The sequence below is a fragment of the Pseudomonas sp. 32_A genome, assembly GCF_017490905.1.
GTDB classification, from domain to species: Bacteria; Pseudomonadota; Gammaproteobacteria; order Pseudomonadales; family Pseudomonadaceae; genus Aquipseudomonas; species Aquipseudomonas inefficax.
In genome coordinates this window covers 1-57,671 of record NZ_JAFGYI010000033.1, presented here as the reverse complement: position 1 = coordinate 57,671, position 57,671 = coordinate 1, and the positions used below count along the sequence as shown (strand labels likewise).

Genomic DNA, 57,671 nt, shown 5'->3' with positions numbered 1-57,671 from the left:
CCGACTTCGTCGCCTTCGACCTCGGCCACGTGGCCTATGCCGGTGGCCACCATGACCCGCTGGCGGCGCTGGTGTTCTGCACCCCGACCCAGGTGCATACCAGTGTCATCAATGGCCGTGTGGTGGTGAAGGACGGCCAGCTGGCCACGGTTGACCTGCCACGGGTGCTGGAGCGCCACAACCAGCTGGCACGCCAGCTGGTCAGCGGCGAATAAGCGGCCATCAGGGGCCGCTTTTGCGGCCCATCGCTGGCAAAGCCTCCGTGTTTTGCGAACTCAGAGGAACATGACCATCTCATGCCAGGCCATGCCGCCGTGGTCCGACGGCGAGGGTTTCACGTACTGATACCCCAGCTTCTGGTACAACGCCACATGCTGCTCCTTGCACATCAGGTGAATGGTCAGCTTGCCCGCAGCTTTCATGCGCAGGATGAATTCTTCCATCAACCGCTTGGCGTAGCCTTTGCCCTGGTGCGCCGGGTCCACCACCACCGACATGATCACCACGTTTGGCGCCGCCGGGTCATGCCCGACCAGCTCCTTGAATGCCTCGTCGGACATCACCACTTCGTGGGCACAGCCGCTGTTGATGAAACCAACGATCTCGCCCGCGTTTTCCAATACCAGAAAGCCCTGCGGGTATTGCGCGATGCGGGTGCGGATCTTCTCCAGCGTGGCCGCCTCATCGCCTTCATAGGCACCGATCTCGATGGCGTAGCAGCGTTCGGCGTCGGCGGCTGTGGGGGTGCGGAACTGAGGGGCGCTCATGGTGGGTATCCTTGGCAATGGCTGAAAACAGCCGCCATGGTAAATGAGCCCCGCTGCCACTTGACCATCTTTTTTGAAGCGCAAAAGTTGTACAACTTGTTGCCGCAGCGAACTTTTTCCCGTTTACCGGTCTATGTGGGAGGCACAGAAAGGTAGCGGAACGCGAGACAAGGTTCGCCGACCACCTGCTGGCCAGATGGCTCAATTGTTATCAGAGGTTGGCTTCGCTCATGAAAATGCATGTCGCAAGGTTGATGCTGCTCGGCCTGTTCTCGTTCGCGGCGATGGGCACGGCATCGGCAACACAAATGAAGGCGCCCGTAGTGGCTGCCCCGGCGGTTCAATCACCGTTGCAGCCTGCCGGCAACCCCTGGTCCAGGGTAGCCAGTGTGGCCGCACAGCCAGCCACGCTGCTGGCTCACGATGACGACCGCTGGCACGACCACCGCAGCGACTGGCGCCGCGAACAGTGGCGCCGCGAGCAGGCCCGCCGTGATTGGGAGCGCCGGCGAGACTGGGAACGCCGACGCGACTGGGAACGGCGCCGCGACTGGGAGCACCGCCATGAGCGGGCCATGCACCACCGCTACAATGACGACCACCGTTACTACCGCCGTTGATCGTTGATCCGCAGTTGGCGCGCTCGATGTGGGAGCGGCCTTGTGTCGCGAAAGGGCTGCCCAGCAGCCCCAGCGTTGGTTGCCGTAATGCTGAAACCTGGGGCCGCTCTGCGGCCCTATCGCGACACAAGGCCGCTCCCACAGGGTCGCGTGACAGGCATCAGTTCTCCGTAAGGCCTGGGGTATCCCCCGCCACCTCGGCCTCCATCTTCAACCGGTCGGCCTTGCAAATGTACTTGGGCTTGCGCGGCGCCAGCTTGGCGCTGGCCTTCTTGGCATGCGCCTGCATTAGCTGCTTGATCTTCTTGCGACGGTTCATTCTCACTCGACCTGTCAGTCTGGTTTGGCTGGGCACATCATACCTTGCCTGGGCCAGCGTCTCGTTGACGTTATTTTCACACCCGGCAGATTAGCGTCACGCCCTTTCCGGTCACGGGCACATCCGCTGGCTGCCAAGTACGACGAGGCATACGTGTCACACACTCCATCCCCCTCCTCGCCCAAGCGCGTGGACTGGGCCGGCCTGGGCTGGCTTTTGCTGTTCTTCTGGTACTTCTCGGGCGTGACCCAGGCGCTGCTGCTGTTCAGTGGCACCACCGGGTTCGCCGGTTTTCGCGATGCATTCTTCCTCAGCAGCCTGTGGCTGGCACCGGTACTGCTGCTGCCGCGCTTCACCCGCGCCACGGCAGCGGTCATCGGCCTGGTGCTGTGGGCCGCTTCATTGGTGGGGCTGAGCTACTTCGGCATCTACCGCCAGGAGTTCTCGCAAAGCGTCATCTTCGTGATGTTCGAGTCCAACACCGCCGAGGCCGGTGAGTACTTCAGCCAGTACTTCAGCGCCTGGCTGGGCCTGGCACTGCTGTTGTACACGCTGGTGGCGGTGCTGTTGTGGAAGCGCGTACGCCCGGTCAGCCTGCCACTGCGCAGCCGCCTGCCGGTGGTCGCCCTGTTGCTGCTGGCCAACCTGGTGTACCCGTTCTACAAGCAGATGGTGACCCAGGAGCGCAGCTTCGCCGACGCGGCGGAAAAAGTGCAACAGCGCATGGAACCCGCCGTGCCCTGGCAATTACTGGTCGGCTACCGCCAGTACCGCCAGCAGCTGGACAACATGCAGGAACTGCTGGCCCAGAACGCCGCGCTGCCGCCCCTGCAGAACCTGCGTGACAACAGCGGTGCAGCGCCACGCACGCTGGTGCTGGTGCTGGGCGAATCCACCACCCGCGAGCACATGCACCTGTACGGCTACAACCGCGACACCACACCCAACCTCGATGCGCTGGCCGCCAGCGACAAGAGCCTGACGGTGTTCAGCAACGTCGTGTCGCCACGCCCGTACACCATCGAAGTCATGCAGCAGATCCTCACCTTCGGCAACGAGCAGAACCCGGACCGCTTCCTCACCGACCCGTCGCTGATCAACCTGATGAAGCAGGCCGGCTACAAGACCTTCTGGATCACCAACCAGCAGACCATGACCAAGCGCAACACCATGCTGACCACCTTTTCGCAGCAGACGGACGCGCCGGTGTACCTGAACAACCAGCGCAACCAGAATGCCAGCCAGTACGACGATGTGGTGCTGACACCGTTCGAGAAGGCCCTGCAGGACCCGGCGCCGAACAAGTTCATCATCGTGCACCTGTTGGGTACGCACATGGACTATCGCTACCGCTACCCCGACGACTACGCGCATTTCAACGACCGCCAGGGGGTGCCCGCCAAGCTGACGGACGACCAGGTGCAAACCTACAACTTCTATGACAACGCGGTGCGCTACAACGACTACGTGGTGTCGAGCCTGATCAAGCGTTATTCGGCCAGTACCGCCAATGGTTTCCTGCTGTACCTGTCCGACCATGGTGAAGATGTATACAGCTCTGGCAACCACGACCGCCTGGGGCGCAACGAAGGCGCGCCGACCCGGCCGATGTACACCATCCCCTTCCTGCTGTGGACTTCGCCCAGCTGGCAGGCCGAGCACCCGCGCGACTTGCAGGCGATGGCCGACCGCCCTTACAGCAGCTCGCACCTGATCCATACCCTGTCCGACCTGGCCGGGCTGAGCTATGACCGTTACGAACCGGCCAAGAGCCTGGTGAGCCCGCAGTTCGTGGTGGCACCGCGCTGGATTGGCGACCCGTACCGCAAGGATGGCCTGCGCGAGTTCGACGACTTGCCGCTGGACAAGGCCGAGCGGGAGCAGGAGACGGTCAGTAGTGGCAAGACACAGAACGCTGGGCGCCTGAACTGATTGTTTTGTCGTTGAAATTGCCGGGGGCGCTATGCGCCCCTTTCACGACACACTGCCGCTCCCACAGGTGCCCGTCAGGCAGGTCGGGCACAGCTGCCCTGCCTGGCACTGCCCCGCACCACCTCGGCCAGTTTGCGCAGGTTGGCCTGGTGAGCATTGACCAGGCTGGCGATGCTGTTGTCCGCTGGCGCCTGCAGCGAGGTACGGCAGGTCAGTTCGGCCTCACCCGAACGTGTCAGGCGCCATACCGCTTCCAGCGAGGCGTAGCGCCCCGGCACGCTATCGAAGCGCTGCACGTCCACCCGCAACAACGCCTTGCCGCCCCCCGCCGGCCCGCCCAACTGGTCCTGCAAGGCGCTGCGGAACTCATCTACCAGGTTGGCCCCCCACCACTCCGTTTCGAGGATGGCCAGGCCACTCTGCCCTTGCCGCACCACCAGCTGCGGGCGGTCCACCTGCGGTGGCACGGCCACCCTCTCCACCTGGATGCGCTGGCCGCCGTCGCGCATCGGCTCGCTCGGTACCAGCGTGTGATAGTTGTTCGGGGTACTGCTGCAGCCCGACAGCACGGCCAGCAGGCCGGCGCCACACACATTGCGCAGTCGATGCATCGGCTGTCTCCTCAGGGTTCAAGGTCGGTGGCAGTGGCGGCTTTCGGCCGGCCACGTATCAGCGACTCGGGGTGCCGGCCCAGGTAATCGGCAAGGTCACGCAGCGAACGCGACATGCGCTCCAGTTCGTCCAGGGTTTCGCCCATCCGCTCGCGCTGCGGTGAGTCCTCGGAGATGGCCGAATTGGCCGTGCGCAGGGTCTTGTGCACTTCGTCCAGCGCTACCTTCACGTCCGGCAGCGTCTGGCCATTGAACTGCTTGAGGCTGGCGCGCAACTCTCGCAGGCTGCCATCCAGGTTGTTGGCGATGCTCTCCAGCGGCAACTTGCTGATGCGCTCCACCACCCGCTGCAGCTGCTCCTGCAACTGCTCCAGGCTGCCGGGCAATGTGGGGATGGTGATGGGGTCGGCAGTCTTGTCGAAGGCCACTTTGGGGGCATCCGGGTAGAAGTCCAGGGAAATGAACATCTGCCCGGTGATCAGGTTGCCGCTGCGCGCCTGGGCCCGCAGCCCGTGCTCGACGAAGGTGCCGATCAGCCGCCGTGCGCCGTCCATGTCGCCTTCTGCATGCTTGAACACGGACAGCATCTTGCGGTGCACCGGCCCCAACCGCTGCGGGTAGATCACCGCATCGACCACCACCGGGAAAGTCTGCCGGGCAGCATCGTAGTCGAGCTTGACCGAAGTGACCCTGCCGAACTCGACACCCTTGAACTCCACCGGGGCTCCCACCGACAGACCGCGCATGGCCTGGTCGAAGCGCAACTGCAGGTACTGCGCCTGGCCACTGGGCGGTGCCAGGGCGGTGTCGCGGTCGGCAAACAGCTGGAAGCGCGCCTGGTCGGCAGCGGGCTCGGCTTGCGGGGCGAGGTCGGGCGAGCCAAAGGCCAGCCCGCCCACCAGGATGGACGACAGTGATTCGGTATCGATCTTCAGGCCGTTGGCACCGATCTGCATGTCGACGCCACTGGCGTTCCAGAAGCGGGTATCGGCGGTGACGAAGCTGTCGTAGGGGGCCTGCACGAACACGCCAATCTCCACGCCCTTGCCATCGCCCTGCAGGGCAAAGGACACCACCTCGCCCACCGGGATCTTGCGGTAATAGATCGACGAGCCAATATCCAGCGACCCCAGGTCGCTGGCGGTCAGGACAAAGCGCTTGCCCTTTTCGTCGTAGGTGATCGGCGGTGGCAGCTCCAGGCCGACAAAGGACTTCTCGGGCACTTTCGATTCGCCGGAATCCGCGCCGATGAAACTGCCCGACAGCAGCGTATCCACACCGGACACGCCGCCCACGCCAATGCGTGGCCGCACCACCCAGAAGCGCGCGCCCTGGGTGGCGAACGCGCGTGCGTCATTGGACAGCTGGACCTTGGCGACCACGCTCTTCTTGTCGTCGGCCAGGTCCACCGTGGTGACTTCACCAATTACTACGCTGCGGTACTTGACCTGGGTCTTGTGCGCCACCAGCCCTTCCCCGGTGTGGAAGGAAATGGCGATGACTGGCCCCTGCTGCATCCAGTTGCGCACCACCAGCGAAGCGCCGATCAGAATCGCCAGTATCGGCACGATCCATACCAGCGACACACTCCAGCGCCGGGTGTGCACTTCAACCTGCCCCGCTCCCTCGCGCTTGTCAGTCTGTTGCACCATCAATGCGGCCTCCCTCGTTGGCACGGCTATCCCAGATCAGGCGTGGATCGAAGCTCATCGCAGAAAACATGGTCAGTACCACCACCATGCCGAAAAACAGGATGCCCACTCGCGGCTCGATGGTGCCCAGCCCGCGCAGTTGCACCAGCGCCGCCACCAGCGCCACCACCATCACATCGAGCATCGACCAGTAGCCGATCAGCTCGACGAAACGGTACAGCTGCGAGCGCTGCCGACAGGCCCAGGTAGAACCGCGCTGGGCGGTGAACAGCAACAGCCCGAGCGAGAAGAACTTGATGGCCGGCACGCCTACGCTGGCAATGAAGATGATCAGCGCGATGTCCCAGGCGCCGGCCTCCCAGAACTCCAGCACGCCACCGCCAATGGTGCTTGCACTACCGCTGCCGAGCATTTCGGTGTGCATCACCGGCAGCAGGTTGGCGGGGATGTAGAAAACCAGCGCCGCCAGCAGAAACGCCCAGCCGCGGCTGATGGCATTGGCCTTGCGTCGGTGGATGGCGGCACCACAGCGGTCGCAGGTGTGCTTGCCGCTGCCCAGTTCACAGGCCTGACCGCAGCCATGGCACAGGCACAGGCCCAGGTCGTCGGCGTTGGCCGGGGTATTCATACTTGCTCCCAAAGGTCGCGGATATCCTTGCCGGCGACATGGATGATCAGCATGCTCAGCGCGGCCAGCGCCAACAGGCCGATGCCGGGTATGACGTCAAGCAACCCCGCCAGCTTGATCACCGCCACCATCGCCCCCAGCAAGCACACTTCCAGCATGCTCCACGGCCTCAGGCCTTCCAGGCTGCGCATGCACAGGGCAAAGCCGGGGGCGCGCTGGCCCGCCAGGGCGAAGCCTAGCAGCCAGCACAGCAGGCCGATCTGCAGCACCGGCGCAAAGATGATGGACAACGCCATGACCAGGGCGATGAAGGTGATACTGCCGTGGCTGAGGATCTGCACCGAGTCCCATAATGTCGCGGAATGGGTGAGCCCCTGCATGCCGATGGTCATCACCGGGTAGAAATTGGCCAACACCAGCAGGATGCCCCCCGTCACACTCAGGGCCAGCCGTTGCTCCACGGTCAGCGAAGTGTGGCGGTACAGCACGCCGCCACAGCGCTGGCAAACGGCGCGCTGGTGCTTGAGCAGCGGCGCACGGTGGTACACCGTGTCACAGTACTCACAGATGATCAGGTGCTGGGTCTGGCTCATGGGGTTTCCACGGGTGGCCCGGATTCCCGCCGTGATACGCGAGCGATCCACGTTTGATATCCGGTTTAGACCATCCCGGCAAAACCGCCATCATTGACAGCAAAGTCGAACTATCCTGTGAAACGGGATCCCCACCCGCTGGAGGTTTGCCATGCGTACGTTCACGTGGAGTTGCCTGCTGGTGCTGCTGTGCGCGGCATCGGCAGCCCAGGCGCAGTCGGTGGTGCCGCTCAAGGGCCAGAGCAGCCAGCAGATGCAGCTGGATATCAATGACTGCAATACCGTCGCCACCAATGCCGCGAACAGTGCGGCGACCTCCAGCGACCCCCATGTCGGTGGCCGGGTACGCGGTGCTGCCGCCGGCGCGGTTGCCGGTGCGGCAGGCGCACAGGTGCGCGGCAACCAGCACGACGAGTTGTATGACCGGGTCGGTGATGATGCCAAACAGGAATACCGGCAGAACCGCGCCGGTGAAGTGGCCGCCGCCGGTGCTGCGGTCGGTGGCATGCGCCAGCGTCAGGACCGCCGTCAGGACCGGCGCGGCCAGGACGAAGCGAAAGCCCAGGCCCACGCCAGTGCTTACGCCGGGTGCCTGCAAGGGCGCGGCTATCAGGTCAACCCTTGATCAGCGGGCACGCCATGCTTCTGCATGGCGTGCCTGTTTCAGAACTTCGCCAACTGTTCCCGGCAGAACTCCACGAACAGCTGTGCCGGCTTGGTCAGTTGCACACGCTTCAACCATGCTGCCGCCAGCCCTGACAGCGCCACTGGCTCGGCGATATCCAGCATGGCCAGGCGTTGCCCGTCGTAGGTGTACTCCGAATGCGGCCGCGTCACCAGCAGCGAAAAGCCGAAGCCCTGCCCGACCATGCCGCGCACCATCTCGATCGATGGCGAGCTGAAGACGATGTTGGGCGTCAGGCCCATTTCGTTGAACAGGCTGACGAAGTAGGTACGACTGGGGGCAACGTCCAGCAGGATCATCGGCTCGGGGCACAGGTCACGCAGCGACACTTGGGCCTGGCCGGCGAAGCGGTGGTTCTCGGGCAGCAGCACATAGGGTTTCTGCGGCGGCATCAGCGGCTCGGCCTCGATGGTGCCGTCCAGGTCATGGTCGTAGAGGAACGCCAGGTCGAAGGTACCTGCAGTCAGGCCCTGGATCAGGTCCTGCTGCTCGCCGTCGCGCAGGCGGATATCCACCCCCGGGTAACGCTGGCGAAAGCCGGCGATCAGGCGCGGCAGGTACAGCGGTGCCACGGTTTCGAAGCAGCCGATGTCGATCTGCCCGGCCACGGTATCGTTGTCGGCCAGGGCATTCTGCTCGAATTCGTGGGCCATCTGCAGCAGCGACCTGGTCTTGGCATAGAAGCGCTTGCCGCTGGGCGTCAGTGACACGCCCTGGGCATGGTGACGGATGAACAGCTGCACGCCAAAGCTTTCCTCCAGGCTCTTGATCGCCGTGGAAATGGACGGCTGGGCGATGTACAGCTGGCGTGAAGCCTCGGCCACGCTGCCGGCCTCGACGGTGGTGACGAAGTACTTGAGTTGTCGCAATGTATAGGCCGCCACGGGCACCTCTCTGACGCCGGTCTGGGCGCGCTGGAATCGTGCCTGCCACTTTACCCTTGGCAACGGGTGGATGGGGGCTGGCTGATGAAGGATTTACCTATGGCTTGAACAGGTTTTCACGAGGGACGGCGTGCGTCTCGTCGCGTCACGTTCTTCGCGGGTGAACCAGCAGGAACTTGGCCAAAAGCCCCCGATTGTCTTTACTGATACTCAACGGTTCCAGGCATAGGGCGTGCGTTCATGAAGATCGTGGTCACCAGCATCCTCGTCGACGACCAGGCCAAAGCCCTGGCTTTCTACCACTACGTGCTCGGTTTCGAGCCAAAGCACGATATCCCCATGGGCCGCCACCGCTGGCTGACCCTGACCTCCCCCAACGACCCCAACGGCGTCGAGTTGCTGCTCGAACCCGACGCGCACCCGGCCGCCAAGGCATACAAGGCCGCGCTCAGGCAGGACGGCATTCCCGCCACCTCGTTTGGCGTGCGTGACATCCAGGCCGAATACACCCGGCTGTGCGCGGCGGGCGTGCAGTTCACCCAGCCGCCTACCCCCCTGGGGCCTGTCACCGTGGCAGTGTTTGACGACACCTGCGGCAACCTGATCCAGATCGCCCAAAAGCACTAGCGCTGTTCACGGCCCCACGGGCAGCCGCAAGGTTACGCGCAACCCGTGCGGTAGCTGGTTGCGCAACTGCACGCTGCCACCCAGGCGGGTCATGATGGTGCTGACGATCGACAACCCCAGCCCGGCGCCATTGGTCGAGCCCTTGCTGTAGAAACGCTCGAACACCCGCTGCTGTTCGACCTCGGCGATACCCGGCCCTTCGTCGTCGACGCTGACCACCAGGGCCTGCCCCTCCCGCTGCAGTGTCACGGTAACCCGACCGCCTGCCGGCGAATGGTCCACGGCATTGGCCACCAGGTTCTGCAAGGCAATACCCAGCGCGCCAGCGTCGGTGTGCAAGTGGTAGTCGCCGGCGGTGATGTCCAGTGAAGGCTCCAGCCCGCGCTCCAGAATCCATGGGGTCAGCTCGGCCAGGGTCTCGGCCACCACGCCCTCCAGGTCCACCCGCGGCCAGTCATGCCGGCCCGGCCGCGGCTCCAGGCGGGCCAGGGTCAACAGCTGGTTGACCACCCGGGCAAGGCGGTCGACACCGCCCATCAGGAACTGCAGAGCTTTGTCCCGCTCCGCAGCGCTTTCTGCATTGAGGGCGTTCTGCGCATGCAGGCGCAGGATGGCCAAGGGCGTGCGCATCTCGTGGGCAGCGTCGGCGATGAAACGATGCTCACGGCGCAGCAGGTCATCGATCTGCCCGAGCAGGCGGTTGATCGCCGCCTGCATCGGTTCCAGCTCCTTGGGCAACGGCACCAGCTGCAACGGCTCGAGCGACTCGGCGTGGCGGGCGCGGATAACCCTGGCCATGTTCTGCAGCGGCCGCAGGCCCCAGCCAATGGCCGCCCACACCAGCAAGGCCAGGGCCAGGCTGCCGAACAGGAATGGCAACAGCGTGTGCCGCACGATGCGTTCGATCAGGTCATCACGCACATCGTTGCGCTCGCCCACCCAGATCACCCAGTGTTTTTCCGGCACGGGCAAGACGAAACTGCGCCAACGGCGCCCATCGACCACCACGTCGGCAAAACCCGGCACCCGCGGCGTCTGCCCCAACTGCGGCGCGCTGGGCGTGTGCACCAGCAGCCCGTCGTCGTCGGCCCACACCTGGAAGGCCAGCTTGCTCTCGTAGCGGTGCCCCACCTTGTGCTGCCCGGCCTTGCTCAAGGCCTCGTCGAAGGCGCGGTACAACTCGTCACGGCTCTGCTCCTGCACCGGCAGGCTCATGATGCCCTGCAGCAGCCGGGCGTTTTGCGCCAGGTGGGCGTCGTACACCTCGTTAATTTCGTGGCGGCTGTCGTGGTAGTTGTACAGCGCCAGCAACCCGCTGCCGACCAGCAACAGCAGCATCACCCGCCACAAGGTGCGTTGGCGCAGCGAGCTCATGCCTTGCGTTCCACCAGGTAGCCAATCCCGCGCACGGTGCGGATCAGGCCGTTGAACAGCTTCTTGCGCAGGTGGTAGATATTCACCTCCAGGGTGTTGCTCTCCGGCTCTTCATCCCAGCCATACAGCAACTGGGTCAAGCGTTCGCGGGTGAACACCTTGCCCGGCTGGGCCAGCAGTTCGTGCAGCAGCAGGTATTCCTTGGGCGTGAGCACCACCGGCTGGCCCAGGTAGCGTACCTGCTGGCTGACCGGGTCCAGGCACACCCCGGCATGCTCTATCAGCACCTGGGCGCGGCCGCTACTGCGCCGCAGCAAGGCCCTCAAGCGGGCCTTGAGTTCGTTGAGGTCGAAGGGTTTCACCAGGTAGTCGTCGGCGCCGGCGTCCAGCCCGGCGATGCGGTCCTCGGTGGCGTCGCGTGCGGTCAGCACCAGCACCGGCAGGCTCTTTCCGGCCGCACGCAGGCGCCGCAGCAACTCGATGCCATCCAGGCGCGGCAAACCCAGGTCGAGAATGGTCAGGTCGAACTCCTCGTGGCACAGGGCATGCAAGGCGCTGGCGCCATCCTGCAACCAGTCGAGGGTATAGCCCTCGCGACGCAGGCCGTCACAGATCCCCTCCCCCAGCGCGGCGTCGTCTTCTACCAGCAGCAGGCGCATGCTCAATCCTGTTTGTCCTTGATCGCTTTGAGTAAAGCATCGATTTCACCGCGCCGGCCTTGGTCGGCCAGCTCCCGCCCGGGTCGGGGCGGTGCCTGCAATGCCTTCTGCAGGGCGGCGCGGGCTTCGTCGTAGCGGTTCTGCCGGTACAGGTGGTCAGCCCAGAAGTAGTTGCTGTCGATACCGTCGGGGTTGATCGCCAGCGCCTGGCGCAGCATGGCCTCGGCCTTGGCCTGGTCGCCGAAGCTCAGCGGCCAGCCGGGCACCTGGTCGTACAGCGCGCCCAGGCTGGTGTAGGCCGAGCCCTGCAGCGCCTTGGGGTCCATGGCCAGGGCCTTTTCCAGGCTGGCGCGGGCGGCCTTGACCTTGCCCAGTGCACCCAACCCGCCGGTGGCACCAGCCCAGCTGCTGTTGACGATGCCATCCCAGATCAGTGGCTCGGCCGAACCCGGGTGCTGGTGCACGAACGCCGCCGACTGCACCGCCAGGGCTTCGAACGCCTCGGCACGCTGAGCCTCGGGCAGGTTGTAGCGAATCACCGCCCAGCGCTGCTGGATGGCATCGAGTTGCTGGGTAGCGTTCTGGTCGAGGGCCCAGGTGAACGGGGCGATGGCCAGCAGACTGGCCAGTATCAGACGTTTCATTTGCTCGACTCCTTGCTGTGCCAGGTGCTGTAGCGACGGATCAGCGGCAGTTGCTTGCGCAGGGCGCGATCGACCACACCCGGCAGCATGCCGTTCAGGCGTACGAAGAGTTTTTCCGGCCAGCCCAGGTACAGTTCGCTACGCTCGGCCTGTACCGCGTCGAGCACCGCGCGGGCGACGTCATGCGGGTCGTCGACGCCTACCTTCAACGCCTGGTTCAGGGCCTGCGCGGCGCTGCTGTTCATCGTCGTGCGGGTGGTGCGCGGTGCGGCATACAGCACGTTCACCGAGGTGTCGGCAAGCTCGCGGCGCAATGCCTCGGAGAACCCGCGCAAGGCAAACTTGCTGGCGCAGTAGGTGGCATAGCCCGGGTAGCCGATCGAGCCATAGATCGACCCCACGTTCACCACCAGCGCACTGGGCTGCGCGCGCAGCAGCGGCAGACAAAGGCGGGTGAGCTGCACGGCGGCCTTGATGTTGAGGTCGAACAACTCGTCCAGGGCAGCCTCGTCCATCTGTTCGAGCAAGGCGAAGCGGTTGACCCCGGCGGCGTTGATCAACAGGTTGCAACTGCCCATCGCCCGCGTCGCCTCCAGCACGTCACGGCGGCCTTCGGCGCAGCGCAGGTCGGCCTGCTGCCAACGCAGTTGCCCGGGGTAGCGCGCCATCAGTTCGGTCAGCCTGCCCTGCTGCCGGCTGACCGCCAGTACACGGGCACCGGCACTGCATAGCTGGGCTGCCAGTTCCAGGCCGATGCCACCGCTGGCGCCGGTAAGCACCGCCACGCAATCAGGCAAGCGCATGCTGTACCTCCTGCTGCGCGGCGCGCGGCAGCCCTTCGAACATGGCGGTATACAGGCGATACACCACTTTGGCAGCGTGGATTACCGCCTGTTGGTCCTCGGGCTGGTCCAGGCGGTTCATCAGGTCACGGTAGGTGACCATGTGGTCCTGGTCCAGGGCGCCGTGGGAACTCAGGTAGCTGAACGCCTGGTCCGGCAGGCCGAGGCTGCTCTGCAGGGTACCGGCAGCCTGGGTGGCCAGGGCAATGCTGGTGCCTTCGAGCACGTTGACCATGCCGAACAGCCCGACCGGGTTGCCGCGGGCAATCTGATCGTAGAGAAACGCCACCATCAGCTCGATGGGCAATGCCGGCCGGCCGCCCACCACCTGATGCGGGTCGCCACCGCAGGCGGCGATATCATCGAGAATCCAGCGCTCATGGCCGTACTCCTCCTCGATGTACTCGCACACTGCCCCGCGCAGCCACTCAAGCCGCACCGGCAAACGGGCCCCGCAAGCCATCATCAATGGCACGGTGTGCCGCACGTGGTGGTAAGCCTGGGTGAGAAAGGCCACATAAGCCTCGAGGCTGGCCTTGCCGGCCAGCGCGTCGCGGATCACCGGGACACTGAACAATGCCGTACGCTCGTCGGCGGTTTCCTGCTGCAGGGTATCGAAGAAAAGCATGGCAAACCTCGCGGATCATTGAAGGTCGGATAACAGGGACTGGTAACACCGCAGGATCTGTTCGCGGCGTGGCCGGCCGTTGGCGGTCAGGGTTTGCCCGGCGGCACTCAAGGGTTCGGGCAGGCGCCGCCAGGCATGCACCCGGGCATAATCCGGCAGGCCGGCATTGGCCTGGCGGATGGCCTGTTCGAGGGTGTGGTCGTCAGCCTGCGGGTCCAGCGGCCAGATCAGCGCCAGGTTGTGTGCCAGGCCTTCGCCGTGGACGAACGCCTGGGCGATCACCCCGCCCTGGGTCAGTTCGGCCTCCACCCACTCGGGGTTGACGTTGCGCCCGAAGCTGGTGCTGTACTGGTGCTTCTTGCGCCCGGCCAGGTACAGGAAGCCGTCGCTGTCGAAGTGGCCCAGGTCACCGGTCGGCAACCACGGCTCGCTGAAGGGTGGCTCGCCCAGATAGCCGAGCAACGTCGAACCGGCCACTTGCACTTCGCCATCTTCGGCAATGCGCACCTGCACATGCGGCAGCGGCCGCCCGACGCTGCCCGGACGGTGCGCCCCGGGGCGATTGAGGCACACCACCGAGGCGCATTCGGACAAGCCATAGCCCTCGAACACCGGCAGCCCGATGGCCTGGGCCCGGGCCAGCAGGCTCGGCGCCACCCGCGCGCCGCCCACCGCCACGAAGCGCAACGGGCCGACACGCATCAGGCCGCGCTCGATGGCGGTGACCAGCCCAAGCAGCAGTTGCGGCACCAGGATCAGGCTTTCGGCACCACTCAAGGCGATGGCGCCCAGCAATTGCCTGAAGTCGACCTGGCTGGCACCGCGAAAACCCAATTGCGCCTGCGGGTACAGGGCAATGCTCGCCCCGGCCAGCAGGGCCGCGTACAGGCCCAGGTTTTCCAGCAGCACCGCCAGGGGCAATACTGCCAGGTACTTGCCTGGCGCCGTGGGCCGGCTGGCGGCCTCCAGTTCACCCGCTACCCGCAGCATGGCCTCGGCGCTCAGGCATACGCCCTTGGGTGCACCGGTGCTACCGGAGGTGTAAGTAATCTTCGCGGTGCCCGGCGGCAAGGGCACGGCCGCTGGCGGCTGCCGGCTCCAGAAGCGCTCACCGGCAGTGAAGCCGCTGGCGTGCAAATCGTCAGCGAAGGTCTCATCAGCCAGCGCCAGCACCGCCCCGCTCTGTGCCAGGCAGTGGCGGCGCTGGGCGCTACTGAAGAACGCCGGCAGGATGACGATGGGGCGCGCCGCGAACAGCGCCGCCAGGTCCCAGAACAGCGCCTCGGGGCCGTTTTCCAGGGCCAGGGCGAAGGTGCCCGGTGGCTGCGCGCTCAACCAGGCCCGTCGTTGCTCGACCTCGTCCAGCAACTGTTGATAGGTATGTTGTCTGCCAAGGCCCAGCAACGCCGGTTGCGCCCCTCGGTGGCGGGCATGCAATTGCAACACTTCCCTGAACAACTGGCATTCACGCGGCATGGCCGGCCTCCTGCACGTTCGCGGGCAAGCCCAGCCGCTCGAAAACGCCACTGCGGGCCAGGGCTGCATGGCCGTAGTCGATATTGCCGACGAACACTTGCGGGTGCTGCGCGTAGTAACTGCCCCAACTGTCGGCATCGCCATTCAGCCGGCCTGGGTCGGCCATGGCCAGCGCCGTGGGCACCAGGCCCAGGCGATGAAAGCTGTTGACCAGGGTCGCGGCCCCAGTGAAGGCCACCCACTGCAAGCCGCGGGCAGCCAGCAACCAGGTCACTGCGATGATCATGATCCGCGCGCTGCCGGCGGTGAGCGCGGCCAGGTTGCCCACTTCGACCAACTGCGCACGGCTCACCGGGCTGCCCGACAGCCGGGTCACGGCCACTTCCAGCGGCTCATCCAGGTAACGCTCGATGAAGGTCGGGCCACTGCCGGCCAGGCGTATGCCGGCGGCGGCCATCAGGCGCCCGTGGCTGTCATGCAGGGCGAGCAGTTCGGGCAGGTAATGCTGCACGTCGGCGTGGTGCGCGCAGGCAAAGCGGGCGTGAATGAACTGTTCCAGCTCCTCGCGCCCCGGCTCCCCCGGGTGTGTCAGCGTCATGTGGGCGAGGCGATCGCCGTGGCTGCCGATAGCCAGTGGAAACAGGCTGGCGCTGTCTGCCTGGGTCATGGCTGTCCCCCTTTCAAGTCAGATCTTGGGGGCAGTATCCGGGGGCAATCTGAAGCCAATCTGAAGTGCTACATTTGCCATAGCCCTCATGCGCACCAACAAGGAAAACAGATGCGCCACGAATTCAGCGAAGTGCTCAACGACCTGGTCGACTACTTTCTGCTCGGCGATATCCAGCTGCTCGAACGCTTCAAACACCAACATGAACTGCCCGACGACCTGGCCCATGCCTTCACCCACGGCGACAGCGGTGACCAGGCCGTGCGCGAAGGGGTCGTGCTGCCACTGGCCGGGGTCGATAACCTGCCCTACCGCATCCTGTTCACCCTGGACAACCATACGCCGGCCCTGCGCGAACCCGGCAGCCGCCTGAAGCACCGCCGTAATGGCTATGTGCTGCAAGTCGAGCACGGTGCGCTGATGCTGTACACCTGGCGCATCCTGCAGCACTTCACGCCCAAGACCCTGGGTGACCTGATGGCCCGCTACCAGGTGCCGGGGCGGCCGATCATCGAGCTGGACAATGGCTGGTATGACGTGGAAGTGCTGGCGGGTGCGCTGGTGCGTGACGGGCTGTATGAGCCGGCGTTCGAGTTCGTGTTGAAGAAGCGCTGGAGCCGGGGCGAGGCTGTTGGGGTGGATACAGGGTATGTGTTTGGGTTGCGGGGCTACTTTGACTGATTGAGCGCCTGTGCCGGCCCTTTCGCGGGTAAACCCGCTCCCACAGGTTCCCCGCTGCCCTCAGGTGCAGTGATATCCCTGTGGGAGCGAGTTTACCCGCGAAGAGGCCAGTCCTGCCAATGTCAATCTCAGGTGTGGTTGATATCCCGGTCCTTGGTTTCGGGCAGGAAGAATATCCCCAGCACCGCCGTCATCACCGCAATCACGATCGGGTACCACAAGCCGTAATAGATATCCCCGGTCGCCGCCACCATGGCAAATGCCACGGTCGGCAGGAAGCCGCCGAACCAGCCGTTGCCGATGTGGTAAGGCAGCGACATCGAGGTGTAGCGGATACGCGCCGGGAACAGCTCCACCAGCCAGGCCGCGATCGGCCCGTAGACCATGGTCACGTAGATCACCAGAATGGTCAGCAGCAACAGCACCATCGGGTAGTGGATCTTCGCCGGGTCGGCCTTTTCCGGATAGCCGGCTTCCTTCAACGCCCCGGTCAAGGTTGCGGTAAAGGCGTCGCTGCGTGCCTTGAAGTCCGCTGCCGCCAGGCCGCTGCCATCAAAGCTTGGCAGCACCCGTTCACCGATGCGGATCTGCGCCACGCTGCCGGGTTCGGCCGCTTCGTTGGTATAGGGGATGGCCCGTTTGGCCAGCAGGCTCTTGGCGATATCGCATGAGCTGGTGAATTTGGCCTTGCCCACCGGGTCGAACTGGAACGCGCACTGGGCAGGGTCTGCCATCACCACCACCGGGTTCTGCTCCTGGGCGACGAATACGTCCGGGTTGCCGTACTGGGTCAGTGCCTTGAAGATCGGGAAGTAGGTCAGCGCGGCGATGATGCAGCCGGCCATGATGATTTTCTTGCGGCCGATGCGGTCGGACAGGCTGCCGAAGAAGATGAAGAACGGTGTGCCGATCAATAGCGAACCGGCAATCAGCAGGTTGGCGGTCTGCGGCTCGATCTTGAGCATCTGCAACAGGAAGAACAACGCATAGAACTGCCCGGTGTACCACACCACGGCCTGGCCGGCGGTGCCGCCGAGCAGCGCCATGATCACCACCTTGAGGTTGTCCCAGCGGGCGAAGGATTCCGTCAGTGGCGCCTTGGACGACTTGCCCTCGGCCTTCATTTTCATGAACACCGGCGACTCGTTGAGTTGCATGCGGATGTACACCGAGATTGCCAGCAGCAGTATCGACAGCAGGAACGGCACCCGCCAGCCCCAGGCCTCGAACACCTCGTTACCCATGACTGTGCGGCAGGTCATGATCACCAGCAGCGAGAGGAACAGCCCCAGGGTGGCGGTGGTCTGGATCCACGCGGTGAAGAAGCCGCGCCGGCCCTTGGGTGCATGTTCGGCCACATAGGTGGCCGCGCCGCCGTACTCGCCACCCAATGCCAGGCCCTGCAGCAGGCGCAGGCTGATGAGGATGATCGGGGCGGCCACACCGATCGTGGCATAGCTGGGTAGCAGGCCCACCACGGCGGTGGACAGGCCCATGATGACGATGGTGATGAGGAAGGTGTACTTGCGCCCGATCATGTCGCCCAGGCGACCGAACACGATGGCGCCGAATGGCCGCACGGCAAAGCCGGCGGCAAAGGCCAGCAAGGCGAAGATGAACGAGGTGGTTTCATTGACCCCGGCAAAGAAGTGCTTGGCGATGATCGCCGCCAGGGAGCCGTACAGGTAGAAGTCGTACCATTCGAATACCGTGCCCAGGGACGAGGCGAAGATGACCTTGCGCTCCTCCCGGGTGATACCGCGTTGGGGCGCGCTGCCCGTGGATGTGCTGTCGAGAACCGCCATGGGGTGCCTCCGTCTTGTCGTCATGCAGGCCGGGAGCACCTCATATCTTTTTCACCATCGCACCCAGGCCCTGGGGGGCTTGCTTTGGATATGCGAAGCACGACGAGGCGGGCCGCCTCGGATCGCAGCAAGGTAACTGAAGCATAATAGGCTTTGCCGGGATATCCACTTGAACCTTGCGCGATCTGTTACCCGACGCCCGGTGGCTTGCGCAAGCTGCGCCGGGAACTCACGTCACAAGGCAACGCAACCCAGCGAATCGTGCAGCAGGATGACAGGCGCGCCCTGCGCCTGCAGCGGCGCCCATTCCTGGGCGAACAGCTTGCCTTGTGCGGTGCCGATCCCGTGCTCGCGAGTGTGCAGGTTACTCATGGAGCGTCCGTTGCCGGTACCGGCCCTTTCAACTCCACCTGGTTGCCATCGGGGTCGTAGCAGTACAGCGACAACCCCTCGCCTTCGGCGCCATAGCGTTTCTCGGCAGGTTCGACTTCAACCTCCGCAGCTTGCAGGTAGGCCGTAAGTGCAGCCTCATCGAACGGCTCGATGCGCAGGCAGAAATGGTGCAGGTTGCGCCCTTCGGCCCCCGGCGCCGCGCCGCCAGGCTGGCCCAGGGGACCGTCCAGGGTCACCAGATCGATCATTGCCGTGCCCGTGGCCAGGTGGACCATGCCCAGGTCTTTGCGCACACGGCTGACCGTGCAGCCGAGCAGTTCGGTGTAGAAGGCGACGCTGCGATCCAGGTCGCTGACGCGCAGAACGAGGTGGTCGATATGCTTGATGGTGAACGGTCGCATGCCAAGGCTCCTTGTGGCCGCTGAATTCCTGTAGAGGCTCGCCCAGCCCTTTGGGCTGCGCTGTCACGCAGGGAACCTGATTCGCAAGCGATCCAGGTACCCTGTGGGAGCGGCTTCAGCCGCGAAGAATCCAACGCGGTGCATGGCACCGGCTGCGCCGGTGTTCGCAGCTAAGCTCCCACAGCCACCATAGCCCAGGTCCGCACGGCATGACCATGCTCACCTACTCGTTTACCAACCGTTGCAGCACGCCCCCTTCATGGCGGGCCAGGATACGCAGCAACTGATCGACCAGCGCGCGATCCGGCGCATCCAGGTGGAAGTGGTGCCCGCCCGGATGCCAGGAGATCTTCGCCTGGCTGGGCAAGGCCGCCTGGCGCCGGGTAAAGGCGTCACCGGTGAATGCCCCCTGGCGACCGAACAGCAGGTACAACGGGCAACGAATCTGGCTGAGCAGGTCGCAGGCTTCGCGCTCGGTCAGCGGCATGGGTTCGGGCAGCACCAGACGTGGGTCGTGACGCCAGCAATAGCCCTCGCCCAGTTGCAGCAGGTCGCGCAGTGCCAGCAGCCGTGCCGCCTCTTCCGACAGCTCGGTGTCCAGGCGCTCGCGGCGTTGCGCCAGCGCCGTGTCCAGGTCCTCGAAACGGCCGACGTCCGGCTCGGCAAAACCCTGCAGCTGGCTGCGCTGCACCATGCGCTTGAGCCGGTAGGCCCGGGCCAGGTGCTGCACGCGGTCATCCTCGGCCACCGTGAACGGTGCGCCCATGCCGTCGAGAAAGGTCATGCTGGCAATACCGCTGGTCATGGCCGCCAGCAACGACGCCACCCCGGTGCCCATGCCATGGGCCAGCACATGGAATTGCGCCAGGCCCAGGCTGTCGGTAACCGCCAGCATGTCCTGGGCATGTTCCCACAGGTAGTAGCCACTGTCGTGGCGGCGATGGTCCGAGCGGCCGTGGCCGACCAGGTCGGGGGCGACCACGAAGCAGCCGTCAAGCATCGGTGCCAGGCGCTCGAACGAGGCGGCGTTGTCCAACCAGCCATGCAAGGCCAGCACGGGGATGCCGTCTTCCCTCCCCCAGGTCCGTACCGCTATTTCAATACCGTCGAGGTCCAGCAGGTGATCCTTGGGTGTCGATGAAGAACGCATGGGTACGCTTCCTGACTGAAGCCTGGCATGACCATGCCAGGCCGAATACGCCGCCGGCCCCTTCGCCTCCTGTCGCCAGCGGCAACCCTTGCGCCGGGCCATTCAGGGCTCCGACACGTTACCTTGGCGCAACCTCAGGCACACCACTGGCCCGTCACCGACCGTGACTTAACCGTCACCGACCCTCACTGCCCGCGCAAGTCCTCGAAGAACGCCTGCCTGCCATCCACCTGGCTGGACGCGCGCGGCGCCGCTGCCACTTCACCGTTGGCGGCTTCCACGTGCCAGTAGCAGTGCTGCACCGCGCGGGTTACCGCTACATAGGCCAGGCGCTGAACCTCTTCTTTCTGCGCGGTATCGAACGGCTGGGCATCACCGGCCTTGCCCAGCCCGGCCTGGCGATACACCTGGTTCTTGTAGGGCGAACTGGTCAGGTACTGGCAGTCGCCCAGCATGAATACGGCATCGGCCTGCAAGCCCTTGGCACTGTGGTAGGTCAACTGGCGCAGCCGACGCTGCTCGGCCGGCAGCGCCGCCTCGGCGTGCAGTACGCCTTGCAGGTGCTCGTTCATCAGCGCCCGGTCGCTGCCCTTGCGGTACAGCATCATCACCGTCTCGCCACGCTGGTAATGCTCGATCAGCGTTTCACCCAGCGCGGCCTCGTCACGGTCGAACACCTTGACCGGCGTGCCCGGCAACTCGGCAGCCGGGCCGCTGGCCCGGGCTTTCTTGCCGGCAATCGCCGGGGTGCCCTTGACCAGATGCTCGGCCGCATCGATCACCTGCTGCTGGCAACGGTAATTGTCGACCAGCATCACCCGGGTGTTGGCCGGTGACGGGAAGGCCTTGGTGAACTCCATGAAGTACTTGGGCGAACTGCCACGCCAGCCGTAGATCGACTGCCAGTCGTCGCCCACGCACAACAGCGACGAATGCTGGGCATGGCGCCCGGTGTGCATCGCCGGGCCACGACGACGGATCTCGGCGAGGCTGGCACGCAGCCAGCTGACGATCTGCGGTGACACGTCCTGGAACTCGTCGATCATCAGGTGCGCCAGCGGCCGCAGCAACGGGTCGGGCAGCAGTTGCAGGTTTTCCGGGTTGTTCTCGCCGAACAAGGCGAACATGCGGTTGTAGCTCATCACCGGCGGCGACTGGTCCAGCAGGTGCGCCTCCAGGGCCTTCCAGTACAGGGCCAATGCCTCGAAGAACAGCGCATCGCTGTCGCCGGAGGGGAAGCTCATCGCCGCCACGGCAGTGTTCACCTCCAGGCCGAGGTTCTCGATGAAATTCGCCGCACCGACAAAGGCATCGAGCAGTGGCGCCGGGGCCAGTTCGCCCTTGACCTTGTATTCGAAGCCGGGGCCGGCCACGGCGTCACCGGCCAGCGAGGCTGCCAGGCGCCGGGCCATGGCGTAGTTGTCGAGCCAGATCAGCGGCTGGTCGCAGAAGGCCTGCAACAGGGTGCGCTTGACCGCCCACTCGGCACGCACTGCCAGCTTGGCGCCAGGGCGCTGGTACTGCGCGCTCTCCGCCGGGTCGAAGCCCAGCACGAGCAAAGGCCCTTGGCCGGCCAGGCGGCCATGCACATGGAAGCGGCTGCCACGGATCTCGATGGTCTCGCGGCAGGGCTCGATGCCTTTGATCGGCCAGGCACCGGCGGCGAACCACAGGTCCTCGATCACGTCGCACAGTTCTTCGTCGCGCTGGGCCGCCAGCTGGGTCACCTGGGCGCGCTTCTGCACATCGGGGTTGTTCGGGTCCAGCGGCTTGAGCTGCAGGGCTTCGCTGCGCAACAGGCCAACCAGCTCGGCAAACCGCGGGTTCTCGCCCAGCAGGGTGCTGTAACACTGGTTCAGCTGCTGGCGCTGGGCATCGTTCAGGCGCAGGTCGAACGGGTTGCTCTCGGCCTCGGCCTCACGCCCGGCCGGCATCTCGTTGCCCAGCGTTTCGAACGCGCGCACCTGGCCAAAGCCCGGCAAGCTGCGCACCAGCGGCAGGATGCGCGAATGGAACGTGCGCACCAGCTCGCGGGCCTGCAGCGGTTGCAGGTTGATCTGCCACAAGGCGAATACCTGCAGCAGGCGCTTGATGAAGTCCTTGCGCGACTCACGGGTGAAGGTGACCACGGTCATCGCATCCAGCTCGTAGCCCAGGTAATGGCGCAACAGCAGGATGCGCAGCACCAGCGAGGTGGACTTGCCGGCCCCTGCCCCGGCCACCACGCAGGTGGACGGTGTGTCGCTGAAAATCAGCTTCCATTGCGCGGCGCTGGGCTGCGCCTCGGCGGGCAAGCGCTGGGCGACATCGGCCTTGAAGCGCTTTTTCAGCTCGGCAGTCAGGGGCAGCCGCCAGTCATCGAACAGGTTGTCATCCCGGCCCGGCACCGCGGCGGTGTCGGGCCGGGTATCGCGGATCACCAGCACCTGACGCCCGGCCTCGTAACCTTCCACCCGCCCGCGTTCGAACCCTTCACGCACGCCATCGGCATGGCCACTGCGCTGGCCGCTGGCGTGGCCGAGGAACCAGGAGTCGCGGTGCTGGGCCTGCAGGCGGGTCAGGCCACGCCCCAGCAGGCGGGCCGCCAGGCGGCGAAACCAGGGCAGTTGGGCAGGAGGGGTAAGGTCGGCGGGGGCCTTGGGTTGCTCTTGGGCCACGGTCACTCCGTTGATGAACAAAATCAGCGGGCATGTTCGCCGCATCGACAAAAAATCGCCAGCGAATGCTTGCAGATCAGTGGATTAGGCGATGAAACGGATAAAACACGCCATCCAGACAAATCTATTTTACTGATTATTTTAAGCCGATATTTACGCTTATTTTCGATACTTGTTTAGCGCATCATGGCCTCATTCCACTGATTCAAGGAGCACGACCATGCTGCAACTGCGACCGTTCGAAAGCCTCGGCCACGCCAACCACGGCTGGCTCGACGCCCACCACCATTTCTCGTTTGCCGAGTACTACGACCCGGCACGCATGCACTGGGGCAACCTGCGGGTGTGGAACGATGACCTGATCGCTGCCGGCAGCGGCTTTCCACCGCACCCGCACCGCGACATGGAAATCATCACCTATGTGCGTGAGGGCGCGATCAGCCATCAGGACAGCCTGGGTAACAAAGGCCGTACCGAAGCCGGTGATGTACAGGTGATGAGCGCCGGTACCGGCATCGTGCACAGCGAGTACAACCTGGAAGACGTCGACACACGTATTTTCCAGATCTGGATCGTGCCGGAGCGCACCGGCGAAGCACCACAATGGGGTAGCCGGCCGTTCCCCAAAGGGGAGCGTGGTGAAGGCTTCGTGACCCTGGCCAGCGGCCGTGCGGGCGATGAGGACAGCCTGCAGATCCGCACCGATGCGCGCTTGGTGGCAGCCACCCTGCGTGCAGGTGAAACCGCCGAGTACCGTTTCGATGCCGCCCGCCGGGGCTACCTGGTGCCGGCCAAGGGGCTGGTGGAAGTCAACGGGCTGCGTGCCAAGGCGCGTGATGGCGTGGCGATCGAGCAGGAGGAGGTGCTGCGGGTGACCGCCATCGAGGACAGCGAGATCGTGCTGGTGGATGTGGCCTGAGGCCTGCCCCTGCAGGTTCGCATGCAGGTGTTCCCCTGTGGATTGCGCAGCCCTTTGGGCTGCGCTGTCGCACAGATAACTGAATTCGCAAGCGATCCTTGTACCCTGTGGGAGCGGCTTTAGCCGCGAAGAATCCAACGCGGTGCATGGCACCGGCTGCGCCGGTGTTCGCGGCTAAAGCCGCTCCCACAGGGTCCCTGCTAATTCAATGAGTTATGTGCAGTTCTATGAGAATGGGCCTGCAAGCGCTAGCCTGGTACAGCCACTTCGGCGAGCACTTCGGCCGAGGTAGTGACCTGGCGGAAGTGATGCTTCCACAGGTCGATGCCCAGCTTGCCCGACCTGTCGAGCGAAGAACCTACCGTCATGTCGGTGACCAGGGTGGGCATCAACCCTGCATCGAACAGGGCGAAACCGGCGGCCAGCACACAGGTTTCGGTCTGCAACCCACATACCAGCACGCGTTCCACACCCAATTTCTTGATGTAGTCGATGGCCTCGGCGCTCTGCCCGTAGCCATGCTTGACGAACACCTGGTCGGCCTCGACCAGGCTGTCGTCCTCGGCCGCCGGGTGCCAGCCAAGCTGCCGCTCGAACGGCGTGACCTGCTCATCGTGCAACTCGACCGAGGCGATGGTGGGGATGTTCGCCGACAACCGGCGCAAGCCATCGACCAGCCACTCGGGCGGGCTGAAGGTGGACTGGACATCGACGATGAGCAAAACCTGGCGCATGGGCGGATTCCGGGCATGGGCAAAGGCGCGGAGTATAACGCGATCGCCTGTGGGAAAGGCCTCAATGCCACGCTGCCAGGCTGTCCCCTTGGCGGAAGAACGCCCTCAGGTGCTCGACGAAGCACGACACCTTGGCCGACAGGTTCAGGCGTTCCAGGTACACCGCATAGATATCCGCAGGCGGCGTCTGGTAATCACCCAGCACTTCCACCAGGCGCCCGCTGCGCAGGTGATCGGCCAGGTTCCACTCGGCCCGCAGCAAGATGCCCTGCCCGTCCAGCGCCCAGTTCAGGGCGACCTCGCCATCGTTGGTGCTGAGGCTGCCATGTACCTTCACCGACTCGCTCTGCTTGCCGCGGCTCAGCCGCCAGATACCGAACGCGGCGTCATTCTGGCGCAGCACGATGCAGTTGTGACTGGCCAGGTCCTTTGGCGATTCAGGGGTCCCGTGGACTTGCAGGTAACCAGGCGATGCGCACAAGCGGCGGCGGTTGGACGCGATCTTGCGGGCGATCAGTCGCGAGTCAGGCAGCTCGCCAAAGCGGATGGCCACATCGATGGCGTCATTCGGCAGGGCAATGGGGCGGTCGGTCAGGTGCAGCTGCACCTCCACTTCGGGGTAGCGCTTGGCAAACGACGACACCGCCGGCCCCACATGGGTACGGCCAAAGCCCAGCGGCGCATTGACCCGTAGCAAGCCCTTGGGCTCGGCACGGCTGCTGGACACCTGCCGCTCCATTTCCTCGATCTCGCCCAGTATGCGCCTGGCATTCACCAGGTAAGTCTCGCCCTCGGCAGTAAGGCTGATGCTGCGTGTGGTGCGGTTCAGCAGGCGTACGCCCAGGCGCTGTTCCAGCTGCGCCAGGCGCTTGGAGACCGCTGGCGGGGTCAGGTTCAGTTCGCGCGCGGTGCCCGCCAGGCTGCCCACCCTGATCAACTGGGTAAAGAAAGCCAGTTCCGATACCGGATTCATAATTAACCTGAGGGAAACAATGAGTTGAATTTCATTGTATTACAGCATTTTTGAAAAACCATTACCTTTTGCCCTGCGTGATTAACCACAACAAAGCTGGGCTCTTCGGCCGCCAAGGCCAGGTGTGACCTGCACCCTCACGAGCAGCCCGGCCGCCAGATAAATCCGACTCACAACAATAATTCGGAGACGGCAATGGCCAAGCGATTGTTCGGCAAGCTCTACGTACAGGTATTGATCGGCGTAACCCTCGGGGTGCTGATCGGGGTGTTCTGGCCACAGATTGGCGCTGACCTGAAGCCCGTCGGTGATGCCTTCATCAAACTGATCAAGATGGTCTTCGCCCCGATCATCTTCGCCACGGTGGTGCTTGGCATCGCCAAGATGGAAAACATGAAGGAACTCGGCCGCGTCGGCGTGCGCGCGCTGATCTACTTCGAGGTGCTGTCCACCTTTGCCCTGGTGCTGGGGCTGGTGGTGGTCAACATCGTGCAGCCCGGCCAGGGCATGAACGTCGACCCCGCCACACTCGATGCCAAGAGCATCTCCACTTACACCGCCGCGGCATCCGGCAACAGCGGCGGCTTCATCGATTTCCTGCTGCATGTGATACCCGGCAGCGTGACCGATGCCTTCGCCAAGAACGAGATCCTGCCAATCCTGCTGTTCAGCACCCTGTTCGGTATCGCCCTCTCGCACCTGGGCCCGCGCGGCAAGCCGATGGTGGATGTGCTGGAAGCGTTCTCCCACGGCATGTTCTTCATCGTTGGCATGATCATGCGCGTGGCACCGCTGGCCGCTTGCGGGGCCATGGCCTTCACCGTGGGCAAGTACGGGCTGGGCTCGATCGTTTCGCTGGGCAAGCTGATGGCGACCATGTACCTGACCTGCTTCCTGTTCGTGGTGGTGGTGCTGGGCGCCATTGCCCGGCTGTCCGGCTTCAACCTGTGGAAGTTCCTCAAGTACCTGAAGGAAGAGCTGTTTACGGTACTGGGTACCAGCTCATCCGAGTCGGTGGTGCCGCAACTGATGAACAAGCTGGAAAAGGTTGGCGTGTCCAAGCCTGTGGTCGGCCTGGTGATCCCTTCGGGCCTTACCTTCAACCCGGACGGCCAGTGCATCTACTACACCATGGCCGCCATCTTCATCGCCCAGGCCACCAACACACCGTTGACCCTGATGGACCAGTTGATCGTGCTGGGTGTGCTGCTGCTCACTTCCAAAGGCTCTGCAGGCGTAACCGGCTCGGGCTTCATCACCCTCGCCGCGACCCTGGCGACCATGGACAACATCCCGGTGGCCGGCATGGTCCTGCTGCTGGGCGTGGACCGCTTCATGTCCGAAGCCCGGGCCATCACCAACACCATCGGCAACGCGGTCGGCACCGTGGCCATCGCCAACTGGGTGGGTGCGCTGGACAAGCAGCGCATGGCCCAGGCCCTGGACGGCCAACTGCCGGTCGAACCCGCACCCGAAACCGAGGCCGCTGCGCCGCACCCTGCCCTTGCACGCATGGAGGCCGGCACACCCGCACCCTGACCTTTCGAAAAACAGCAAAAAGAACCCGCCTTGTGATGCAGTGAGGAAATAATCATGGACAAAGAAACAGCCGTGTCATCGCTTACCGACGTGATGGCCAAGTTCACCGCCTATATCGGCAAGCGCCTGCCCCGCGACGTCAAGGAAAAGACCGCCAAGTTGCGCGCCGCCGAAACCAACCCGCTGGCCATCGCCGTGTACGACTCGATGGCCGACAACCAGGAATACGCCGACAAGCTCAACCGGCCAAGCTGCCAGGACACCGGCGTCATCCAGTACTTCGTCTCGGCGGGCGCGCGCTTCCCGCTGCTGGGCGAGATGGAAAGCATCCTCGAGAACGCCACCAGGGAGGCCACCATCCAGGGGCCGCTGCGCCACAATGCGGTGGAAACCTTCATCGAGAAGAACACCGGCACCAACACCGGCTCGAAAATCCCGTGGCTGGACTGGGAAATCATCCCCGATGCCGACTACGCCATCGTCGACGTGTACATGGCCGGCGGCGGCTGCACGTTGCCGGGCTCGGCCAAGGTACTGATGCCAGGGCAAGGTTATGAAGGGGTGACCGAGTTCGTCTTCGATGTCATCACCTCACGCGGTGTCAACGCCTGCCCGCCACTGCTGGTGGGTGTAGGGGTATCGACCTCGGTGGAGACAGCGGCACGCCTGTCGAAGAAGGCCATCCTGCGCGAAGTGGACTCCAGCCACCCCAACGAAAGCGCGGCGATGATGGAAAGGTTGCTGGAGGATGGCCTCAACGAAATCGGCATCGGCCCGCAGGGCCTGACCGGCAACAGCAGCGTGATGGGCGTGAACATCGAGTCTTCGGCCCGCCACCCGTCCACCATCGGTGTGGCGGTGTCCACCGGCTGCTGGGCGCACCGCCGCGGCAAGATCCGCATCAACGCCGACCTGTCCTACGACATCCTCTCGCACGAAGGGGTAGTACTGTGAAAAAGATCCTGAGCACACCCATCAGCGACGAAGACCTGGCCAACCTCAACGTGGGCGATGTGGTCTACCTCACCGGCCAGCTGGTGACCTGCCGTGACGTTGCCCACCGTCGCCTCATCGAACTGGGCCGCGAGCTGCCGGTCGACTTGCGTGGCGGCGCGATTTTCCACGCAGGCCCCATCGTCAGGAAGAAGGACGATGGCAGCTTCGAGATGGTCTCCATCGGCCCGACCACCAGCATGCGCATGGAAAAGTTCGAGAAGCAGTTCATCGAGCAGACCGGCGTCAAGCTGATCGTCGGCAAGGGCGGCATGGGCCCGGAGACCACGACCGGTTGCCTGGAGAACAAGGCAGTGCATGCCGTGTTCCCGGGCGGTTGCGCGGTGCTGGCGGCGACCCAGGTGGAAGAGATCGAGCGTGCGGAATGGCAGGACCTGGGCATGCCGGAGACGCTGTGGGTGAACCGCGTGCGCGAGTTCGGCCCGTTGATCATCTCCATCGACACCAAGGGCAACAACCTGTTCGAGCAGAACAAGGCCCGCTTCAACGAGCGCAAGGGGGCGGTGATCGAGAAGATCAACAGCCAGGTGCGGTTCATCAAATAACTGCGTGCGACATGGGGCCGCTTTGCGGCCCAATCGCGACACAAGGCCGCTCCTACAGGGGTATCACCAAGCCGAGGGGCAGTGATATCCCTGTGGGAGCGGGCTTGCCCGCGAATGGGCCGCAGAGCGGCCCTTGTCACGTTTTCTCTGGCCCTCAACCTGCCAGGTTGAAGTCCGCTGCAGTCACTGTGGTTGCATCCGCCACTCCCACCAGGCGGATGGTGTCGGTACCGATGCTGACCAGCGTGTCATTGCCGACATCGGCGACGGTGACGTTGGCGGCAAAGGTGGCCGCGGTGATGTTGAAGGCAGCGATATCCATCCGGTCCTGCCCACCCTGTGCGACAGCGTCGAAGTTGATGATCAGGTCATTGCCGAAACCGGCAGCGAACTGGAAGACATCATTGCCATCAGTGGCCATCATCGTGTCGTTGCCGGCACCGCCGACGACGGTATCGTTACCCGCCCCACCGTTGAGGAAGTCATTGCCGGCACCACCCTGCAACGTGTCATTGCCAACGTCACCAAACAGCGTGTCGTTGCCGTCGCCACCCTGCAGCACATCGACGCCGTTGCCGCCATCAAGGTTGTCAGCGCCGGCTCCACCCAACAGGGTGTCGTTGCCGGTGTCCCCGAACAGCGAGTCATTACCGGCGCCGCCATCGAGGGTGTCGTTGCCAGCGCCACCGTTCAGGGTGTCAGTGCCCAGGCCGCCGATCAACTGGTCGTTGCCGGCATCGCCATTGAGCGTGTCGTTGCCTGCCGCGCCGGTGATGATGTTGGCCAGGCCATTCCCGGTACCGATGAAGTTGCCTGCCCCGATGTAGGTCAGGTTCTCCACGTTGGCACCCAGGGTGTAGCTGGCCGCTGTGGCACGTACGGTATCCGTACCAGCCGCCGTGGCCTCGACCACCACATCCCCGGCGTTATCCACCACATAGGTGTCGTTGCCCAGGCCACCGACCAGGCGGTCGATACCGGCACCGCCATTGAGCAGGTCGTTACCAGCACCACCCGTGATGGTGTTGGCCAGTGTGTTACCGGTACCGGTGAAGTTGCCTGCCCCGATAAAGGTCAGGTTTTCAACGTTGGCACCCAGGGTATAGCTGGCAAGGGTGGTCTGCACCAGGTCGACACCACCGTTCAGCGCCTCGCTCACGGTGTCGCCGAGGTTGTCGACCACGAAGGTGTCGTTGCCCGCACCGCCCACCATGGCATCCGCACCAAGCCCGCCGTTGAGGGTGTCGTTGCCGGCACCGCCGTCGAGGCTGTCGGGGTCGTTACCGCCATTGAGGATGTCGTTACCATCACCGCCGAACAGTTGATCGGCGCCGCCCAGGCCGTTGAGCACATCGTTGCCGCCCAGCCCCGAAAGCGTGTCGTTGCCCGCACCGCCGGTCAGGATGTTGGCCCCGGCAGTACCGACCAGCACCACGCTTGGTGGCGGTACCACCGCTGCAGTCGCGGCCGAGGTCAGCGACTCCTGGGCGCCGAATGCGTCGGTGTAGCTCACGACCACCCGCAACTGCCGGTTACCCTGCTCGAAGCCCGGGGTGAAGGTTGCAGCCGTGGCACCCGCGATGTTGCTGAAGGTGCCGCCAATGTTCTGCTGCCACTGGAATCTGAACGCGCCCAGCCCGTCCAGGTCGGCAATGCTGCCGGTGAGCGCGGTCAGCGTCTGGCCCTGGTCTGGCGTGGTATCGCTGATCAGCACGGCGCCGGTGGGTGCATCGTTGACGTTGGCTACCGGGTCGAGGATGTCGGAGGCGATGCTTTCCTGCACACCGAAGTCATCCACATAGCTGACCACCACCCGCATGTTCTGCCCCACCTGGTTCTGGGTAAGGAGGAAGGTGCTGTTGATCGCGCCAGCAATGTCGACCCAGCCGGTACCCCGGTTGGACTGCCACTGGAAGGTGAACCGCGGATTGCTCAGGCCGTCAGCGTCGACAATGGTTGCCGGGTTGGCGGTGAGCGTCTGGTTCTGCACCAGCGACCCGGTCACGGTAGGCCCGGCGGTCGGCGCGTTGTTCGGCGCCGAATCGACGATTTCCAGCGTGCCCTTGGTGTCCTGGTACACCGCGCGTACGCGGATGTTCTGCCCCGCCACATCGTCCGTGACCCGGTAGGTGGTACCGACCGCTCGCGAAACCTCGCCGGCAGCGACGAAGGTGATGTCTTCATAGACCCCCGAACCTGGCAGGGTCTCTACTTGCCAGTAGTACGCCACCGGGCCGGTGATCGCACCGGTCAGGTTGGTCGCGCTGACGTTGTCCGCGTCATGTACCGCCAGCGGGGTGACCCGCAGCAGCTGGCCGCTGACCGGTGTGTCGTCACGCACGCCAGTGGCAGCGTCAAGGATCACCAGGCTGCCGGTGGGGCCGGCGTTGACGGCAGTGCCCACACCGGAGGCTTGCGAGCCATCCGAGAACTGCAGGCGCTCGATGCCGGTCAGGCGATCGACACCATCACGACCGGCCACCGAATCGGTGACGATCACCGAGTTGCCATCGACTACCACGCTGTAGTCGGTGGCCACCCCCGAGAACACCGCTGTGTCGTAACTGTTGCTGCCGTTGAGGATTTCACGGACGATCACCAGCTGGCCCGGGTTGTAGGTACCCTTGAGCATCAGCGGCACCATCGGCTCCATGCTGTCGTAGCTGGCGATTTCCGGGCCGGTGCCGTCGCTGTTGGCGCGCACGCTGATGCGCACGTTCAGCCACTTGTCACCATCGAGGATATCGTCGCCGCCACGGCCTTCGATCAGGTCACTGCCGCTGCCACCGAGGATGATGTTGCCACCGTCGTAGAACGTCGCACCGGCGGCCAGCAGGCTGGACAGGCCATTGATCAGGCTGATGTTGGTCAGCACGCTGCCGTTGGCGCCATTGGTCGGCAAGGTGGCAGAGGTTTCGCTGTCACCACGCAGGAAGTCGCCATGGGCCGAGCCCGACAAGCCTTCCATGATGTCGAAGCGCACCAGCGCAGAGGCGCCCGAACCTGGTACCGGCGGTACATCGAAGAAGCGGTCGCTGAAGTCGGCAGTCACGCCCTGGGCCAGGCCCTTGAAGGTCGCCCAGTCATAGCCGGAACCACCGATGTAGCGGTCACCGAAGCCCAGGCTGCCGACCATGATGTCGTCGCCGCCTTCACCGTTGAACTTGTCGTTCTCGTTGCCACCGATGAACACGTCGTTGCCGATGATCGGGTCGTTGCCGAGCGGGTCGAAGTTGTCGCCAGGCGCACCGTCTGAGGTGCCCTTCTCGATCCAGTCGTCACCTTCGTTGCCCATGTCCTGCTCGTTGGCCTTGCTGCCCAGGATAAAGTCGTTGCCCTGGCCGCCAATGGCTTCGGAGGCGTCCTCACCGGTGACGATGAAGTCGTTGCCGAAACCGCCGATGATCAGGTTGACGCCATTACCGCCGTGCAGCACATCGTTGCCGTCGCCGCCCTGGATGTTGTCGTCACCCCCAATGTCGCTGATGATGTCGTCGCCGGTGCCACCGCGCAGCTGGTCGTTGCCGTAGCCGCCCTCGATGCGGTCGTTGCCGCCATCGCCCCAGACCGTGTCGTCACCCTCGCTGGACACCAGGATGTCGTCACCCTCGGTGCCGCCCAGCACGATGTGCTCGGCACCGGCATAGCGGATGTAGTTGGTGTCCGGGCCTGCCGTCAGCGGGCTGTCGCGGAACACCACCTGCTCGCCGTTTTCGCCCAGTGGGTCGAGGTTGCCCAGGCCTTCGTTGAACTGCTTGCTCTGGTCCACTTCCAGGTAGAAGCCCGGGTCGGAGAACACCAGGCCCGGCAAGTGGGTGGCCGAGGTGTTGGCCATGATCAGCTTGGCGAACGAGTTGCTTTCCAGCTCGGCGTTCATCGACAGGCCGGCGGTGCGCTCCAGGTAGTAGAAGCGGTCGCCGTCCTGCAGTTTCTCCATCTGGTTCTCGAACACGAAGTTGAAGGTGCTGCCGAGCATGCCGCCGAACGGGGTTTTCGCTTCGGCCAGGCCGCCGATCCACAGGTCGATGGCATCGACCCCGGTCACGGTCACTGCCCTCAGGTCATCGGCGGTACCCAGCACGCCATCCCTGCCAGGCAGCGTGACGTTGGCGTAGGCTCCGGTGCTGTTGAGGAAGTCCAGGCGGTCGGCTGGCGCGCCATCGCCACCGAATACCAGGGCCATGGCTGCCGCGCGTTTCTCCAGCAACGTGGTGGCCCCGGTGATGGTGCTGTGGGTGCCGTAGGCGGCGATGAAGTTGATCAGCGACTCCGGATGCTTCAGGTGCTGCACCAGGTCGACCCAGCTGGTGTACGGCTTGAGCTGGGTATCGCCGGTTTGCGCGTAGATGTCCCGGCGCACGGCGTTCAGCGAAGGGATACCGACGTCGCGACCACGGGCGATGTTGATCGCCGGCAGGTCCAGCGGCAGGCCGAGCAGGTTGTTGCGCAGCGCCTCGGTGACGAACTCGTCGATCTCGTTACCGGCCTGACGGGTGACCCCGCGCACGATGGCGCTGGTGGCATCCTCGGGGGTGACGCCACTGGCGGCATAGGCCAGCGGGTTGAGGAACGCCGCAATCAGGCCCAGTTGCTGGTCGGGGTTGGCGCTGGCCGGGTCCTGGATGACGTTGAAGTCGACATCGAAGCGGTCGACGGTTTCGGTCAGCATCGAGTGGCCGAAGCGGTACACGGTGTGGGCGAACTCGGCCACGATCGACGCATCGAGGTCGACGTCGTACACCTGGGTCGGCGCGAAGAACAGGTCGACCCGTGGTTGCACGGTACGGGCGAATTCCTCGAACACCAGGTGCTGGTACTGCATCTCGGTACCGAACTTGGCGGCCTGGAACAGCCGCTCGCCGTTCCACACCAGCGCGTCGATCTCGGCCTGACTGGCCGGCAGCGCGGTCAGCGGGTTGAGCAGCCACTCGTTGAGGAATGCCAGGTCGCCCGAATCGAGCACGGTGTCCATGGTCTGCGCCACCAGCCGGTTGTGCTCGGAGTGGAAGATCGCATGCACGGCAGTCAGGCCGATGTTCTCGTTGACCCGGCCGTCGCCGGCGATGTAGTGCGCATCGAGCAGTTCGTTGTCGTAGGCCAGGTTGGCGCCGGTCTGCGGGTTCACCGGCACGGCGTTGCCCACATCGGTATCGGCATCAGGCACCAGCACGCCATTGCTGAACACCGGCACGGCATTGTGGGCGATGTCGGCAAGGAACTGGTGACCGGTGCGTACGGCGTTGGTCAGGTCGATCGGCGCCAGCGGGTTGCCCTCGATCTGCTGGTCGTCAGCCGTGCCGGCAATGCCGTCAGCCCCTTTCATGATTACCATCGGGAAGCCGTTGGGCCCCTTGATGAAGTTGCCGTAGGCGTCGGTTGCCAGCAGCGGTACGTTGTCGACATCGGCGTCGGTCAGGTTGATGCCCAATATGTCGCGGGCCTGGGCCTTGACCACCTTCCAGGTCGCCATGCCGCCAATCTCGGTGTCGTCAGCGGTACCGTAGCGGCCATCGGCGCCCAGGTCCCGGTTGGTGATCAGCCGGCCGGTGGCGACAGGCCCGTCGTCGGTCAGCACATAGCCGCGCAGGAACACCTGGTGCGAAGGGTGCGAACTGTAGGTCTGGTTCTGGTCCACGAACGGCGTGGTGGTGTTGGTGTGCTCGTGAATGTCATCGGCGTTGCCGAGGATGCCATCCGGCCCGGGCAGGTTGGTGGCACGGGTCACCACCATGAAGTTGGTGAAACCGCCCTCCACGTACAGCGGGTCATCCGGTTGCAGCGGGATGTAGATGGTGCCCGAACCGCCCTTGGTAACCAGGTCCAGGCCGTGGTCGAAGAACTGCCCGAAGAAGGTCATCCAGGCGTTGAACGGCGCGGACAGACCGGCATCGGCAGCGGTGTTCTCGAACAGGTACACGTCGTGGTCGTCGCCGGTGCCGAACTGGCCGTCCAGGCCGGGGCTGGCGACGATGCGCACGCCGTCCTTGAGCACGTCGTCGTTGCCCACGGCTCCGAAGTTGAGCACACCGTCCGCACCCGGGTCATACGCGGTGGCATAGGCCGCCGGGTTGTTGGAAGTCTGGTCGACGACCAGGTTGCTGATGGTGCGTGGTTGCGAGTCGAACACCGGACCACTGGTCTGCTGATACGACGAGCCCGGAATGGCCGGCGAGCCGGGGCCGAAGAAGCCGGCCGGTGCACCTTCGGCCGGGTTGAACACCGGGTCGGTCACGCGCGGGAACACGTTGTCGGCAGCACCGTACTGGGTGTTGTTGATGCCGTTGAGGTTCATCAGGTTGTTGTTCGAGCCATCCACCGCCCGCAGGCCCAATGCCGAACGGATGTTGGGCAGCAGCGAGAGGATGTCTGCCCCGTTGGCGTCGGCCTCGGCGATCTTGATCTGGTCGAGGATGAAGTTGAGGTCGGAGCGCACCATGTGCAGGCCGGCGCCGCCGGCAGTGGCATCCACCACCGGTGTGGCCGGCGTGGGTACCACAGGCGCCCCCGGCTGGACCACGGTCGTGGGCTGCGAGAACAGCACTTCGGTGGTGCCGTGGGCGTCCTGGTACATTGCCTTGACCCGCAGGCTCAGCCCGGCCAGGTCTGGCGACACCTTGAAGTTGGTGCCATCGGCGCTCTGGAACGCCAGGTCGCCGGCCGGCAGCAGGATGATATCCTCGAACACACCACTGCCCGGGGTGGCCTCGACCTGCCAGTAGTAGGACACCGAGCGGTCGGCAAGCGTGCCCAGCGGGTTGCCGGCGCTGATGTTATCGGCATCCAGCACGCCGGCCACATTCACCGTCAGCATATCCCCCACGGTAATCGCACCGCCGTTGCCATCGGTGATGGCTGGGCTGCCGGTCGGCTGGGCGTTCAGCCCTTCGACCAGCACGCGCTGGCTGTCGGCGAACTGCAGGCGTTCGATGTGCAGCAGGGTATCGACGCCATCGCGCCCCGCCACGTTGTCGGTCACGGTCCACACATCGTCAGAGGTGTCGAGCGTACCTTTGGTGTTCTGCGTCACCGTGTACTCGCTCTGCACGCCGGAGAACACCGCCGTGTCGAACGCCGCACCGCCCGTGGAATTGCCGGGCAGGATTTCCCGCACGGCCTTGAGCTGGCCAGGGTTGTAGGTGCGGTCGAGCATGAACGGGATCATGTCGACCATGCTGTCGAAGCTGGCGATTTCAGGGCCGGTGTGATTGACGTCACCCGGGGCATAGACGGCAATGCGCACGTTGAGCCACTTGTCACCGTCGATCAGGTCATCGCCCCCACGGCCTTCGATCAGGTCGCTGCCGTTGCCGCCAAGCATGATGTTGCCGGTGGCAAAGCCGGTGGTCGGCAACCCGGCATCGGCCAGGAACTGCTGCAGGCCGCGGATCAGCGCAACGTTGGTCAACGCACTGCCGGTGGCACCACCGTGGTTGAGGATGGTCACGGCATCGACATTATCGCCCTTGAGCACATCGGCGAAGTTCGAACCGGACACGCCCTCGACCTCGGCAAAGCGGTCGAGGATGGAAGCCGGCGAGGCGCCGACCGGGTTGAAAACACCGGTGTTCTGGTTCGGAGCGTTGCCATGAGGCTGAGCCAGGGCGGCCAGGGTCAGGTCGACGGTGACGCCGACCTGGTCATTCTTGTTGGTAATCCAGTCGAAGCCGGACATGCCGTCCATCTTGTCCTGGGCATCGCTGCCGACAAAGATGTCGTCGCCGCCCTCACCGATCATCTCGTCGAAGCCACCGCCACCGACGAAGATGTCGTTGCCGATCACTTCGTCACCCAGCAGCGGCGCAAAGTTGTCGCCGGGCGCACCGTCCTGGGTACCCTTCTCGATCCAGTCGTCGCCCTCGTTGCCGGTCGGTGGCAGGTTGGTCTTGGCGCCGAGGATGAAGTCGTCACCCTGGCCGCCGAAGGTGGTGCTGATGTCTTCAGTGGTGATGATGAAGTCCTGGCCGTTGCCGCCCAGGATCAGGTTGCCGCCCACCAGCATGCTGCCGGCGACGATCACGTCGTTGCCGTCGTTGCCCTCCAGGCGGTTGTCGCCGAACGAATCGGTGATGATGTCATCACCGGCACCGCCCAGCACCGCGTCGTTGCCCGCACCGCCTTCCAGGGTGTCGTTGCCGGCGTCGCCGTAGACGGTATCGTCGCCCTCACCGGAGATGATGATGTCGTTGCCGGCGGTGCCGCCCAGCACCACGTGGTCTTCGCCGGTGTAATGCAGGAAGTTGGTGTCGGTGCCCACGGTATCGGGGTTGTCGCGAATCACCAGCGGCACCACTTCGACGCCGTTGATCATGATGCCGCCCGTCGGGTCAGCCCGGCCATCGACCCCCAGCCCGGTGAACTGGTTGGCCTGGTTCACCTCCAGGGTGAAGGTCGGTGTGAGGAACACGGTGTTGGACAGGTGGGCGACATCGGAGTTGAGCATGATCAGCTTGGCGAAGGAGTTGTTCTCCAGTTCGGTGCCGAAATTCATGCCCGCCGTACGCGCCAGGTAGTAGAACCGGTCGCCGTTCTGCAGCGCTTCCAGCTGGGTTTCGAAGACGAAGTTGAAGGTGGCGCCGAGCATGCCGCCGAATGGCATTTTCTGCTCGGCCAGGCCGCCGACCCAGAAGTCGATGTCATCGACACCGGTCACGGTCACCCCGCTGATGTCATCGGCGGTGCCGGGGATGCCGTCCGCGCCGGCCAGTGTCACATTGGCGTAGGCGCCGGTGCCGTTGAGGAAGTCCAGGCGGTCCGCTGGCGCGCCCTCACCGCCAAGCACCAGCGCCACGGCGGCGGCGCGCTTGGCCGCTTCGGTGTCCGCCCCGGTGATGGTGGCGTGGGTACCGTAGGCGGCGATGAAGTTGATCAGCGACGCCGGGTGCTTGAGATGGTCGGCAAAGTCGGCCCAGCTGATGTAAGGCTTGAGCTGGCTGTCGCCGGTCATCGCATAGAAATCGCGCCGCGCCTCGTTGAGGGTGGGGATGCCGGTGTCACGGCCACGGGCAATGTTCAGCGCGGGCAGGTCCAGCGGCAGGCCAAGCAGGTTGTTGCGCAGCGCCTCGGTGACGAACTCGTCGATTTCGTTGCCCAACTGACGGGTGACGCCACGGATGATCGCGCCGGCCGCTTCGTCGGCGGTGGCGCCACTGCCAGCGAAGGCCAGCGGGTTGAGGAAGGCAGCGATCAGGCCGAGCTGCGGGTCGCCGTCCACCGGGGCGAACGCCGGGTCGAAGCGGTCGACGGTTTCGGTCAGCATCGAGTGACCGAAGCGGTACACCACATGGGCGAACTCGGCGAGGATGGCCGGGTCGATCGAGGTGTCGTAGCCGTTGGGGGCAAGGAACTCGTCAATCTGCGGCTGGATGGTACGGGCGAACTCTTCGAACACCAGGTGCTGGTACTGCATCTCGGTGCCGAACTTGGCGGCCTGGAACAGCCGCTCGCCGTCCCATACCAGCGCGGCGATTTCGGCGGGCGTGGTGGGGATGGCAGCGACATCATCGATCAGCCACTGGTTGAGGAATGCCACGTCGCCGGAAGCCAACAGGGTGTCCTTGGTCTGCTGCACCAGGCGGTTGTGCTCGGAGTGGAACACGTGGTGCACGGCAGTCAGGCCGATGTTCTCGTTCACCCGGCCGTCGCCGGCGATGTAGTGGGCGTCGAGCAGTTCGTTGTCGTAGGTCAGGTTGTTGCCACCCGGCCCCACCGGCTGTGCGTTGCCCACGGCAGTATCGGCGTCGGCCTGCAGCACACCGTTCACGATCACCGGCGCGGCGTTGTGGGCGATGTCGTCAAGGAAGCCATGCCCGGTGCTCACGGCATTGGCCAGGCTGATCGGCGCGTCGCGGTTGCCTTCGACCAGCGTGGTGACGTCGTCGGCGGTACCGGCGATGCCGTCGGCGCCATTGTTGACGCGCATCACCACCTGCGGCATGCCGTTGGGCCCGCGCAGGAAGTTGCCGTAGGGGTCGGTGGCCAGCAGCGGCACACTGTGCACATCGGCATCGGTCAGGTTGATGCCGAGCAGGTCACGGGCCTGGGCCTTGACCACTGCCCAGGTGGCCATGCCACCGCTTTCGCCGTCGCCATCGTCGGCGGTGCCGAAGCGGCCATCGGCGCCCAGGTCACGGTTGGTGATGAGCCGCCCGGTGGTTACCGGGTCGCCTGCAGCATTGAGCGTGTATTCACGCAGGAACACCTGGTGCGAGGGGTGCGAACTGTAGGTCTGGCTCTGGTCGACGAACGGCGAGGTGGTGTTGGTCTGGCCATCGTCGGCGGTACCCACAACACCATCGGCGCCTGCGGTACGCACAGCCCGTGGCAGCACCATGAAGTTGGTCGGGCTGCCCTCGACGAACAGCGGGTCGTCCGGCTGCAGCGGGATGAACACGAAGTCGGTGCTGCTCTTGGTGACCAGGTCCAGGCCGTGGTCGAAGAACTGGCCGAAGAAGGTCATCCAGGCGTTGAAGCCGGCGGTCAGGCCGACGTCGGGCGACACGTTGGGGATGAAGAATACTTCCGTGTCGTCAGCGGTGCCGAACACCCCGTCGATGCCGGGGCTGATCACCGGGGCGGCGCCGCCATTGGCTTCGACCGCGGCCGGGTTGTTCGCCGTCTGGTCGACGATCAGGTTGCTGATGGTGCGCGGTTGCGAGTCGGTAACCGTGCCGGTGCCGGCATAGTCGCCGCTGAAGGATGGGCTGAGCAGGCGCAGGAACGAATTGTCGGCGGCGCCGAACTCGCTCTGCCCGGTCACCAGGTTGTTGTAGCTGCCGTCCACGGTACGCAGGCCGAACGGTACCTGGCTGTTGGGCAGCAGGTCGATCAGGCTGGTGCCATCGGCATGGGCTTCGGCGATGAAGATCTGCTGGAGGATGAACTCCAGGTCCGACTTGCTGAAATCTGCCATTTCAATTGCCCTCGATCTGTCGGGAGATGACTCAGGGCAACAGGGTCCTTCCCGCGCCCAGTCAGTGTGACGTGCGCAGTTTCTGATTCTGGGTTCTGGGGCAGTTGGGCACTACGGTGCTGTGTTGTCGCCACTGGCCTCATCGCCGGCAAGCCGGCTCCCACAGTAATGGCGGGAACCTTGTAAACGGTGCGATACAGGTAGGCACCGCACATGCATCGACCCCAGCTCGCAGAGGGTCCGAATACATCAGACTAAAGTCGCAGAAGAAAAGCTTGTCAATATCCCGTCAAAAAATTCGTTCGGTATTGATAACGCGATACAACTCGCTGTTTTTAATGGCACTTATGAAAAGTTCAAAGTCTTTATAGAGCGAAAAGATATTACCGAGTGTTTCAGTGCAACCTACGCTGCTGCATGTGGGAGCAACGCAGCGTTTTGGACCATTCGCCCTGAGAGCGACCCGCCTGCGAGCCGACCAGAAGCCACAACTACCGCTGTACGGGCCGCCGCAAGGGCTTCCCGATTGTGATAAAGGGAGGCTCCCGATGCACAAGCCGCCACGCCCCCGTTCCGAGCTGGCTGAGGTGTTGTTTCGCCTGCGCCGCAGCTTTTTTGCCCTGGCCGCCTTCAGCGGCGTGATAAACGTCATGATGTTGACGCCAGCAATTTATATGTTGCAGGTGTACGACCGCGCCCTGGTCAGCCGCAATGTCACTACCCTGTCGATGCTTACCCTGCTGGTGATCGGCTTGTTCATGCTGATGTCGGCCCTGGAGATGGTCCGCACCCGCGTACTGATCCGGGTCGGCAACTTCCTCGACATGGACCTCAACCGGCGCATCTTCAGCGCAGCCTTCGAGCGCAACCTGAGCCGCGCCGGCGGCAACCCGGCCCAGGCCCTGCAGGACCTTGCGCAGGTGCGCCAGTTTCTGACCGGCAACGGCCTGTTCGCCTTCTTCGATGCCCCCTGGACACCGATCTACCTGCTGGTCTGCTACCTGATCCATCCACTGCTGGGGCTGGTGACGCTGATCGGCTCGCTGATCCTGGTGGGCCTGGCCTACCTCACCGAGAAGGCGACGCAAAAACCGTTGGCCGAAGCCAACCAGGCGGCCATGTCGTCGGCCAGCTACGCCAACAACAACCTGCGCAATGCCGAAGTGATCGAAGCCATGGGCATGCTGCCGGCGATCGGCAAGCGCTGGTACCAGGGCCACTTGCGCATTCTGCAGATGCAGACCCTGGCCTCGGACCGTGCTGCGGTGATCAGCAGCACCGGGCGTTTCGTGCGCATTACCTTGCAGTCGGTGATCCTCGGTGCCGGCGCACTGCTGGCGATCGAGGGCAAGATCACCCCCGGCATGATGATCGCCTGCTCGATCCTCACCGGCCGCGCCCTGGCCCCGGTGGAGCAGGTGATTGCCGCATGGAAGCAACTGCTGGGCTGCCGTTCCGCCTGGGGCCGGCTCAACGACCTGCTGCACGACTACCCGCAGCGGCCACCGAGCATGTCGCTGCAGCGGCCAATGGGCATGCTGGCCGTGGAAAACGTGGTTGCCGGCGCCCCCGGCACCAGCAATAGCATCGTGCGCGGGGTGAGCTTCAGCCTGGTCCCGGGTGAAAGCCTGGGCATCATTGGCCCTTCCGCCTCGGGCAAGTCCACCCTCGCCCGCCTGCTGGTAGGCGTGTGGCCGACCCAGGCCGGCAAGGTGCGCCTGGACGGCGCCGACATCTTCACCTGGAACAAGGCCGAACTCGGCCCGTGGCTCGGCTACCTGCCGCAGGACGTGGAGTTGTTCGAGGGCACCATCGCCGAGAACATCGCACGCTTCGCCGAAGTGGACAGCGAAGCGGTGATCCGCGCTGCCCGCAGCAGCGGCGTGCACGACATGATCCTGCGCTTCCCGCAGGGTTACGACACCCGCCTGGCCGCCGACGGCAGCCCGCTGTCCGGCGGCCAGAAGCAGCGCATCGCCCTGGCCCGTGCGCTGTACGGCGAGCCGAACCTGGTGGTGCTGGACGAGCCCAACGCCAACCTCGATGACGTTGGCGAAAAGGCCCTGGTCGATGCGCTGGCCGAACTCAAGGCGCGCGGGGCCACGGTAATCCTGATTTCCCACCGGCCCAATGTGCTGTGCGCGGTCGACAAGGTGCTGATGCTGCGTGACGGTGCCGTGCACATGCTCGGCAGCCGCGACGAAGTGTTCGCTGCACTGCGCAAGGCCAGCGTGATCCCGGCGGCGACCGCAGCGCCGCTGGCCTCGGTAAAAGTACGGGAGTGATCGATCATGCAGATGACCCAACACACCGAATTGATTCCTGCCGAGGCCCGCAACAGTATCGACCTGGACATGGGCCGGCCGGCACGCTGGGGCGTATGGATGGTTATCGCCGGCTTTGGCGGTTTCCTGCTGTGGTCGTGCCTGGCGCCACTGGATGCCGGGGTAGTCGCCACCGGCACGGTAAAGGTCACCAGCAACCGCAAGGCGGTGCAGCACCTGACCGGCGGCACGGTCGAGGCGATCCTGGTGCGTGAAGGCGACAGGGTGAAGAAAGGCCAGGAGGTGGTACGCCTGGACGCCCTGCGCGCGGTGGCCGAACAGGGCGCGATCAGTGCCCAGTACATCGTCAGCAAGACCGTGGAAAACCGCCTGGAAGCCGAGCGCGATGGCCGCGACAAGGTCACCTTCGACCCTGCCCTGCTCAAGCACTACGGCAACGACCCGCGCCTGCTGGCAGCCATGGACCTGCAACAGCGCCTGCTGGACACCCGCCGCGCGGGCCTTGCCGGCGAACTGAGCATCCTCGAGGAAAACCTGGCCGCCACGGCGGTGCAGCTCAAGGGCCTGCAGCAGGTGTACGGCGCCCGCGCCTCGCAGATCGGCTTCCTCAACCAGGAATTGCAAGGTACACGCGTGCTGGCCGCCGAAGGTTATGTGCCACGCAACCGCCTGCTGGAGCTGGAGCGCAACAATGCCGACCTGTCCGCCGGCCAGGCCGAAAACCTCAACAACATCGCCCGGGCGCGCAGCCAGGCCACCGAGATCAAGCTGCGCATCCTGCAACGCCAGCACGACTACCTCAAGGAAGTGGAATCGCAACTGACCGATACCGCCAAGGAGAACACCACCCTGGCCGATCGCCTGCGCGCGCTGGACTATGAAGTGACCCATACCGTGATTCGCTCGCCGATCGACGGCATGGTCCAGGCCCTGAGCATCGCCACGGTCGGCGGCATCATCCAGCCTGGGGCCAAGATCATGGAGGTGGTGCCGCTCGACCAGCCGTTGCAGGTCGACGCGATGATCCCGGTGCAGGCCATCGACAAGATGGTGCCCGGCCTGGACGTGGACCTCGCCTTCCCGGCCTTCAACCATGCGAAGACGCCGAATATTCCGGGACGGGTCATGACCATTTCCGCCGACCGCCTGATGGACGAAGAGAGCAAGCAGCCGTACTACCTGGCCCAGGTGGAAGTGACGCAGGGCGGCATGGACTTGCTGGGCAGCAACCACATCCGCCCCGGCATGCCGGCCACCGTCACCATCAAGACCGGCGAGCGCAACCTGCTCAGCTACCTGCTCAAGCCGATGCTCGAACGCGTGGACGCCTCGTTCAAGGAGCAATGACATGAATCGCCCGTGCCTGATGTTGTGCCTGTTGGGGTTGTCCGTACAGGCCAGTGCCATGGACCTGAAGCAAGCCTGGGACCTGCTGCAGTACCAGGGCCCGATCTACCGCGCCGCGGTGCACGAGAAAGAAGCCGGCAGCGAGAACCGCGCCATCGGCCAGGCCGGCCTGCTGCCGCAGATCAACGCTGCCGGCTACTTCAACAGGGTCAATGGCAGCCAACGTCAGAATGGCCGGGACAGCGACCTGGACTATGACTCCAAGGGCGCCAACGTGCGGTTGCGCCAACCGCTGTTCAACAAGCAGAAGATGGCCGAATACCGTCAGGGCCAGCAGCGTGCGGACTACAGCGTGGCGGTGTTCGATGCCAAGAGCCAGGACGCCGCGGTGCGCCTGGCCGAGGCTTACTTCGACGTGCTGCTGGCCAGCGAAACCATCACCCTGGCCAAGGCCAAGCTGAATGCCTTCGAAGAGCAATTGGCGTCGGCGAAGCGCCGCATGGAGCTGGGTGCCGGCACCATCACCGACATCGACGAGTCGGTAGCCCGTCGCGACCTGGCCGAGGCCGACCTGATCGAGGCCCAGGACAACCTGGTCAACGCCCGCCGCAAGCTGGAGGAATATATTGGTGAAACGCCGGAGTCGCTGACCACCTTGCAGCCGGGCTTCAACACCCCGCCGCTGATGCCGGGCAACCTGCAGGACTGGCTGGTCAAGGCCCAGGCCGACAGCCCGTTGATCCATGCGCGCCGGCACAGCTATGAGCTGGCCGAAGAAGAAGTGAACCGCGCCCGCGCCGGGCACTGGCCAACCCTGGATTTCGTGGCGGGCTATACCGCCGGCAGCAGCCAGTCGATTTCCGAACTGAACCAGCGCAACCACTACAGTTCGATCGGGCTGGAGCTGAACATTCCGCTGTACAGCGGTGGCAGCACCAGCGCCCTCACCCGCCAGGCCAGCGCCAACAGTTCCAAGGCCCTGGATGAACTGGACGCCACGCGCCAGGAAGTGATCTCCGGCACCACCCGCGAGTACCGCGGCGTGCAGAGTGGCGCCTTGCGCATTCAGGCGCTGGAAAAGGCCGTGGCCTCCAACGAACGCTCGCTGCTTTCGGCCCGCAAGGGTTTCAGGGAAGGCGGCACCAGCACCAACTCGGATGTGCTCAATGCCGAGGAACTGCTGTTTGACGCCCGCCACGACCTGTTCGAGGCCAAGCTCAACTACCTGATGTCGCGGCTGCGCCTGGCGTCATCGGTGGGCAACCTTGGGGATGATGATATCGAGCAGATCAACGACTACCTCGGGCCGGAGCTGGTGGTAAGCAATTGATAGCAAACCGGGTGCCCTGTGGGAGCGGGTTTACCCGCGAAGCAGGCGACGCGGTGGGTGGCACCGGCTTCGCCGGTGTTCGCGGGTGAACCCGCTCCCACAGGTGCGGCATATTCATTCAGCTCCCGTAGGGCATATGGCGCCTACCGCAATTTGTTCCATTTCAGGCTATGATCGGTCACCCCGCCGCGGACGCCCTGCCCCATGCCCGTAGACCTCCAAGCGTTGTACCCCAGGCTGATCCACCTGATGCTGGACACGGTGTTCGTGGTCGACAGGGACAACCAGATCGTTTTCGTCAGCGATGCCTGCGAGGCGCTGCTGGGCTACCGGGCCTGCGAACTGATCGGCACGCCGATCACCGACTACATGCACCCTGACGACCTGGCGATCACCCGCGCATCAATCGTCCGGGTGATGAACGGCCAACCCCATTACGACTTCCGCAACCGCTACATCCGCAAGGATGGCGGTATCGTGCATATCCTGTGGGCGGCCTCCTGGTCCGATGAGGCCAATGCCCGCATCGGTGTGGCGCGGGATGTCACCGCCCAGCGTCACGCCGAGGAAGAGCTGCGCTTCCTGGCCCACCATGACCCACTCACCCGCCTGGCCAACCGGGCCATGTTCAACGAGCGGCTGGATACTGCCCTCGCCGCGGCCCGCCATCACAACCAACCGCTTGCGTTGCTGTTCATCGATATCAATGACTTCAAGGACATCAACGATAACCACGGCCACAGCGTGGGTGACCGGGTGCTCTGCACCCTGGCGCGGCGCCTGGAAGGCTGCGTAGGTGCGACCGATACAGTGGCGCGGATGGGCGGTGACGAGTTCACCGTGCTGCTGACCGACTACGCGTCGCCAGAGGCCATTGCCGAGCAGGTAGCACGCATCCTGGCAGCCATGGCCGAGCCACTCGGCGCCGAGTTTGCGGGCATCGGCGCGCCATCCTGCAGCATTGGCGTGGCCCGTTTCCCCGAAGACGGCAACGATGCCGACATGCTGCTGCGCCATGCCGATGGCGATATGTACCGGATCAAGCGACAGCGCACTGCGGCCGGCTGAGCGCTCTGGCGGCCGCAGGCGGAATCGAGCACAACGGAGATGACCATGCGCAACCCTGAAGACGCCTTGCTCGACAGCTGGCAGCACAACGCCCAGGCCTGGATCGATGCGGTGCGCAGCGGCAGCATCGAGAGCCGTCGCCAGGTCACCGACCAGGCCATCCTGCTGGCCATTCTGGGCCGCCAGCCCGAACGGGTGCTCGACCTGGGCTGTGGTGAAGGCTGGCTGCTGCGCGCGCTGGGCGACCGGGGTGTGGAGGCGGTAGGTGTGGACGGTGAGCGGGCGCTGGTGGATGCCGCGCGCGCTGCGGGCTCCGCCGAGGTGCACCTGGCCAGCTACGCAAAGCTGGCCGCTGGGCAGGCCTGTGTCGGCAAGGACTATGACCTGATCTGTGCCAACTTCGCCCTGTTGCAGCAGGACATCATCCCGCTGCTGACGGCGATGAATGCGTTGCTGGTGCCCGGCGGTGCGCTGGTGATCCAGACCCTGCACCCGTGGGGCATGGCGGATGGGGATTACCAGGATGGCTGGCGGGAGGAGTCGTTTGCCGGGTTCGCCGGGGATTGGCAGGTGATGCCGTGGTACTTCCGCACCTTGGCCAGCTGGCTGAATGCGCTGGACATGGCGGGGTTGCGGCTGGTCGGCTTGCAGGAGCCACAGCACCCGCAGAGCGCGCTGCCGCAGTCGTTGCTGCTGGTGGCTGAGCGGCCTTGAAGCATACGCGGTCGGTGCAGGAGCGGCCTTGTGTCGCGATGGGCCGCAAAGCGGCCCCCAAGTTCATGCAGCATCGCTGAAATCCTGGGGCCGCCTTGCGGCCCATCGCGACAAAAGGCCGCTCCTACAGGGACCGCGCCGGGTTCAGAGGACCGGCTTGCGCGCCGCCCCGCTGCGGGCCTTGGCCATGGCCGCCAGGCGCACCGCGACGTTGGCCGCACCGTAACCGGCATACCCCCCCTTGCGCTGGATGATCTCGAAGAAGAAACGCTCTTCGAACGGCTCGGTGTACACGTGGAACAGCTCGCCGCCCTGGGCATCGCGGTCGTACAGCACGTTGTAGTAGGCCAGTTCGCTGAGGAACTCGTCGTCGAAATCGAAACGCGCCGCCAGGTCGTCGTAGTAGTTCAGCGGAATCTCCAGCAACGGTACCCCTGCCAGTTTGGCCCGCGCCACTTCGCGGAAGATGTCGTCGCAATCGAAGGCGATGTGATGCACGCCCGAACCGCGATAGCTGGACAGCGCATGGGCGATGGCGGTGTTGCGGTTTTCCGAGATGTTCAGCGGCAGGCGCAGGGTACCGCACTGGCTACGCAGGGCGCGGCTCTTGACCAGGCCATAAGGGTCCGGCAGCACCACTTCGTCGTCCGCAGCGAAATCGAACAGGCTCTTGTAGAACAGCACCCAGCTGTCCAGCGACTCGGCCGGCAGGGCCAGGGCCATGTGGTCGATACGGCGCAGGCCGCCGCTGGCGCTGGCGTTCTTGTCCAGGCTGAAGTCGGTGTCGTACAGGGTCTGGCCGGCAGTGCCCTGCTCCACCAGATACAGCAGGCTGCCATCTGGCGCACGTACCGCCGGCACTTCACACTCGTTGGGCCCGACCAGGCCACGGAACGGCTGGCCACGGAAGGCGGTGGCGCGCTTCAGGGCGGCTTGCTGGTCCTTGACTCGCAGCGCGGTGGCGCACAGCGACGGCCCGTGGGCCTCGAAGAAGTTGTGGCCGAAAGAATAGGGTTCGGCGTTCAGCACAATGTTGATATCGCCCTGGCGCAGCAACTGCACTTCTTTGCTGCGGTGCTTGCCGGCTTCGGCAAAGCCCAGGCGCTTGAGCCAACTGCCCAGGCGCGCGCCGACGGCTTCGTCGACTGCAAACTCGAGGAACTCCACGCCGTCATAGGCACTGGCCGCCGGTGGTGTAAACAGCACACCGGGCTCGATCGAGGTACCTTCCTGCTCCAGGCGCAGGCGGGTGTGTTCTTCGAGGTACAGCAGCGAACGCAGCCCGTCGGCGGCATTCTGCCGGGGCGGTGCGGCGCGGAAGCCGTCGTTGAAGATTTCCAGCGACAGCGGCCCGCGGTAGCCGGTGGCAAGAATTGGCGCCAGGAAACCGGCCATGTCCATCTCGCCCTGCCCCGGGAAGCAACGGAAGTGGCGACTCCACTCCAGCACATCCATGGCCAGGATCGGCGCATCAGCCATTTGCACGAAAAAGATCTTGTCGCCAGGGATGTCGCGGATCGCGCTCGGGTCGCCCTTGAGCGACAAGGTGTGGAAGCTGTCGAGGATCACCCCGAGGGCCGGATGGTCGGCCTGGCGCACCAGGTTCCAGACTTGCTGGTAGGTGTTGACGTGGCGGCCCCAGGCCAGGGCTTCGTAGCCAATGCGCATGCCGCGCTTGCCGGCGTGCTCGGCCAGCAGGCGCAGGTCGTCGACCAACAGTTGTTCTTCGCCCAGGGCATCGGCCTGGACGTTGCTGCATACCAGCACCAGGTCGGTGCCCAGTTCCTGCATCAGGTCGAACTTGCGCTCGGCGCGGTCGAGGTTTTTCTGCAGGCGGTCGCGGCGGCAGCCCTCGAAATCGCGGAACGGCTGGAACAGGGTGATGGCAATACCCAGGTCTGCGCACATCTGCCGTACCTGGCGCGGGCTGCCAGCGTAATAGAGCAGGTCGTTTTCGAAGATCTCGACGCCGTCAAAACCGGCGGCGGCGATGGCTTCGAGCTTTTCCGGCAGGGTGCCGCTCAAGGACACGGTAGCGATCGAACGCTGCATGGCGGGAGTTCCTTGTTGTTAGAGGATTACAGTGCAGTCAAGGCCAGGGCCAGGCCTGGAAAATCAGGACCACAGTTCCTGGCACGATCGATTATTCGCAGGTAAAGTCGTCGCTTCAATCTCTTTGTACGGAATGGTTAGTTTTGCGTTCGATTATCGCACAATACCGGTTTTAGCGAATTGCCAGCCCACTGGCCCGTGGTCAACATGAACCACAGACGCAGGCACACCGACCCTCGCCTCCTGCCTTGGCGAATCTCCAGCGGAACCTGTGCAAACAACAATAACAACGGAGACAACGATGGCTCACTCCAGCTCTCAAGCCAAGAAAGCGACCGCCAGTGGATGGATAGGCTCGGCACTCGAGTACTACGACTTCTTCATCTACGCCCAGGCTGCTGCGCTGATTTTCCCGCAGATCTTCTTCCCCAACACCGACCCGAAAATGGCCATCATTGCCTCGCTGGCCACCTACGGCGTGGGTTACCTGGCGCGCCCGGTCGGCGCCTTCGTGCTGGGCCACTGGGGTGACACCCGCGGCCGCAAGAACGTACTGCTGCTGTGCATGTTCCTGATGGGCCTTTCGACCATGGCTGTCGGCCTGTTGCCCACCTACCACGACATCGGCCTGCTCGCCCCGGCCTTGCTGGTGCTGCTGCGCCTGGTCCAGGGCTTTGCCGTGGCCGGTGAAATCTCCGGTGCCAGTTCGATGATCATGGAGCATGCGCCATTCGGTCGACGGGGCTACTACGCCAGCTTCACCCTGCAAGGCGTGCAGGCTGGCCAGGTGCTGGCGGCGGCGGTGTTCCTGCCTCTGGCCTACTTCATGCCCAGCGAAGCCTTCAACGACTGGGGCTGGCGTATTCCATTCCTGATGAGTGCCATCGTGCTGATCGCCGGTTTCATCATCCGTAAGGAAGTGCACGAAACCCCGGCATTCGTGAAAGAAGAGAAGCAGGACAAAGTCGCCAGGTCGCCGATCAGCGAGGCCTTCCGCCACAGCTGGAAGCACATGGTGCTGGTGATGTTCATGGCTTTGATGAACGTGATCCCTGTGGTAGCGACCATCTTCGGTGCGGCCTACGCGGTGCAGCCGGCCTATGGCATCGGCTTCGACAAGAGCGTGTACCTGTGGATACCGGTAGTCGGCAACATCGTCGCGGTGCTGGTGATTCCGTTTGTCGGCAACCTGTCCGACAAGATCGGCCGTCGCCCGACCATGATCGCCGGCTGCCTGGGCTCGGGCCTGCTGGCCTTCGTCTACCTGTACGCGATCAGCATCCAGAACGTACCGCTGGCGTTCGCCTCGTCGATCGTGATGTGGGGCATGGTGTACCAGGGTTACAACGCGGTGTTCCCAAGCTTCTACCCAGAGCTGTTCCACACCCGCTACCGCGTTTCGGCCATGGCCATCGCGCAGAACATCGGCACCATGCTGACCGCCATGCTGCCGGCACTGTTCGCCCTGGTTGCCCCGCCAGGTTCGGACAACATCCCGCTGGTGGTCGGTGGCCTGGCGTTCTTCATCACCTGCGTGTGCGCCCTGGCAGCGTACATTGCCCCGGAAACCCATCGCCTGGCGATGGAAGACCTGGGTAACCCGGATGCCAAGCCGATGGACAAGACCGCGTATGAGGCTAGCCGTAAAGGGAGCTTTCAGGCGGTGAGCCACTGACCGATTGCAGGGGGCTGCTCTGCAGCCCATTCGCGGGCAAGCCCGCTCCCACAGGGTCGCATCAAGCTTTAGGCCGATGCAGTCCCTGTGGGAGCGGGCTTGCCCGCGAATGGGCCGCAGCGCGGCCCCGGCAGTTTCAGCCCTTGACCACTTCCTGCAGGCGCGCCCAAAGCTGTTCGACATGCTCCCGCTCGGTCGGCAACGCGCCAATCGACACCCGCACCATCCACCGCCCATCCAGCGTCGCCGGCGTCACATAGGCATCCCCGGACGCATTCAGCCGTTCGGCCCAGCCCTTGGTATGCGCATCCAGCGCCTCCCCTTCCAGCCCCGCCGGCCGATGGCGAATGCACAATGTCTGCAACTGCACCGGCGCCAGCACTTCCCACTGCGCCGCCGCCCCGATTTGCCCGGCAAGCCACTGGGCATTGTCCAGGTCACGCCGCAGCCGTGCCTGCAAGGCCTCGACGCCCTCGCTGCGCAGCATGAACCACAGCTTCAATGCGCGGAACCGGCGGCCCAGCGGGATACCCCAGTCACGCAGGTTCTTCACCTCGCCATCCACCGCCGACTGCAGGTAGCTGGGGTTGGTGCTCATCACTCGGATCAGGTGCTGCGGGTCGCGCACGTAGTAGATCGAACAATCGAAGGCCACGCCCAGCCACTTGTGCGCGTTGACCACCAGCGAATCGGCTAGCTCGATGCCGTCCCACATCCAGCGGCATTCCGGCAGGATCATCGCCGAGCCGGCCATGGCCGAGTCCACATGCAGCCACAGGCCATGGGCCTGGGCGATCTCGCCGATCGGCCGCAGCGGGTCGATGGCCGTGGTGGCGGTGGTGCCGGTGGTCGCGACCACGGCGCAGGGCTGGTTGCCGGCGGCCAGGTCCTGCTCGATCGCCGCCTGCAGTGCTTCCGGGCGCAGGGCGTAGCGTTCGTCGGTCGGGATCAGGCGGATATTGTCGCGGCCAAAACCGGCCAGCAAAGCGGCTTTGTCCACCGAGCTGTGGGCGTGCGCGCTGACATAGACGATCAGCGGCCTGGCCTGGGCTTGCAGGCCGCCGCGGACCAGTGCGTAGTCGCTGGCGCGTTCCCGCGCGCAGATCAGCGCCACCAGGGTGCTGGTGGATGCGGTGTCCTGGATCACCCCACTCCATTGGCCAGACAGGCCGAGCAGCTGACGCAGCCAGTCGAGGGTGGTTTCCTCCAGTTCGCTCAGGGCCGGGCTGGACTGCCACGACAGGCCCAGCACGCCCAGGCCGGTGCTGAGGAAATCACCGAGGACCGACGAGAGGGTGCCGTTGGAAGGGAAGTAACCGTAGAAGTCCGGGTGCTGCCAATGGGACAGGCCGGGCATGACCAGCTGGTTGACGTCGTCGAGGATCGCTGCGAAAGGCTCGCCTTGCCGGGGGGCTTGAGCGGGCAGCGCGGCCTTGAGGTAGCCGGGTTCGACTTGCGCCATGACCGGGCGCTCGCCCACGGTCTGGCGGTAGTCGGCGATCAGGTCGATCAGTTGGTGGCCGTACTGGCGGAATTGTTCGGGGGTCACCTGGGGGTCTCCTGTGGGTGGTTCGCTGGCTGTACTGGCCTCTTCGCGGGTGAACCCGCTCCCACAGATACCCCACAGCTTTCAGAAACTGTGGTGGTCCTGTGGGAGCGGGTTCACCCGCGAAGAGGCCAGTACAGGCAACACAATGTCCCCAGTCTAGGCACCTATCCGCAGGCGAATAACCCCGCTTCGCGCATAGCTGCTATGGCAAACCCGCATGCCCACCCTGCACACCGAACTGCGACTGGCGCCACAGCTCGAACACTCGGTTGCGCAACCAGCGGTGCTCTGCCGAAGCCTGCAGGCGCTGGTGCCATACCACCCAGTAGCGCTGGCTGTGGTCGATGAAGCCCAACGGCCGCCAGGCCAGGTCGTGCAGGCGGCACAGCTGCCGGGCGATGTGCTCGGGCACGGTGGCCAGCGCTTGGCTGTTGGCGATCACCTGCACGGTGGCCGAGAAGAACGGCACTTCCAGGCTGACCCGCCGTTGCAGGCCCTGGGCGCGCAAGTGGCGGTCGATGAAGCTGTCCTTGTCGCCACCGCCGGAAATTCGCACATGCTTGTGCGCCAGGTAGTCAGCCTGGCTGAGTGCGCCGTGGGCAGCCAGCGGATGGTCGTGACGCATCAGGCACACTGCGCGGTCCTCGCCCAACAGCCGACCGTGCAGGTTGGGTGGCGACTCGTCGAACAAGGTGGTGGCCAGGTCGATCTCGCCACTGGCCAGCAAGGCGTACTGGCCGGCCTGCCAGGTGCGGTACTCCAGCGATACGCCCGGTGCTTCGCGCTCCAGCGCCGCCACCAGCAGCGGCAGCATGTGCTCGGCCACGTAGTCCGAAGCGGCCAGGCAGAAACGCCGCTCGCAGCGCGCCGGGTCGAATACCGCGGGCTGGCGCAGGGCGTGCAGCTCTTCGAGAACCTGGCGCAGGGGTTCGACCAGGGCTTCGGCGTGTTCACTGAGCACGTAACCACGGCCCTGGCGAACCAGCAACGGGTCGTCGAAGGCTTCGCGCAGGTGGGCCAGCTGGCGGCTGAGGGCAGACTGGCTGACGCCCAGGCGCTCGGCGGCATGGCTGAGGTTCTTCAGCTGCAGCAGGTGGTCGAGGGTGCGCAGGTGGGCGAGGCTGAGGGAGGCGAAGGTGGGGTTCATCGGGGTTCAGCTCCAGACCGCTGGCGAGGGCTTTGCCCTCGTTTCGCGACACAAGGCCGCTCCCACATGGGTCATGCGTTCCCCTGTAGGAGCGGCCTTGTGTCGCGATGGGCCGCAAAGCGGCCCCGGATACGCAGATCAGTCAGTCAGACCAACATAAACGTTCTGCACATCATCGTTCTCGTCGATCGCCTCGAGGAACGCTTCCACCTCGGCCAGCGCTTCGGCACTCAGGCTGGCCGCGCTCACCGGGTTCTTCGGGGTGTAGCCGATCTTCGCCGAAGTCACGGTGAAGCCATGCTCCGGCAGGGCCTTCTGCACCGCGTCCAGGTCGGTGGTGTCGGTGATGAACAGGGTCGAACCCTCTTCGTCGCCTTCCTCGAAGTCCTGCGCACCGGCTTCGATGGCTGCCATTTCCGGGTCAGCGTCACCGTTCGGGGTGGCTTCGATCAGGCCGACATGGTTGAAGTCCCAGGCCACCGAACCGCTGGCACCCAGCTGGCCCTTGCGGAACAGCACGCGAATTTGCGCGACGGTGCGGTTGACGTTGTCGGTCAGGCACTCGACGATCAGCGGTACCTGGTGCGGGGCGAAGCCTTCGTAGCTTACCGCCGAGTACTGCACGGCATCGCCGTCCAGGCCCGCGCCCTTGCGGATTGCGCGCTCCAGGGTCTCGCGGGTCATCGAAGCCTTCTTGGCCTGCTCGATGGCCAGGCGCAGGCGTGGGTTCATGTCCGGGTCGGCGCCGGACTTGGCGGCGATCTGGATCTCTTTGGACAGCTTGCCCATGATCTTGCCTTTGGCGTTGGCCGCGGCTTCTTTATGTTTGGCTTTCCACTGTGCGCCCATGTCGACTCTCTTGTTTCAGCGGCCGGTTCAGGAAGCGACCGGCCAAAAGTGGGTGCAGTTTATACGCCCTACGGCCTGTGTTCGACAAGAAATCGCTGGGGCCGCTTCGCGACCCAATCGCGACACAAGGCCGCTCCTACAGAAGAAGCGCGCCAATCTGGGCTTGCGCGTCCCCCTGTAGGAGCGGCCTTGTGTCGCGACAGGGGTGCGAAGCGCCCCCAAAAAATCAGCCTTTATCGGCCTTGCCCGCCGCCGCCGCAAACCGCGCCAGCCGCACATCCAGCCTCCGCGGCCGCAGCCCACGGTCCTCGGCCCGCTCCTTGCGGCGGATGGCATTACGCACCATCAGCGAGCCCAGGTAGCGGATCGGCTCGGGCGGGAACAGCCCCAGCGGCCCCTTGACCAGCGGCGAACGGGTCCATGGGTTGTCCAGCCCCAGTGCCAGCGACGACAGAATCTGCCCCCCCATGTGGCACGGCCCGACGCCGCTGCCGGAATAACCAAAGCCATAGAACACGTTGCCCTGCCCGTCCAGCCGGCCAAAGAACGGCAAACCGGTCACCGAGCGGTCGGACGGCCCGTTCCAGCTGGCCGCCAGCGGCACCTCGGCCAGCGCCGGGAAAAACCCGCCCAGGCTTTCACGCAGCAGCGGCCGGTACGGCGAAGGCTGGTCGAACACCGGCAGCATGCGCCCGCCATAGGCGAAGGTATTGCCGCCCTTGCCGAGCATCAGCCGACCATCGGAGGTGTTGTGGTAGTAATGCACGAATATCCGCGAATCGAGCACGCTGATACCGCTGTCCAGGCCGATCTGGTGCAGCAGTTCGGGGCAAGGTTCGGTAATTACCATGTCGCTGGAAACAATCGCCACGCTGCGCTCGAACTGCGGGAAAGCCCGCGCCATCCAGGCATTCAGGCCCAATACCACGCGGTCGGCACGCACCGTGCCTTGGGCCGTGCGCACCTGCACCGGGGTGCCGTGCTCCAGGCCGGTCATGGCGGTGCCCTCATGGATGCGCACGCCACGCTGCAAGGCCACCCGGCGCAGGCCGCGCACCAGCTTGCCCGGTTGCACTGTGGCCGCGGCCGGCGAGAACCAGCCTTCCAGGTGCCGCGCCGAACCCGCCAGGCGCTGCACCTGTTCCAGCGGCAGGCGGCTGAACGAATTGATCCCCTTGCGCTCCAGTGCGGCCACCACCGCATCGGTGGCACCGACCTGGGCGGCATTGGTGGCGGTGTACAGCGTGCCGTCCAGGCGGTAGTCGCAGTCGATGCCATTGGCCGCGCAGAACGTGCCGATTTCACCGATGCTGCGCTCCGACTCACGCACCAGGCGCACCGCCTCGGCCACCCCGAACAGCCGCTCGAGGGTGAAGTACTTGGCCGACCAGGACAGCGCACAGCCACCATTGCGGCCACTGGCTCCAGCGCCGCAGATATCGGCCTCGATCAGCACGATATCCAGGGCCGGCACCGCTTCCTTGAGCATCAGTGCGGTCCACAGGCCGGTATAGCCGCCACCGACGATACACACATCGCAACGGGCATCGCCTTGCAGCGGCGGGCAGACTGCCTCTTGCGCCGAATCCAGGGCCTGTTGCAGCCAGAAGGGTCTCATTCGCTCGCTTTCCTTTCAGGTACGCAGTGGCTTGATTGCCATGCTGGTATTCGGTGCCACGTCATTGCTTTGCGCAGCGCTGGCCGGGCGGCTGTTCCAGTGCGGCAGCAGCACAAGTGCAGAGAACAGCGCGCAGCCGGCGAACACGATGAACACCGTGACGCCATCGAAGTACCCCGGCAGCAGCCCGCCCAACACCGCCCCCACCGAGCCGCAGCCGTTGACGAAGCCAGCCGCGGTGGCGCCGGCCTTGGCGGTGCCGAAGTCGATGGCCGCGGCGCCACTGATCATCGAGTCCGGCCCGTACAGGGTCAGGCCCATGACGAACAGCAGGGCCACCACCAGGATCACGCTGCCGGTGTGCATGGCCGCCATGAAGGCCGCCAGGGCCATGGTCAGCAGCACCAGGCTGATGACGCAGGCCGGCATGCGTCGTGCGCCGAACAGCTTGTCGGAGGCCAGGCCGATGATGATCGGGCCGAGCAACCCAGCCAGTTCGAAGGCTGTCGGGATGATCGCTGCACCCACCTTGCCCACGGAGGGCATCTGCTCGAAGACGATCACCGGCCCCCACAGCAGGATGGCGTAGCGCGCCGGTTTCAACAGGAAGTACGCCAGGCCCAGGGTCAGCACCGTGCGGTTGCGCATGATCTCCTTCAGCGGCGCCCACACGCTGCACAGGTTGCCGGCCGGGGCCATGCTCTGCGGCTCGGGCTCTACTGCCGGCAGGCCGACGTCTTCAGGCTTGTTGCGCTGCAGGAAGAAGAACAGCACGGCCACCAGCGCCACCACCGCGGCACTGGAGAAGAACGCCGCGTGCCAGGTACCGACCAGGGTATAGGCCCACCAGCCGGCGAACGGCGAAGCCACCAGGCCGCCGAAGGCATAGCAGGAACTCCACAGGCCCAGCACCCGCCCACGCTGCGATGCCGGGAAGAAGCTGCCAATGTTCTTGCACAACCCGGCCCAGCCGGTGGATTGCGCCAGGCCCTGCACCAGCATGCAGGTGGCAAAGATCGGGAAGGTGGCGTAACTGCCCATCACCACCGCCGCCGCCGCAGAAATCAGCAGGCCGCCAAGTACCACCACGCGTGGGCCAAAGCGGTCGGCAAGCATGCCCCAGGTGAACTGGCCTACGGCGTAGGCGGCCAGGTAGATGGCATCGAGGTTGGCCATGGCGGCCTTGTCGAGCATGAAGTTGGGGTCTTCACCGATGCCCAGCTTGGCCACCGAGAAGGCCTTGCGGGTGAAGTAGAAGGCGGCGTAGGCCAGCCAGGTAATGGCGAAAATCTGGATACGCCAGCGTTTGAACGCGGCTAGGGATTGGTTCATGTAAGTCTGACCTCTTGCTCAAGTGTGCCGGCAGAATGTGAAGAAACGCCTGTCTTGTTCTTGTGTTACGCACAGCGATGACGAGGCTGTCATCGGGTCAGATGGCGCCGTGTGGGTGCCATGGCCCTGGCGGCACTTGTGGTACCAGCGTCGGGCTGACATGCATGGAAACAGTTGCGCTAAGATAAATAAAATCGATTTATCGTATTTCACACATAAGCCCAGCTTGTTACTGAGGTCGTCATGTCGGTTTCCCACGCACAACTCAAGGCCTTCCATGCCGTGGCGGTTCACGGCAGCTTTACCCGCGCCGCGGAAAAACTGTTTCTTACCCAGCCCGCGGTGTCGGACCAGGTGCGCAAACTGGAGGAGCGCTTCGGCGTCTTGCTGTTCCACCGCAACAAACGGTCGGTGCAGCTCACCGACCTCGGCGAGCGCCTGCTGGGCATCAGCCAGCGCCTTTTCGCCTGCGAGGCCGAGGCCCATGAACTGCTGCAGGATTCGCGTGCGCTGCACACCGGCAGCCTGGTGCTGGCGGTGGACGCGCCGGTGCATGTACTGCCGCAGATCGCCCGCTTTTGCCAACGCTACCCGGGCATCCAGGTAAAGATCGAGACTGGCAACACCGACGAGTCGCTGGCCCGACTGTTCAGCTACCAGGCCGACCTGGCCCTGCTGGGGCGGGATGTGGACGATGAGCGGCTGCATTGCCTGCCGCTGCGTCGCGACCCGATGGTGGCGTTTGTCTCCCACCAGCATCCGTGGGCCAGCCGCGGCGCGATCAGCCTGGCGGACCTGGACGATACGCCGTTGGTGCTGCGCGAGCCCGGGTCGGTGACGCGGCAGACGCTGGAAGAAGAAATGCAACGGGCCGGGCTGCGGATTCGCCCGGCGATCCAGGTGGAAGGTCGCGAAGCGGCGCGCGAAGCGGTGGTGGTGGGGATTGGTGTGGGAGTGGTGTCGGCGGCGGAGTTTGGTGCGGATGCGCGGGTGTGCGCGTTGCCGATCGTCGATTGCCAGCGGCACTTGACCGAGACACTGGTGTGCCTGAGCGAACAGCGCACGCGGCGGGTGGTGGCGACCTTCCTGCAGATGGTGGAGGAAGGGTTGTAAACCTGTGCCGGCCTCTTCGCGGGTGAACCCGCTCCCACAGATACTCCACAGAGCTCGAGTGCTGTGGAATACCTGTGAGAGCTGCCTGTATTGGTCCCCCCACAGGTACTGCGCCAATCTGAGCTCTGGTGCGGTCCCTGTGGGAGCGGGTTCACCCGCGAAGAGGCCGGCACAGGTTTACAACCCTTCCTCCACCATCTGCAGGAAGGTCGCCACCACCCGCCGCGTGCGCTGTTCGCTCAGGCACACCAGTGTCTCGGTCAA

At 64.6% G+C, this 57,671-nt stretch carries 45 protein-coding genes (1 of these 45 running past the window's edge); 17 read left to right on the top strand and 28 right to left on the bottom strand.

Annotated elements, in window-relative coordinates:
• A protein-coding gene (locus tag J5M58_RS19155) for an 8-oxoguanine deaminase (protein WP_207879149.1) crosses the window boundary here: on the top strand, nucleotides 1-215 show its 3' end. Its footprint begins 1,159 nt before the window's first position; the window shows 215 of its 1,374 coding nt (coding positions 1,160-1,374); the start codon falls outside the window, past its left edge; its stop codon occupies nucleotides 213-215.
• 60 nt (nucleotides 216-275) lie between these two features.
• On the opposite strand, the gene J5M58_RS19150 is transcribed toward J5M58_RS19155, so the two are convergent.
• Complete coding sequence (locus tag J5M58_RS19150) at nucleotides 276-767, bottom strand: GNAT family N-acetyltransferase (RefSeq protein ID WP_207879147.1); 492 nt, start codon at nucleotides 765-767, stop codon at nucleotides 276-278.
• Nucleotides 768-1,021: 254 nt separating this feature from the next.
• On the opposite strand from J5M58_RS19150, the gene J5M58_RS19145 reads away from it, so the two are divergent.
• Entirely contained in the window at nucleotides 1,022-1,387 is a 366-nt protein-coding gene (locus J5M58_RS19145) for a hypothetical protein (protein WP_207879162.1), read from the top strand.
• Nucleotides 1,388-1,547: 160 nt separating this feature from the next.
• Here the strand turns inward: J5M58_RS19145 and J5M58_RS19140 are convergent, their stop codons facing one another.
• Nucleotides 1,548-1,706 carry a DUF2986 domain-containing protein gene (locus J5M58_RS19140; RefSeq protein ID WP_207879145.1) on the bottom strand — a complete coding sequence of 53 codons (159 nt, stop codon included), beginning with the start codon at nucleotides 1,704-1,706 and terminating at the stop codon, nucleotides 1,548-1,550.
• Between the two features lie 153 nt (nucleotides 1,707-1,859).
• Between J5M58_RS19140 and J5M58_RS19135 the strand changes: the two genes are divergently transcribed.
• Nucleotides 1,860-3,638 carry a phosphoethanolamine transferase CptA gene (locus J5M58_RS19135; protein WP_112252208.1) on the top strand — a complete coding sequence of 593 codons (1,779 nt, stop codon included), beginning with the start codon at nucleotides 1,860-1,862 and terminating at the stop codon, nucleotides 3,636-3,638.
• 74 nt (nucleotides 3,639-3,712) lie between these two features.
• Here the strand turns inward: J5M58_RS19135 and J5M58_RS19130 are convergent, their stop codons facing one another.
• Genes J5M58_RS19130 through J5M58_RS19115 form a run of 4 tightly spaced genes read right to left on the bottom strand, consistent with a single transcriptional unit; the run spans nucleotide 3,713 to nucleotide 7,122 of the window.
• Nucleotides 3,713-4,249, bottom strand: coding sequence for a membrane integrity-associated transporter subunit PqiC (locus tag J5M58_RS19130; protein ID WP_207879143.1), 537 nt, complete (start codon nucleotides 4,247-4,249; stop codon nucleotides 3,713-3,715).
• Between the two features lie 11 nt (nucleotides 4,250-4,260).
• A complete protein-coding gene (locus J5M58_RS19125) occupies nucleotides 4,261-5,901 on the bottom strand; it encodes an intermembrane transport protein PqiB (protein WP_207879141.1) in 1,641 nt (546 codons plus the stop codon).
• Nucleotides 5,885-6,529, bottom strand: coding sequence for a paraquat-inducible protein A (locus tag J5M58_RS19120; protein WP_075044833.1), 645 nt, complete (start codon nucleotides 6,527-6,529; stop codon nucleotides 5,885-5,887). Before J5M58_RS19120 ends, J5M58_RS19125 begins: the two co-directional genes overlap by 17 nt.
• A complete protein-coding gene (locus tag J5M58_RS19115; protein WP_112252211.1) occupies nucleotides 6,526-7,122 on the bottom strand; it encodes a paraquat-inducible protein A in 597 nt (198 codons plus the stop codon). The genes J5M58_RS19120 and J5M58_RS19115 overlap by 4 nt, the downstream gene beginning before the upstream one ends.
• 151 nt (nucleotides 7,123-7,273) lie before the next feature.
• On the opposite strand from J5M58_RS19115, the gene J5M58_RS19110 reads away from it, so the two are divergent.
• The gene (locus J5M58_RS19110; RefSeq protein ID WP_207879135.1) at nucleotides 7,274-7,747 is read left to right on the top strand and encodes a YMGG-like glycine zipper-containing protein; all 474 of its coding nucleotides are present in this window, start codon (nucleotides 7,274-7,276) and stop codon (nucleotides 7,745-7,747) included.
• 38 nt (nucleotides 7,748-7,785) lie between these two features.
• Here J5M58_RS19110 and J5M58_RS19105 read toward each other — a convergent pair whose 3' ends face one another.
• A complete protein-coding gene (locus J5M58_RS19105; RefSeq protein ID WP_112252213.1) occupies nucleotides 7,786-8,691 on the bottom strand; it encodes a LysR family transcriptional regulator in 906 nt (301 codons plus the stop codon).
• 240 nt (nucleotides 8,692-8,931) lie between these two features.
• Between J5M58_RS19105 and J5M58_RS19100 the strand changes: the two genes are divergently transcribed.
• Complete coding sequence (locus J5M58_RS19100) at nucleotides 8,932-9,318, top strand: VOC family protein (RefSeq protein WP_112252214.1); 387 nt, start codon at nucleotides 8,932-8,934, stop codon at nucleotides 9,316-9,318.
• A 6-nt stretch (nucleotides 9,319-9,324) separates the two neighbouring features.
• On the opposite strand, the gene J5M58_RS19095 is transcribed toward J5M58_RS19100, so the two are convergent.
• From J5M58_RS19095 to J5M58_RS19065, 7 genes are read right to left on the bottom strand one after another with little or no spacing between them, the layout of a single operon-like run.
• Nucleotides 9,325-10,692 carry a sensor histidine kinase gene (locus J5M58_RS19095; RefSeq protein ID WP_207879133.1) on the bottom strand — a complete coding sequence of 456 codons (1,368 nt, stop codon included), beginning with the start codon at nucleotides 10,690-10,692 and terminating at the stop codon, nucleotides 9,325-9,327.
• Nucleotides 10,689-11,351 carry a response regulator gene (locus tag J5M58_RS19090; protein WP_112252216.1) on the bottom strand — a complete coding sequence of 221 codons (663 nt, stop codon included), beginning with the start codon at nucleotides 11,349-11,351 and terminating at the stop codon, nucleotides 10,689-10,691. The genes J5M58_RS19095 and J5M58_RS19090 overlap by 4 nt, the downstream gene beginning before the upstream one ends.
• A 2-nt stretch (nucleotides 11,352-11,353) precedes the next feature.
• Nucleotides 11,354-11,995 (bottom strand): tetratricopeptide repeat protein, encoded by a 642-nt coding sequence (locus J5M58_RS19085; protein ID WP_112252217.1) that lies wholly within the window; start codon nucleotides 11,993-11,995, stop codon nucleotides 11,354-11,356.
• Nucleotides 11,992-12,798, bottom strand: coding sequence for an SDR family oxidoreductase (locus J5M58_RS19080; protein WP_207879131.1), 807 nt, complete (start codon nucleotides 12,796-12,798; stop codon nucleotides 11,992-11,994). The genes J5M58_RS19085 and J5M58_RS19080 overlap by 4 nt, the downstream gene beginning before the upstream one ends.
• A complete protein-coding gene (locus J5M58_RS19075) occupies nucleotides 12,785-13,465 on the bottom strand; it encodes a TenA family transcriptional regulator (protein WP_112252219.1) in 681 nt (226 codons plus the stop codon). Before J5M58_RS19075 ends, J5M58_RS19080 begins: the two co-directional genes overlap by 14 nt.
• Before the next feature lie 15 nt (nucleotides 13,466-13,480).
• Complete coding sequence (locus J5M58_RS19070; protein WP_207879129.1) at nucleotides 13,481-14,941, bottom strand: AMP-binding protein; 1,461 nt, start codon at nucleotides 14,939-14,941, stop codon at nucleotides 13,481-13,483.
• Nucleotides 14,931-15,608 (bottom strand): thermostable hemolysin, encoded by a 678-nt coding sequence (locus J5M58_RS19065; RefSeq protein WP_207879127.1) that lies wholly within the window; start codon nucleotides 15,606-15,608, stop codon nucleotides 14,931-14,933. Before J5M58_RS19065 ends, J5M58_RS19070 begins: the two co-directional genes overlap by 11 nt.
• A gap of 111 nt (nucleotides 15,609-15,719) precedes the next feature.
• On the opposite strand from J5M58_RS19065, the gene J5M58_RS19060 reads away from it, so the two are divergent.
• Entirely contained in the window at nucleotides 15,720-16,289 is a 570-nt protein-coding gene (locus J5M58_RS19060; RefSeq protein ID WP_207879126.1) for a hypothetical protein, read from the top strand.
• Between the two features lie 128 nt (nucleotides 16,290-16,417).
• Here the strand turns inward: J5M58_RS19060 and J5M58_RS19055 are convergent, their stop codons facing one another.
• The 5 genes from J5M58_RS19055 to J5M58_RS19035 form a co-directional block, all read right to left on the bottom strand.
• Nucleotides 16,418-18,094, bottom strand: coding sequence for an MFS transporter (locus J5M58_RS19055; protein WP_207879124.1), 1,677 nt, complete (start codon nucleotides 18,092-18,094; stop codon nucleotides 16,418-16,420).
• A gap of 234 nt (nucleotides 18,095-18,328) precedes the next feature.
• A complete protein-coding gene (locus J5M58_RS19050; protein ID WP_243432414.1) occupies nucleotides 18,329-18,466 on the bottom strand; it encodes a hypothetical protein in 138 nt (45 codons plus the stop codon).
• Nucleotides 18,463-18,888, bottom strand: coding sequence for a VOC family protein (locus tag J5M58_RS19045; RefSeq protein ID WP_207879122.1), 426 nt, complete (start codon nucleotides 18,886-18,888; stop codon nucleotides 18,463-18,465). The genes J5M58_RS19050 and J5M58_RS19045 overlap by 4 nt, the downstream gene beginning before the upstream one ends.
• Before the next feature lie 223 nt (nucleotides 18,889-19,111).
• A complete protein-coding gene (locus J5M58_RS19040; RefSeq protein WP_112252224.1) occupies nucleotides 19,112-20,038 on the bottom strand; it encodes an alpha/beta fold hydrolase in 927 nt (308 codons plus the stop codon).
• Nucleotides 20,039-20,223: 185 nt separating this feature from the next.
• Nucleotides 20,224-22,740 (bottom strand): UvrD-helicase domain-containing protein, encoded by a 2,517-nt coding sequence (locus J5M58_RS19035; RefSeq protein ID WP_207879120.1) that lies wholly within the window; start codon nucleotides 22,738-22,740, stop codon nucleotides 20,224-20,226.
• A gap of 175 nt (nucleotides 22,741-22,915) precedes the next feature.
• Here J5M58_RS19035 and J5M58_RS19030 point away from each other — a divergent pair, with 175 nt between their 5' ends.
• Entirely contained in the window at nucleotides 22,916-23,614 is a 699-nt protein-coding gene (locus J5M58_RS19030; RefSeq protein ID WP_047934682.1) for a pirin family protein, read from the top strand.
• A 248-nt stretch (nucleotides 23,615-23,862) separates the two neighbouring features.
• Here the strand turns inward: J5M58_RS19030 and J5M58_RS19025 are convergent, their stop codons facing one another.
• Nucleotides 23,863-24,348 carry an isochorismatase family protein gene (locus tag J5M58_RS19025; protein WP_085592701.1) on the bottom strand — a complete coding sequence of 162 codons (486 nt, stop codon included), beginning with the start codon at nucleotides 24,346-24,348 and terminating at the stop codon, nucleotides 23,863-23,865.
• 61 nt (nucleotides 24,349-24,409) lie between these two features.
• Nucleotides 24,410-25,321, bottom strand: a complete 912-nt coding sequence (locus J5M58_RS19020) for a LysR substrate-binding domain-containing protein (RefSeq protein ID WP_207879118.1) — start codon at nucleotides 25,319-25,321, stop codon at nucleotides 24,410-24,412.
• Between the two features lie 195 nt (nucleotides 25,322-25,516).
• On the opposite strand from J5M58_RS19020, the gene J5M58_RS19015 reads away from it, so the two are divergent.
• The 3 genes from J5M58_RS19015 to ttdB are packed head-to-tail and all read left to right on the top strand — an operon-like array spanning nucleotide 25,517 to nucleotide 28,419.
• Nucleotides 25,517-26,860 carry a dicarboxylate/amino acid:cation symporter gene (locus tag J5M58_RS19015; protein ID WP_207879116.1) on the top strand — a complete coding sequence of 448 codons (1,344 nt, stop codon included), beginning with the start codon at nucleotides 25,517-25,519 and terminating at the stop codon, nucleotides 26,858-26,860.
• 54 nt (nucleotides 26,861-26,914) lie between these two features.
• Nucleotides 26,915-27,814, top strand: a complete 900-nt coding sequence (ttdA, locus tag J5M58_RS19010; RefSeq protein WP_112252228.1) for a L(+)-tartrate dehydratase subunit alpha — start codon at nucleotides 26,915-26,917, stop codon at nucleotides 27,812-27,814.
• Nucleotides 27,811-28,419: a L(+)-tartrate dehydratase subunit beta gene (gene ttdB, locus J5M58_RS19005; RefSeq protein WP_003259286.1), complete on the top strand. Its 609-nt coding sequence runs from the start codon at nucleotides 27,811-27,813 to the stop codon at nucleotides 28,417-28,419. The genes ttdA and ttdB overlap by 4 nt, the downstream gene beginning before the upstream one ends.
• A gap of 154 nt (nucleotides 28,420-28,573) precedes the next feature.
• Here the strand turns inward: ttdB and J5M58_RS19000 are convergent, their stop codons facing one another.
• Nucleotides 28,574-39,328 carry a peroxidase family protein gene (locus J5M58_RS19000; RefSeq protein ID WP_207879114.1) on the bottom strand — a complete coding sequence of 3,585 codons (10,755 nt, stop codon included), beginning with the start codon at nucleotides 39,326-39,328 and terminating at the stop codon, nucleotides 28,574-28,576.
• A gap of 548 nt (nucleotides 39,329-39,876) precedes the next feature.
• Between J5M58_RS19000 and J5M58_RS18995 the strand changes: the two genes are divergently transcribed.
• From J5M58_RS18995 to J5M58_RS18975, 5 genes are all read left to right on the top strand, one after another.
• Entirely contained in the window at nucleotides 39,877-41,613 is a 1,737-nt protein-coding gene (locus J5M58_RS18995; RefSeq protein ID WP_207879112.1) for a type I secretion system permease/ATPase, read from the top strand.
• A 6-nt stretch (nucleotides 41,614-41,619) separates the two neighbouring features.
• Nucleotides 41,620-42,960, top strand: a complete 1,341-nt coding sequence (locus J5M58_RS18990; protein ID WP_112252231.1) for an HlyD family type I secretion periplasmic adaptor subunit — start codon at nucleotides 41,620-41,622, stop codon at nucleotides 42,958-42,960.
• Nucleotide 42,961: 1 nt separating this feature from the next.
• Entirely contained in the window at nucleotides 42,962-44,290 is a 1,329-nt protein-coding gene (locus J5M58_RS18985) for a TolC family outer membrane protein (RefSeq protein WP_207879110.1), read from the top strand.
• A 204-nt stretch (nucleotides 44,291-44,494) separates the two neighbouring features.
• Nucleotides 44,495-45,358 (top strand): sensor domain-containing diguanylate cyclase, encoded by an 864-nt coding sequence (locus J5M58_RS18980; protein WP_207879108.1) that lies wholly within the window; start codon nucleotides 44,495-44,497, stop codon nucleotides 45,356-45,358.
• 45 nt (nucleotides 45,359-45,403) lie between these two features.
• Entirely contained in the window at nucleotides 45,404-46,072 is a 669-nt protein-coding gene (locus tag J5M58_RS18975) for a bifunctional 2-polyprenyl-6-hydroxyphenol methylase/3-demethylubiquinol 3-O-methyltransferase UbiG (RefSeq protein ID WP_112252234.1), read from the top strand.
• 144 nt (nucleotides 46,073-46,216) lie between these two features.
• Here J5M58_RS18975 and quiC read toward each other — a convergent pair whose 3' ends face one another.
• Nucleotides 46,217-48,124 (bottom strand): 3-dehydroshikimate dehydratase QuiC, encoded by a 1,908-nt coding sequence (quiC, locus tag J5M58_RS18970; RefSeq protein WP_207879106.1) that lies wholly within the window; start codon nucleotides 48,122-48,124, stop codon nucleotides 46,217-46,219.
• 301 nt (nucleotides 48,125-48,425) lie between these two features.
• Here quiC and J5M58_RS18965 point away from each other — a divergent pair, with 301 nt between their 5' ends.
• The gene (locus J5M58_RS18965; RefSeq protein ID WP_207879104.1) at nucleotides 48,426-49,799 is read left to right on the top strand and encodes an MFS transporter; all 1,374 of its coding nucleotides are present in this window, start codon (nucleotides 48,426-48,428) and stop codon (nucleotides 49,797-49,799) included.
• Nucleotides 49,800-49,935: 136 nt separating this feature from the next.
• Here the strand turns inward: J5M58_RS18965 and J5M58_RS18960 are convergent, their stop codons facing one another.
• The 5 genes from J5M58_RS18960 to J5M58_RS18940 form a co-directional block, all read right to left on the bottom strand.
• A complete protein-coding gene (locus J5M58_RS18960) occupies nucleotides 49,936-51,348 on the bottom strand; it encodes a DOPA decarboxylase (RefSeq protein WP_207879102.1) in 1,413 nt (470 codons plus the stop codon).
• Between the two features lie 202 nt (nucleotides 51,349-51,550).
• On the bottom strand, nucleotides 51,551-52,495 hold the full coding sequence (locus J5M58_RS18955; RefSeq protein ID WP_112252238.1) for a LysR family transcriptional regulator: 945 nt from the start codon (nucleotides 52,493-52,495) through the stop codon (nucleotides 51,551-51,553).
• 138 nt (nucleotides 52,496-52,633) lie between these two features.
• On the bottom strand, nucleotides 52,634-53,344 hold the full coding sequence (locus J5M58_RS18950) for a YebC/PmpR family DNA-binding transcriptional regulator (RefSeq protein ID WP_013972055.1): 711 nt from the start codon (nucleotides 53,342-53,344) through the stop codon (nucleotides 52,634-52,636).
• Between the two features lie 226 nt (nucleotides 53,345-53,570).
• Entirely contained in the window at nucleotides 53,571-54,962 is a 1,392-nt protein-coding gene (locus tag J5M58_RS18945; protein WP_112252239.1) for an FAD-dependent oxidoreductase, read from the bottom strand.
• Nucleotides 54,963-54,977: 15 nt separating this feature from the next.
• The gene (locus tag J5M58_RS18940; protein WP_112252240.1) at nucleotides 54,978-56,294 is read right to left on the bottom strand and encodes an MFS transporter; all 1,317 of its coding nucleotides are present in this window, start codon (nucleotides 56,292-56,294) and stop codon (nucleotides 54,978-54,980) included.
• Between the two features lie 243 nt (nucleotides 56,295-56,537).
• Here J5M58_RS18940 and J5M58_RS18935 point away from each other — a divergent pair, with 243 nt between their 5' ends.
• On the top strand, nucleotides 56,538-57,407 hold the full coding sequence (locus tag J5M58_RS18935) for a LysR substrate-binding domain-containing protein (protein ID WP_013972053.1): 870 nt from the start codon (nucleotides 56,538-56,540) through the stop codon (nucleotides 57,405-57,407).
• Nucleotides 57,408-57,671: the final 264 nt, after the last annotated feature.

Bases quoted from the DNA above. Each gene is read 5' to 3' on its own strand.
- J5M58_RS19150 (WP_207879147.1), bottom strand. From the start codon at position 767: ATGAGCGCCCCTCAGTTCCGCACCCCCACAGCCGCCGACGCCGAACGC.
- J5M58_RS19145 (WP_207879162.1), top strand. From the start codon at position 1,022: ATGCTGCTCGGCCTGTTCTCGTTCGCGGCGATGGGCACGGCATCGGCA.
- J5M58_RS19140 (WP_207879145.1), bottom strand. From the start codon at position 1,706: ATGAACCGTCGCAAGAAGATCAAGCAGCTAATGCAGGCGCATGCCAAG.
- J5M58_RS19130 (WP_207879143.1), bottom strand. From the start codon at position 4,249: ATGCATCGACTGCGCAATGTGTGTGGCGCCGGCCTGCTGGCCGTGCTG.
- J5M58_RS19125 (WP_207879141.1), bottom strand. From the start codon at position 5,901: ATGGTGCAACAGACTGACAAGCGCGAGGGAGCGGGGCAGGTTGAAGTG.
- J5M58_RS19120 (WP_075044833.1), bottom strand. From the start codon at position 6,529: ATGAATACCCCGGCCAACGCCGACGACCTGGGCCTGTGCCTGTGCCAT.
- J5M58_RS19115 (WP_112252211.1), bottom strand. From the start codon at position 7,122: ATGAGCCAGACCCAGCACCTGATCATCTGTGAGTACTGTGACACGGTG.
- J5M58_RS19110 (WP_207879135.1), top strand. From the start codon at position 7,274: ATGCGTACGTTCACGTGGAGTTGCCTGCTGGTGCTGCTGTGCGCGGCA.
- J5M58_RS19100 (WP_112252214.1), top strand. From the start codon at position 8,932: ATGAAGATCGTGGTCACCAGCATCCTCGTCGACGACCAGGCCAAAGCC.
- J5M58_RS19095 (WP_207879133.1), bottom strand. From the start codon at position 10,692: ATGAGCTCGCTGCGCCAACGCACCTTGTGGCGGGTGATGCTGCTGTTG.
- J5M58_RS19090 (WP_112252216.1), bottom strand. From the start codon at position 11,351: ATGCGCCTGCTGCTGGTAGAAGACGACGCCGCGCTGGGGGAGGGGATC.
- J5M58_RS19085 (WP_112252217.1), bottom strand. From the start codon at position 11,995: ATGAAACGTCTGATACTGGCCAGTCTGCTGGCCATCGCCCCGTTCACC.
- J5M58_RS19080 (WP_207879131.1), bottom strand. From the start codon at position 12,798: ATGCGCTTGCCTGATTGCGTGGCGGTGCTTACCGGCGCCAGCGGTGGC.
- J5M58_RS19075 (WP_112252219.1), bottom strand. From the start codon at position 13,465: ATGCTTTTCTTCGATACCCTGCAGCAGGAAACCGCCGACGAGCGTACG.
- J5M58_RS19070 (WP_207879129.1), bottom strand. From the start codon at position 14,941: ATGCCGCGTGAATGCCAGTTGTTCAGGGAAGTGTTGCAATTGCATGCC.
- J5M58_RS19065 (WP_207879127.1), bottom strand. From the start codon at position 15,608: ATGACCCAGGCAGACAGCGCCAGCCTGTTTCCACTGGCTATCGGCAGC.
- J5M58_RS19060 (WP_207879126.1), top strand. From the start codon at position 15,720: ATGCGCCACGAATTCAGCGAAGTGCTCAACGACCTGGTCGACTACTTT.
- J5M58_RS19055 (WP_207879124.1), bottom strand. From the start codon at position 18,094: ATGGCGGTTCTCGACAGCACATCCACGGGCAGCGCGCCCCAACGCGGT.
- J5M58_RS19050 (WP_243432414.1), bottom strand. From the start codon at position 18,466: ATGAGTAACCTGCACACTCGCGAGCACGGGATCGGCACCGCACAAGGC.
- J5M58_RS19045 (WP_207879122.1), bottom strand. From the start codon at position 18,888: ATGCGACCGTTCACCATCAAGCATATCGACCACCTCGTTCTGCGCGTC.
- J5M58_RS19040 (WP_112252224.1), bottom strand. From the start codon at position 20,038: ATGCGTTCTTCATCGACACCCAAGGATCACCTGCTGGACCTCGACGGT.
- J5M58_RS19035 (WP_207879120.1), bottom strand. From the start codon at position 22,740: ATGCGGCGAACATGCCCGCTGATTTTGTTCATCAACGGAGTGACCGTG.
- J5M58_RS19030 (WP_047934682.1), top strand. From the start codon at position 22,916: ATGCTGCAACTGCGACCGTTCGAAAGCCTCGGCCACGCCAACCACGGC.
- J5M58_RS19025 (WP_085592701.1), bottom strand. From the start codon at position 24,348: ATGCGCCAGGTTTTGCTCATCGTCGATGTCCAGTCCACCTTCAGCCCG.
- J5M58_RS19020 (WP_207879118.1), bottom strand. From the start codon at position 25,321: ATGAATCCGGTATCGGAACTGGCTTTCTTTACCCAGTTGATCAGGGTG.
- J5M58_RS19015 (WP_207879116.1), top strand. From the start codon at position 25,517: ATGGCCAAGCGATTGTTCGGCAAGCTCTACGTACAGGTATTGATCGGC.
- ttdA (WP_112252228.1), top strand. From the start codon at position 26,915: ATGGACAAAGAAACAGCCGTGTCATCGCTTACCGACGTGATGGCCAAG.
- J5M58_RS19000 (WP_207879114.1), bottom strand. From the start codon at position 39,328: ATGGCAGATTTCAGCAAGTCGGACCTGGAGTTCATCCTCCAGCAGATC.
- J5M58_RS18995 (WP_207879112.1), top strand. From the start codon at position 39,877: ATGCACAAGCCGCCACGCCCCCGTTCCGAGCTGGCTGAGGTGTTGTTT.
- J5M58_RS18990 (WP_112252231.1), top strand. From the start codon at position 41,620: ATGCAGATGACCCAACACACCGAATTGATTCCTGCCGAGGCCCGCAAC.
- J5M58_RS18985 (WP_207879110.1), top strand. From the start codon at position 42,962: ATGAATCGCCCGTGCCTGATGTTGTGCCTGTTGGGGTTGTCCGTACAG.
- J5M58_RS18980 (WP_207879108.1), top strand. From the start codon at position 44,495: ATGCCCGTAGACCTCCAAGCGTTGTACCCCAGGCTGATCCACCTGATG.
- J5M58_RS18975 (WP_112252234.1), top strand. From the start codon at position 45,404: ATGCGCAACCCTGAAGACGCCTTGCTCGACAGCTGGCAGCACAACGCC.
- quiC (WP_207879106.1), bottom strand. From the start codon at position 48,124: ATGCAGCGTTCGATCGCTACCGTGTCCTTGAGCGGCACCCTGCCGGAA.
- J5M58_RS18965 (WP_207879104.1), top strand. From the start codon at position 48,426: ATGGCTCACTCCAGCTCTCAAGCCAAGAAAGCGACCGCCAGTGGATGG.
- J5M58_RS18955 (WP_112252238.1), bottom strand. From the start codon at position 52,495: ATGAACCCCACCTTCGCCTCCCTCAGCCTCGCCCACCTGCGCACCCTC.
- J5M58_RS18950 (WP_013972055.1), bottom strand. From the start codon at position 53,344: ATGGGCGCACAGTGGAAAGCCAAACATAAAGAAGCCGCGGCCAACGCC.
- J5M58_RS18945 (WP_112252239.1), bottom strand. From the start codon at position 54,962: ATGAGACCCTTCTGGCTGCAACAGGCCCTGGATTCGGCGCAAGAGGCA.
- J5M58_RS18940 (WP_112252240.1), bottom strand. From the start codon at position 56,294: ATGAACCAATCCCTAGCCGCGTTCAAACGCTGGCGTATCCAGATTTTC.
- J5M58_RS18935 (WP_013972053.1), top strand. From the start codon at position 56,538: ATGTCGGTTTCCCACGCACAACTCAAGGCCTTCCATGCCGTGGCGGTT.